Origin of the sequence: Methylobacterium symbioticum, from assembly GCF_902141845.1 — a bacterium.
Classification (GTDB): domain Bacteria; phylum Pseudomonadota; class Alphaproteobacteria; order Rhizobiales; family Beijerinckiaceae; genus Methylobacterium; species Methylobacterium symbioticum.
In genome coordinates this window covers 1-57,671 of record NZ_CABFPH010000026.1, presented here as the reverse complement: position 1 = coordinate 57,671, position 57,671 = coordinate 1, and the positions used below count along the sequence as shown (strand labels likewise).

Below are 57,671 nucleotides of genomic sequence, written 5' to 3'. Positions count from 1 at the left end.
GTCCGATCGAGATCGGGCGCGGCGTCAGCGTCGGCGCGCTGACGACCGTTCTGTACGACACGCGGATCGGCGATTTCGCGCGGCTCGGGCCGCTCACCATCGTCATGAAGGGCGAGGCGATCCCCGCCAGCACAGAGTGGGTCGGCGCCCCTGCCCGCCTGATGCCGGCGAAGCTGGCCGCGTGACCGGGCTCGGCAGGACCTGGATCCCCGCTGGCGTCGCATGCGATGCCAGCGCCAGGCTCGGCTCCCTGCGACGGCGTCGTCCGGCCATCATGGATTGTCTGTGGATGGTCTATCGGGGCCGGCGCCTCCAGCCGATCGGACGGCCTGCGCTGGGGCGGGGTCCGTCCGCGCGGCGGGCCGCGATGGCCTTCCGGATCGCGCTCCCTGTCGCTTGCCTCGCGCTCGGACCTGCGGCGGCTCATGCCCAGATCGCCTCAGCGGTGGGCGATCTGCTCGCCACGACCCAGCCGGGGACCGATCCGCGGATCGCCCGGCGTTCGGAGGATTCGGCCCGCAGCGGTCCACTCGCCGCCTGGGCGACGGAGAGTGCGGCGCGAGGGCTGACCTTCGACATCAACGCCTACAGCTTCTACACCGCCAACCCGACCCTCGGGCTCGATCCGGGCCGGCAGGCACATGCCGGCTACCTTGTGCTGAGCCTCAATGCGGATCTGGAGCGGCTCGCCGGCCTTGCGGGCGGCTCGATCAATCTGACCCAGAGTGTCTTCGGGCTGGTGCGCAACCTCCGTATGGCCGACACCGTCGGCGACAGCGTCGCCGGCTACCTTTCGCCCTACAATCCGACTCCGACCCGGCTGTCGCTGCTGACCTATCAGCAGACACTCCTCGATGACCAACTGGTGCTGGAAATCGGCCGGACGCACCCCGATCGCTACTACGCGCTGCCCCCCTGCGGCACGATCAATGCCTGCTACCAGAGCCTGCTCGCCCTCAATGCGGGCTGGAGTTCGAGCCTCTACGCCGTCTGGGGCGCAAACGCGGCCTACAAGATCTCGCCGTCGGCCTATGTCCAGGCCGGCGCGTTCAGCGTCAATCCGAATGCCAACCGCTACACGGGCTACGACTGGGGCTCCGAGCGGATCGCCGGCGCGGTCGTCATGACGGAGATCGGCGTCCAGACCAGCTACGCCACAAGCCCCTATCCGGGGCGGATTTCGCTCACCGCGTTCGTGAATACCGCTGCGCACGACGACATTCGCCGGACCGTCGCAGGCCTCACGGATGAGGACATCGATCGCCAGGGGGCCGCGTCGAGAAAGTCCGGCACCTCGGGTGTGGTTGTGACGACGAGCCAGACGGTATGGCGTGCCGATGGTGGGCGGGAGGCCGACAACCTGACCCCGACGGCCCTCACGCTCTATTCGGGGACTGGCTACGCCTTCGATGCGACGGTCCCGGTTCGCTTCAATAGCTTCGCGGGCCTGCTTCTCTCTGGCCCCGACCGCGACCGCCCCAACGATACCTACGGGCTCAAGCTGAACTGGCAGCGCCTGAGCCCGGCCTTCGCCACGTTCCTGGGCGAGGCCAACCGCGTCTCGGGTGGGAGCGGGCAGGCTTACGCCCGCGACAAGCTCGTCTTCGAGGCCAATGCCCGGTTCGAGCTGGGCCAGGGCATCGGGTTCGAGCCGGTGCTGCAATACGTCGTCAATGCCGACACGTTCTACGAGCCCTACACCGCGCGCCGGGCCAGGGATGGGATTTTCGTGGGCGCCTCGCTGGCCGTGCCGCTCGGCGCCATCCTGGGTCTGGCCTCTGAGTGAGATCCGGACAGGGTGAGCGGCTTGGCGGCACCCTGCCGAAGCGTAGCGGTGTATCTCAACCCTCACGCGTCGTGGGGTAGCCTGTCCTCATAAAAGTAGCCGCACAGCTTCTGCTCTGCGCGATCGCCACAGGGGTGGGCGGCCTTGCGTGGGGGCGATCATCCCGCTCCGCCATGGATCTCGACCCGATTCTCGGATGTCGGCCTGTCTTGATCTCCCGGAGGACGGCCCGCATGGCCACCTGCATCGCCGGGGTTCCGTGAGTGAATACAAGATAGGCCGCATCGATACAGGCATCGGCCATAGAGTCGAAATCGGTTTGCATTCAATCTCTCCAGAGCAGACTGATCTGGCGGCGCGTCTAAGTTGATTCCACCATCCATTTGAGCAGGTTAATGATACCTTGCATCATCGTTGCAACCTTGTGTTACAGGGTGCGACCAAATGGTGAGGGCGCGCGCAGACGAAGTCCGTTGCGCGGATCCGGTGCCCGTCAACGCCTGAAGCCGTTGCCGAACACCCTCTCTCTGATCGCAGGACCGGTTTCCCTCCCGGAGGCGCGGGCTCAGGCGCCGTCCGACGCCCGACGCAGAAGCAGCATCGCGGCGCCACCGCATGTCAGGGCGATGAGAAGCTGTCCTACGGGCGGAAGCGCGTCGATCGGCGCGAACAGGAAGATCGATGCCGCCGTCACGGTGCCGATCGCCAGAACGCGGTCTCTCAGCCACAGCTTGATGGTCATGGAAGTGACGGTGACTTGGAGCATTGTTGGACTGACCCGGATCCCCGCTTGGCGCGCGAGGGGCGGCGAGGGACACGACGTGGTGCCCCCGATCGGTTGGCGGGGCCGGCGCTGACAGCCCTATGAGGTCCAGACGCTGAGAGGCAATCGCTGCCACATCATCCGCATATGGGCGGTCACGACCTGCATCTGGTCGCCGAGCGTGGCGGCGAGTTTGCCGTCGAGCGCGAGCCGGTCCGTCGCGACGAGGCAGCCGGCCACGACCAGCATCTGCACGGCGATCAGCAGGATCGGTCGGTCCTTCCTCGCCTTGCGCGCCGTGCCGGATTGAGCGGAATCCGCCGCCTTCGGCCCGGTCACCCCCTGCAGGACGCCGCGAACATTGAGGAGCCTCGCCGCAGCCCGGTTATGCAGCGCGAGGTGGCCGAGGTCGGTTTTCTCACCGCGCGACATGGCGTGCCGATCCATCCCGAAGATGGCGGGACTCTACCGGGCGGCCGTTAAATGATTTCCCGCGCTAATTGCATCATTCGATCGATACCCGCTGGCGAAGTCGCATCGCGTCCGGTGAGCAGCCTTGGTTGAGCAGCGTTTCAGCGCGACGCAGAATACCTCCAGGCGAGCCCATGGAGGTCGGCCATGTACGAGTGGGTTCACAAGCTCCGCCTCTGGCTGTGGCGGCGGCAGGAACGGATGCTGGCGCGCGCCTGCAAACCGACCGGGACCAGCGACGGCGACTGGATCGGCGCGAATGTCGCCGCCTCGGCGACCAGTTCGGGGATAGGGACCGGCTCGCAATCCGGATGGCACGGCAGCGCCTGCCTTGGCGGGACGGGCAGCGGGGCATGCGGCGAGTGACACGGACGGCCCAACGTCGAGGCACCGAGGGCCTATCCGGATGCGCAGAATAGGCCGTTAAGCCGGCTTGAGCGGCCAGGGACGCATTGCGACGAAGGCAGGCTGCAGCTTTCTTCCGCCGATCCTGCCGGCCACTCAATCATTCGGCATGATTGTGCGCTGCAAAAAAATTTTCATACTCCGAAAGAATTTCTACTCAGACGCTCAGCGCATAGCTCAGAGCTTCAGAGAGATCTGAGTGCACTCAGCGCAGGTGCAGTATAACGGTGGATGCGTCGAGATGGGTATTATGTTGCGTTGCGGAATTTGCAAACCGCAGCGCACAAAATCGTGGTTGATTATGCGTATCGATCGGGTTGCCACCCCATCAAACAGGAGACGATTGATGCGCACCATCCAGCTTCTCACCCTCGCCGCTCTCATCTCGGGTGCGACGCTCGGCACCGCGACCGCGGACGACCGCATCCACCTGACGCCCCCGCTCTATCGCGAGCAGGCCCGCACCACCGCGGCCGTGCGCCCCGCCTCGGAGCTGACGACGGTTCCCGTCCTGACCGCGCCGGCGCCGGCCCGGCAGCGCATCGTTGCCGAGGCTGCGACGTCTGCTCGCTGAAGCATATCCTGGGATCGAGTTGCCGGTTCCACGAGAGCGAACCTGGCACGTCGAGGCCGCGCCCCAGCGTCGAACACAGAATGCCCTGGCCGATCAGCCGGGGCTTTTGTCTGTCGCAGTCATACGACATGGATCCCGAAAGAAGCTGGACTGGCGCAGAGCGCCTTCGGGCCGCTCGGCTCGTGTTCTGCACCAAGATCAGAAATCGCTGCCGCGCGTCCGGGTCGCCGATGCGCAGAACGCCCGAACCAGTTCCAGCCACTGATGATGGGACGCGTCCTTCGGCCCGCCGGGACACCCGATCTCGCCGCCAGCGACAGGTGACAGGCCGTGCAACGCCGCGGTTGGCAGGTCCAGCGTCGCCGCGTTCCGTTCGAGGAGTGAGACGCGCCTGCCGCCTGGGCCGCCTGGCTGAGCTCGCCATCGCGACGCGATTGACGAGTTGCCGGATGGAGATCTCGGGCGGCTGGCGGATGCACTGCTGCTCGGAGCCGGACGCAGGATCGCCCGACGACAGGTGCAGGAGCGCCGGAGATCCATGAACTGAGGGCGATACCCTCAGAGCGTGCGTGCGAGCAGATCGGCGCTGTCGATGTAGTTCCGGTCGCCGCATTCGGCGATGAAGCGCTCGCGCCAAGCCCGGCTCTCGTTGTCCCGCTGGACCCGCAAATGCACGCGCTCCGAGGCAATGCGGGGGCGCGGCGAGATGCCGAGGGCGTCGGCGACCCGGCCGACGGCCTGCTGCGGGTCGCTCGCCAGATCCTCGTAGGTGATCGTCAGGGGTGCGATGCCGGTGCGGGCGAAGAACATGTCCCAGCGCGCGTTGCGCTGGCAGACCTGTCCGACATAGAGGCGGATCGTCTCGGCGTCGTATCGGATCTCGCCCTGCGCCGCCTCGGTCGAGCGGAACTGCCGGGACTGGATCGAGCGAACCCAGGAGATCGCCTGACCCAGAACGTCATCTCGGCGCAGCCGCACGAAGGTGAGGTTCGGCAAAGCCTCGGTGAGCTTGAGATGCGGTGCGACGGTGTCGAACAGACCCGGGAAGAGTTTCAGCGCGTAGACACCGTTCGGCGTCGCGCCCATGGTCAGGATGCGGCCGATCTGCGCCTGCGGATCGTCGGGATAGGTGGGATCGTCCCGCTGCCGCCGCACAGCCCCATTGAAATACTCGCGCGGGTGCCCGAGGACGCCGGTGCTGCTCAGGACCTCGCAGAAATAGTTGCTGCCCGAGCGGGGCGCACCGCAGACGGCGTAGCCGCGGGTGGCCGGGGCGTCGCGCTCCGTGGTGGGCTGGCTCGCGGGTTGGGTCCCACGCGACAGCAGACGTGCGATCAACCGCATGGCTGGCGCCTCACACCGGATCCAGGAAGGGATCGATCTGGTTCGGATCGCCGCGCTCGGCCCGGAAGCGGTCGCACCAGGCGGCACTCGATTCGTCGCGCTGTCTCCGGAAATGCGAGCCGTCGAGATCGACCCGGCCCCATTCCGCGATGCCGATGAACGCCGCGACACGTCCGACCTCGCGGTCCGGGTCCGCCAGGAAATCCTCATAGGTCACGTCGAGCGCCGGCAGCCCCGTGCGGGCGAAGAACATGTCCCAGCGCGCGTTGCGCTGGCAGATCTGCCGGAGCCGCAGGCCGATTGCGTCGGCATCGTAGGACAGTTCGCCCTTGCGAGGATCGGAACTGCGAAATTGCTGCGTCTGGTTTGCCCGCACCCAGGAGACCGCCTGCCCGAGGACGTCCCCGCGCCGGAAGCGGATGAAGCTGAGGTTCGGCAGAACCTCCATCCAGCGCAGGTGCGGCGCGACGAGGTCGTGCAGGCCGGGAAAGACCTTCAGGGCATAGATCCCGTTCGGCGTCGCGCCCATGGTCAGGATGCGGCCGATCTGCGCCTGCGGATCGTCGGGATAGGTGGGATCGTCATAGGTGCGCCGGGCCGCGCCGTTGAAGTACTCGCGCGGCCGTCCGAGCGAGCCGGTGCTGCCGAGAAGATCGCAGAAGACGTTGCTGCCCGAGCGGGGCAGCGTGCAAACGGCATAACCTCGCGTCGCGGGCGACGGCCTATCCAGCGGCGAGGCGGGGGACGTCCGGCGTCGAAAGAGCTGGGCGAACATAAAAAAACCTGGCTTTGGAACGGCGGGGCGACTGGCGTCACCCCGCCGCCCGGTCATCAGAAAGCGTAGCGCAAACCGCCGCGCACCGCCTGGATCGTGTCAGTCGAGGCGAGCTCCGCGTCGTAGCTGACGAAGCCGGTCAGCCCCGGAGCGAGTTCCATGCCGAGGCCGGCCCCGACGAGGGCGCGGTCGCGGGACAGTCGCCGTCCACCGATCAGGAAGGGCACCGTGGGCGCGAGCGCGAAGGTCTCGCTGATCGTGCGGCTCACGTCGGCGAAGTCGTGCACATAGGCCGCCTTCACCCACAAGGACACCGGACGGCCGCCGAAGACGGTCGTCACCGTTTCCAGGCGGCCGCCGACGAGGGCGCGGGCCGACAGGAAGCTCTTGGCGGCGACGGTCAGGTCGAAGGGGCCGACCCCGGTTTCCCGCACGCGGTCCTGATCGAAGGTGTTGACCTGGAAGCCGACGAAGGGCGCGAGCAGGGCGCCGGGCGCCACCGTCACACGGTATCCGAGTTCAGCCGCGGAGATGAACTGGTCGCCGCCGACCGCACCGCGCGTTCCGCCGGGCTGCAGTGCGGGCAGGCCGATGCTGCGCGTGACCCGGCCATCGGCGCGGGCATAGCCGAGCGCCGCGTTGGCGTAGAGCGCCCCGTCGGTGAACCCGCCATAGACGCCGACCTGGGCATTGTCGGTGTGGGCGCGCTCGCCGGTCCGGTTGAGGCTGACATCGACCGAGCCGTAGCCGGCCGCGATGCCGAGCACGGTGCCGACCTGGGGATGGAAGTCGATGCCCGTGGCAAGTCCGGCGACCGTCTCGCTGCGGCCGGCCGCGTTGGCGGTGCCGTCGACGCTGCCGAACTGTCCGTAGCCGGTGGCCCAGAGGCCGTAGCCGCGGTTGGTCACGATCTGCTTCGGCTCCGGCACCGGCCCGCGGTTCGGCAGGTCGGCGGCGTAGACGGCGGGTGGCAGAGTGAAGCTCGTCGGGCCCGTCTCCTGGCCCGCCGCGTAGGCACGCGCCATCAACTGGCTGCCGAAGGCGCGGCCCGAGCGCAGCTGCGGATCGGCGAGCGAGGCGTAGGCCTGGCCCGCCACGCGGTCGAGCAGGGCTGCGTTGGCGGCGTCGCTGCGGTTGTCGATGACCGCGAGCGCGGCATTGTTGCCGGCGAGCGCCGCATCGAGGCCGCGGGCGGCGCTGCGCTGGTTCGCAGTCTGGCCGACCAGGGCGAAGCTCTGCTGGGTGAGCGTGACGTAGGCGTTGTTGGCATCCGTCGAGGCGGTGGCCGCGATCAGGGTCGGCAGCGGGCTCGTCGTCACCGCCGAGAAACCGCCGCTCACGCCGCCGCCTGCTGTGACCACCGTGTAGCGCGTGCCCGGAACGAGGTAGCTCCCGGCGAGCTGGAGGTTCGCCGTGCCGGCGAGCTGGGCGTTGCCCGTCACCGCGAGCCGCGCGTTGCTGCCGTCCGCCGCGGCGGCGGTGAGCAGGGTCCCGCCCGGCTGCTGCGTGTAGTTGCCCGCCACCGTCAGGGTCCCGTAAGGGGCGCCAGCGCTGCCGGGCGCCACGGTGCCGGCATTGGCGAGGCTCCCGACGATGCGGCCGGTGCCGCTGATCGAAGCCTCGGCACTCACCGCGGTGTTCGCGGTGAGCACCGAATTCACCGTCAGGCTACCGCCAGCGACGGTGGCGCCGCCGGAGAAGCTTTGGCTGGTTCCGGCGGCCAGCGTCCAGGCGCCATCCGTCTCGCGCAGAGTCGTGAAGCCGACGACGTTGCTCGCGAGCGTCCCGGTGCCCGAGAGAGTGAGGGCATTGGTGCCGCGCCCGGTGGCCGTGATGGCTCCCCCGATCGCCGACCCGGTGCCGAGATTGACCGTGTTGCGACTCGCCGCCACGTCCGAGAAGGTGATGCCCCCCGTGATCGTGCCGGTATTGGTCAGGGTGTGGTTGCCCATGCCGTAGAGCACGTTGCCAGCGATGCGGCCCGCATTGGTTGTGGTGCTGTTGCGGCGGTTCGCCGTGGTCGCATTCTGCGGGTCGGTATCCGTGAAGCGCACGTCGCCCGTGATGATGCCGCTGGCGGCATTGGTAAGCGTGGCGTTGCCGGCCCCGTAGACCACGATCGCCTGGCCACCGGCGGGGCCGGTGATCGTGCCCTCGTTGAGAATGGTGAAGCTCTGCGCCCGCCCCTGGATCGCCCGCACGCCGGTTCCCGTACCGGTGATGCCGCCGCCGGCGCGGTTGATCACGGTGAGCGCCGCGACGTCGTCATCCGAATCGATGGCGGCGACCGCCGCAGTGCCGGTGCTCGTGGTCGAGCGCGTCGCGGAGATGAGGCCGGTATTGCTCACCGTCATCGAGGCGATGTTCTCGCCCGCATAGATGCCGCGCGAGATGCCGATGCCGTTCTCGGTTACGGCGATGGTGCCGTTGTTGATCACCCGGACGTTCTGGAAGTCGGCGCCGGTGGAATTGGCGAGCACGCCGTAGACGCGGGTTGCTGCGGTGTTGGCGCGGCCGGCCGAGCCGGTGCCAGTGAGCGTGCCGTTGTTGACGACGGTGGTGTTGGACCCTGAGAGATTGACGGTCTTGTTCGTCAATGTGTTGTTGACGACGAGCTGTGCGCCGGCCCCGGTGACCTGGATCACGCCGCCGACATTCTGGGTCGATCCCGCTGCCAGGGTCAGGGTCCCACCGGCGACGGTGAGGTTGCCCGACAGGGTCTGGGTCGATCCGGAGCCCAGCGTCCAGGCGCCCGCGGTCTCGGTCAGGCTGGTGAAGCCGCTGAGCGTGCCGGTGAGGGTGCCGGTGCCGGAGAGGTTGAGGGCGTTGGTGCCGAGCCCGCGCGCCGAGATGTTGCCGCCGATGCTGGAACCGGTGCCGAGATTCACCGTGTTGACGGTGCCGGCGACGTCCAGGAAGCTGATGTTTCCGCTGATCCGGCCCGTATTGTTCACTGTCTGGCTGCCGCCGCCGAAGACGACGTTGCCGTTGATGGTGCCGGCATTGTTGAGAGTGCCGGTGCGGCGCAGGTTGACGGCGGTCGTGGCGGTCTGAAGATCCTGATCGGTGTTGCGCACATCGCCGTTGATGACGCCGGTGGCTGTATTGTTGATTACGGTGTTGTAGGCCCGCACCGTCGTTGCGTCGCCGGCATTGCCCGCATTGAGCGCGAAGGTGGCAATCGCGGCCTCGCCGGCCGTGGTGTTCTCGATCGTCCCGCTGTTGTTGATCTCGAACTGCGCCGCCCGCCCGTTGACCGCGCGCGTATTCGTGCCGGTCGCGGCGATGCGGCCGCCCACGCCGTTATTCACGACCAGACGGTCGGTGTCGTCGTCGGAATCGATGCCGGCCACGACGGAGGTCGTCGCGGTGGCGCTCGTCCCGCGGGTCGCCTGGATCAGGCCTGTATTGGTGATGGTGAACAGCGTGGTGTTCTCACCCGAGTAGATGCCCCGGGCGATACCGTTGCCGTTCTGCGTCACGCTGATCGTGCCGCTGTTGTTGACCGTCGTGCTGGCGTATTGCGACCCGTTCGGCGCGCTCGAATAGGCGCCGTAGATCCGCGTCGTCGTGTTGCCTGCCGGCGCTGTCAGCGTGATCGTGCCGCTGTTGTTGAGGGTCGAGCGGTCGCCGGCGAGGTTGACGCCGAAATTGTCCCGATTCAACGGCGCCGTGTTCGAGATCGTGCCCGCATTGTTGACGGTGCTCGTCCCGTTCACGCGGACATTGGTGAAGCTTGGATTCGTGCCGGCGCTCGTCTGGGTCGAAGCGACCGACGCGCCGCTCTGCACGTTCACCGTCAGTCCACTGACGCCGGTCGGAGCGATGAAGGCTGCGGACGAGCCGGTGCAGTTCACCGTCTGGCCATTCGCTGGAACGGTTGGCGTGCAATCGGCCCTGGCACCACTGAGCAATGCGGCCCAGGCGGGCACGCTCAGCAATAGAGACCGACGCAGCGGCGACCCGATACGAGACACGGCTCCCCCCAAGGATATGAATTGTTTGATGGTTGGGCCGCATCAGGATTAGGCGGCTGAAAGCCTTGTAAATTGGCAGTAGCGGCGGCTCAACTTTCATCCCTGCAAGAGATCAAGTGTGCGCAATGTATGGGCCTTATTGTGATGATTTTATCACGATTTTCTCAGACTTATGGACAACATCCCGAATTTAGGCCCGATTGCTCCTGATCTGATTGGGGTTTTGTGGAATATCCAGACGGGATAATTCGGCATATCCACGACTGCTACGTTTGATAGGTCTCTCCGGGGCAGGCAGCGATTCCGGGGGGCTTTCCCATACGCCGTCGAGCAGGACCTCACCGCCCGCGTCCGATCCAGCGCAGCGGGGTCGTCAGGCGCCAGGAGAGCGATCTGCGCATGCGCTCCCGGGAGGCGAGCGCCGCGGCCAGCCGAGCCTCGAGGTCGCGCGTCGCCGCCTCGTCTCGCATCCGGTCGGCTTCAAGAGCCTCGCACGACGCCGTCGCCTCGCGGAGTCGCTTCTCCAGAGCCCGCCTATCTCCGCGCGCGTGCAGCAGATCGGTCCGGTGGCCTGCGAGCAGGACCTCCGCATCGGACAGGCGCGCGTCCAACGCCGTCCGTTCGGCCCTTGTCTGCGAGAGCGCCGCCTCGGTGGCAGCGAGTGCACCTTCGCGGTCGGCAAGCAAGCCGGCGAGATCGGCGATCCGCGCATCGCGCGCGGCGAGCGACCCGTCGAGGGATGCGATTCCGGCCTCGCGCTCGGCGAGCAAACCGTCGAGGCCAGCGATCCGAACATCGCGGTCGGCCAGCCGTCCGTTGAGGCCGGCGATCCAAGCATCGCGGTCAGCAAGCAGTCCGTTGAGGCCGGCGATCCGTCCATCGCGCTCATCGACCGCCCGCACATTGAGCGCGTCGAGGGTTCCCGACAGGTCGCGCAGTCGCTGGTAATCGTCCGAAGTCCGGGCATGCGCGAAGAGGAGCGCCAGTGCGAGGTTCCGGTGCGCGACGCTCGGGATCCCGGCAGCGAGGGCGGCGACGCGCAGGGGAACGGGATCGGCCGGGTCGAAGGCGCCGGCCTCCGAGCCGCCGAACACCTCCTCAAAGAGGTCCGCGTCGAAGCTGGCGTAGCGGTGAAGGATCTGGATCGTCTCGAACGGGGTGCGCAACCGCGCCTCCGGCCGCGCGCTCGTATTGCCCCCGCCGGGGTGGATCCGGAACGCGGTGAGCTCGTCGGGCAGCACATGGATGGCGTGGCCCTCCGCCAGCATGCGGATCCACATGTCGAGATCCTGCAGATTGGTGAGCCGCGGATCGTAGGCGCCCGCTGCTGCGTAGGCCTCGCGGCGGATCATGGCGCTCGGGGCGCAGAGACAATTGCCCTCGAAGAAGAAGGCCCGCAGCCAGGTGCGGCGCGAGAAATCCGGCCAGCGCAGGGGCGCCCGGAAATCGTTGAAGGCCTGGGTCGGCTGGCCGGCCTCATCGACGGGACGCGGCATGCCGAAGAGGAGCGAGACCTGCGGGTTGGCCTCAAGGAACGCGACCTGACGTTCGAGCCGGCCGGGCAAGGCCCAATCGTCCGAGTTGAGGATCGCCAGGTAGCGGCCGCGGGCCCGGCCGACGGTGGCGTTCATCGCCGCCGAGATCCCGGCGTTGCGGGGCGAGGCCGTCAGATGCAGGCGCGGATCGTCGAAGCCGCGCAGGATCTCGCAGGTCCCATCGGTCGAGCCGTCATCGGTCACCACGATCTCGAAATCCTGGAGCGACTGGCTCAGGACGCTCTCGATCGTCTGCCGAACGAAGGCGGCATGGTTGTAGGACTTCACCAGAACCGAGACGAGGGGTGCGGCGGCCGGTGCCGCCACGACGCGGTCCCGTGGACCGCGACGGACGATGTCCGCTCGCGCCGTCCACCAGAGCGGGCCGACGCAGATCCGGTCCGGCTCCAAATCGGGCGCGGTGAGGTCGACCGCCTCCTGCTCCATCTCGTCCCAGAAGGCGCGCAAGCGCGCCTTCGACCAGCGGTAGTGCTGGCCGTAGTCCCGGGCGACGTCGGTGGCACCGAGGCGGAGGGCCTGCTCGGCCTCGCGCGCCGCGTTCCGCTCGAAGCCGAGATGCTTGTAGTGCCAGAGCATCACGGTGTCGCGCAGGGGGAGCCGCAGATCGCCGACGGGCTCCGCGGCGTGCCGGCCGGGGCCGAAGCCGGTCTCGCGCACCGCGTCGGGTCGGAAGATGCTGAGCTTGTTGAAAGCGATGCGCGGCCGCCCGCGAACGATCCGCTCGACCAGCACGCCGTGATCGGCGGGCATCACGGGATGATTCATATCGAAGCCGAGCGCCGGCAGGATGGTCGCGGCCCGCGTGTCCGGCGCGGCCAGGTACTCGGCCATGGGTCGGCCCCGGACGTGCAGGTGCTCGTCGATGGCGGTGACGACGACCCAATCCGCCCGGCCGCGGCTCTCCTTCCAGGCCTCGTCCTGCATCGCCTTGTGGGAGAGGACGAAGGAATCCGGATCGACCCGCTCGAAGCGGCGCAACTCGACCTTGGGATGGCTGCGCAGGATGTCGATGGAGCCGTCGGTCGAGCCGTCGTCGTAGATGACGTAGCGGTCGACCCAGGGATCGTAGTGACGGAAGAAGAAGCCGAGCATATCGGCTTCGTCCCAGCACACCGTATAGAGGTGGACGACCGGCTTGCTCACGCGACGGTCAATCCCCGATAGCCCCCGATCGCGCTGCGGACCACGCGTGCCGGATTGCCGACGACGAGACTCGCTGGCGGCACGTCCCGCGTCACGACCGCACCGCCGCCCACCACGGCGTTGTCGCCGATCGTCAGCTCGGGCAGCACGGTGGCGCCGGCCCCGATCACGACGCCGCGGCCGAGTGTGACATGGCCGGCGATCACGACGCCCGGCCCGATCGAGGCGAAATCGCCGATGCGGGCGTGATGGCCGAGGCTCGCGCCGCGATTCACGAACACGAAATCCCCGATCTCCGACGCGCTGCCAAGGCTGCAGCCAGCATTGACGTAACTGCCCTTGCCGATCGCGATGCGCCGCGGCGCGGGCACGCTCGGGTCGATCAGTGTCCAGGCCTCGGTGAAGCCGGCCGCCCGGGCCTCGCCCAGCGCGGCCTGCCGGTGGCCCGGCGTGAAGAGCGGGACCAGGAAGGGTGAGGCGAGCCAATGCGGCTCGATCGCCGCGACGTCGCGGACGATCAGATCGCTCGGCAGATGACAGGGGCCGGCCCGGTTCCGGATGCCCGCCGCGACGGCGTGCCCGGCCCGGTGGACGCTCTCTTCGACATCGACGATCACCGGCGAGCCGGTGCCGAACAGGATGACGGCCGTCATCGGGCGTCCCTACAGAAGCACCGCAGCGCCGCGACCACCCGGTCGAGGGAATCCGCCGCGACCTCAGGCTGGATCGGCAGGCTGAGGAGCGTCGCCGCGAGGTAGTCAGTTGCCGGCAACGGTCCGACAGCGCCTCCGGAGAAGGCCGGATGCCGGTGCAGGCCGGGCGCGTAGTGGATGGCCGTCCCGATCCCCGCCTCGGCGAGGCCGCGCATCAGGCCGTCCCGGTCCGGATGGGTGACGGCGAACTGGTGATGGACCGCCCCCGCGCTCTCGGGTGGCAGACCGAGGCCAGGGCAATCCGAAAGGGCTGCGCGATACCGCGCCGCGAGCGCCCGCCGCTCGCCGTTTCCGTCGTCGCAGAAGGGCAGGAGTGCCGACAGGATCGCCGCCTGCAGCGTGTCGAGGCGGGCATTGAACCCGAGTTCCCGGCTGATCCGCTCGGACCCAGCGAAGCCGTAATGGCGCAGGGACCGCAGCCGCTCCGCGACCCGAGGATCGTTCGTCGTCACGGCGCCGCCGTCGCCGACGCAACCGAGATTCTTGGTCGGGTAGAAGGAGTAGGCCGCAGCGTGCCCGAAGCTGCCGAGCGGACGCCCCGCAAGCGTCGCGCCATGCGCCTGCGCGCAATCCGCCACCACGGCGAGACCATGCTGATCGGCGAGCGCCGTCAGGGCCGACATTTCGGCTGGATAGCCGAACAGGTGGACGGGCATGATCGCGGCCGTGCGGGCGGTGACGGCATCGGCCGCCGCGGCCGGGTCGATGCAACGGGTCGCGGGGTCGACATCCACGAACCGGGGCGAGGCTCCGCATTGGAGCACGGCCTGGGCGGATCCGGCGAAGGTCAGCGCTGGCAGGATCACCTCATCGCCGACCCCGACGCCGAGGGCGCGCAGGGCCAGAGCGATGGCGTCCGTCCCGGAGGAGAGCCCAACGGCATACGCGCAGCCGCAATAGGCCGCGAAGGCCGCCTCGAAAGCCTCGACCGGCGCGCCGAGGATGTAGGCATCGCCACCGAGGATTGCGGCGACGGCCTCATCGATCTCACGCCGGAATCGGGCGATCCGCCGCTGCGGCGCCGCCTGCGGAATCATAGGAAGTCGTCTGCCATGAAGAGATGAGGTTGCGGCTCGTCGAAATGCCGCGTGTCCCGGTAACTCGCCGATGCGCAGACCAAGAGAACCGTGTTCGGCTCGAATTCTCGCAAGTTGATCACGATCCCGGATTTGATCCACAGGGCACGCTCTCGATCGTCGAGATGCACGCTGCAACGTTCCTGCCCATTGTCCATCTCCACGAGAACAGAACCACTCAACGACAAGATGAACTCGTCGCAGGAATTTGCGTGCCCGCCTCGTGTGCCATCAGGCTCATCGACTTTCAGGAAAAAGACGCGTCGCGGTGGGAATGGTATATTGTCGAATTCATCAAATGCCGCGAGCTTACCGCGTGCATCAATGTGGGTTCGATAGTCTAAAATCTCGACCCCTCTGATCAAATTCATGATTTTTCTCAGCAATAGCCTCCCGCTTGATTAGGATATCTTCTTCAACATTGTGATGCAATTCAGGGGTTATAGGCATAAAATGTTGCTTAATTATCCCGAATGGAGTCGGGAGTTATTCCCTGCCTCGCCCCCGTCCTGAACCGCTTGGCTGTGCCGGTCGAACACCGTCGCTCGTTTGGAGCGCGGTTCGGCACCGGTCATCAACAGCAATCGGTGTCGGGGCGCGGATCGCTTCCACATGCAAATCTCGGCGGTCAACGCCATGGACCCTGCGTCGAGCCGAAGTCTGATGATTGCACTCGGGCGCGGGCACCGGACTTCGTCGGGCCGGTCGGCAGCATTGCTTTGCCGTCTACAATCGAAGGCGCAGAAGCATCTCGCTCAGGTTGCGTCTCTGACAGTCGCGCAAGCCGTATTCTTTCGGTGCGCCGCGACGGGCGTCGGACCGATCCTTTGGTCCGCGCGGAGGAACAGGTGCCCCCGGCCGAAGCGGGATCCGAACGGACCGAGGCCCGACCGGGCAACCCATCCGGACGGTAAGATTACCGGATGGAACGCCTCGACGGCGCGCCGTAAGCAGCGAATCATAAAATGTTTGGATCCGAGAGGCCACTGAGGCACGATGATCTCCTATCGGTTCTTCGGGGCCTTCCGGCTGCTCCTCGCGGTCCTCGTGCTCCTGCAGCATTTCCTGGCGAACATCGCGCCTGAGGCGTGGATGCGCGCAGCCCACCCCTACGCCATCGGCGAAGTGGCGGTCCTGGCCTTCTTCGCGCTCTCAGGCTTCGTGATCTCCGAGGCGATCGACCGCTTCTACGGGCAGCGACCGGTCGCCTTCCTTCTCAATCGCCTCCTGCGCATCGTCCCCCATTTCGTCGTGGCGATGCTGATCAGTCTCGTCGTGCACGGCCTCTTCCTGAAGCTCGGCATCCTGCAATACGGCCGGGACAGCGGCGCCCTTCCGGAGGGTGCCTTCTCGTTCGGCAATGTGGCTCTCAACCTGCTGAGCTTCTTGCCGGCGCTCGATCGTGGAATGACCCACAACTTCCTCGAGATCGCCTGGACCATCCGCGTCGAGATGATGTTCTACGCGCTGGCCTGTCTGGGCATCGCACTGCCGTCGCTCGGCCGCGATCGGATGCTCGGCGTGCCAACCGATGCCGCGGCCGCGACCCTGATTGCCGCGGTGCTGTTTGCCCTCGCCCTGGCGGGTCGCCTGCCCGCGATGTTCCTGTTCGTGCCGCACTTCGCCTTCGGCGTCGCGGCCTATCTGGCTCTGAAGGGAAGCCGAGGCAGCATCCTGCTCGGCGCGACCACGCTCGTCGGCGTCACGCTGACCGCCGTACACCGCGCGTCCGCGCAGGCCTCGGTCGACGTTGCCGAGGCCTGGTTGGTGCAAACCCTGCTGCTCTTCGCGCTGCTCGCCGTGATGTGTTTCGCGGCGACGGTCCGTAGCCGCCGGTTTGCAGGGTTGGACCAGACGCTCGGACGGCTGACCTTTCCGCTCTACCTTTCGCACCAGAGCATCCAAGTCACGGTGCTGTCGGTCGTGGGAGGCGACTCGATCGGAGCTTTCGCCGCCGCGGCGACTCTGAGCCTCGCCACCGCCGTCGCCTTGTCCGCGCTTGTGGACCCGGCAGTCGATCGCTTGCGCGACGTCGTGCGCGGCCATCGCCTGAACGGTGCGGCCCCGGACGCAGCGGAGGCGGCTGTCCGCCGCCCCGCTGGCGCCTCGGCTGCCTGAGCGCGCGGCAAGTCTACCGCAGATAGGCGACCATCATCTCGGCGACGGCGCGCACTGCGTAGGCCGGCGGGCTCTCGCCGCGACGAACCGGAAAGGCGTCGACGATTCTCCGGCCGGCGAGCACTTCGTCGACCTCTTCGGAGAGCAGCCCATCATCGAGCGCGGCTGCACGGGCCGCCCGATCATGAAGGCTGACGCTTGATCTCCCTGTCCCGGGCATCCATCGAACCGCGTCGATCGAATGGGCCGCGTCAACCGCAACGGAACTGTTCAACATTCTCCCGACCCTTCTCTGCCGTACTCCATGAGGACACACATTCATATGTGCCGGTACAGTACAGAAGCGTTCCGGTCGTCAGGATGTTGTGAGTTGATTGAGCCATCATTTCGGTTCCGATCCAATCAACGAGCTGTCGATCGTGTAGGATGGAGGGAATTTAGTTGGTTTTTTCCGAAATGTGCTCCTAAAGTTCGGAGCGCCGGCAGAGCGGCTTTCCTGATATCGAGCGCTGCGTTGGAAGGTTCGATACCCGCCGCCCGTCAGGGCTGCTCATCCTTGGGGCGGGGACGGACGCGGTTTCGCATCATGCGGCCCTCGTAGCCGTCAAAACCACCGGTATGCTCGAAGTGCCGGAAGGACACGCGTCCGGGCGATGGTGGTGCGGCGACCGGCGTGGCCGGTAATCGGTCGCGGCTGTCGATGGGTGCGGCCGGCTGTGTCCGGGCTGACGGTTCCGGGCTCGGCTCGCCATCCTCGGGCTGGCCGTCGTCGAGGCGGATCCTGTAGCCCATCGTCAGGTAGTAGCCCTCGGCGTCCTGGCGCGGAAACCCCATCGCCGAGGGATCACGACCGTAGACCCGGAAGAACTGACGACTGTTCCAGTACCGGACCTCGCGCTGCATGCGATGCTCTCCCGTGCCTCGGAGCGCATCCCGACCGCGTTCCAGGATGCCTCCTCATTCTATGCCCGTTCGGCCGCGCGGTTCGGAACGCACGGCGCGCGGCGCGACCGGCGGAAGGTGCCGAGCCTGCAAAGAAGAAAGGCGTGTCCCGGTCAGGAACACGCCTCAGTTTGGAGTGGGCCTTCGAGAGGAAGGTCCACACCGTCGTACCCCACTGGCATACAGTATGCAAGATCTTGCGCCCTTGGAATCATGGCTTCTTGCACGATGCTGCCTCCCCTTCCCTCTCGGGCGGCACGTCGAGACCTGTCGGCGGGCAAGCGGGATGTGACGGCCTTGTTCAAACGTCTGTCTATGCGGGAGATGTCGCGGAACGCTGCGGCAGCCGCTCCCGCCCGACGCATTCGATCCGCAGGCCGCCGCAGCGATGTCACGCGACACCGTCCTTCCCTTCGCCCTCGCGGCCGGCTTCACCCTGGGCTGCATCGGCATTCAGAGCGCCCGCAAGCACCCCGACGCCGTGACGTTGGTTCTGGTCCTGCTGCTCGGGTTGCTCGCCTCGGCCTATGTCGGCCGGCTCGGTCAGCTCAACCCTCCGCGCAATGCCGACGCGTTGGAAGCGTCCCATGTCTGGACGCCGCTCCTGCTGCACCCGACCCTGTGATCAAGGCCGCGACGCGAGGACGCCGACGCCTCGCGACGCGACCGATCGCGTCGCCCGTAGCGGTTCTTGGCTGTGCTGTGAGCGCCATTCGTGGCGCGCGATCGACACCTGCCGTATCGAGACATGGGCGGGCAGACATCCGCGCATGGGATCGAATTGCCGAGCGCAATCAAAAATGGCGCAAACGATCTTGGTAAACACAGGATCGCTTAAGCATAACAGAGGACTGCAATTTACCGAGATTCCGTTCGGAGGGCAGAAGCATCAAAGCTCCGATTTCAATTTAAGACTCCTGCAAGGGCTGAAATCAAAAATCTCGACTGCCTCCAAAAAGGGGGTTTCAGGGAAAAAGCATCTCAGCCATGTCGTCCGTCTCGCTCACCTCTGCCGTCCGCCAGAACCTGCTCTCGCTGCAGGACACGGCCTCGCTCACCGCGACCACCCAGAACCGCCTTTCCACCGGCAAGAAGGTCTCCTCGGCCCTCGACAGCCCGGTCAACTTCTTCACCGCCCAGTCCCTGTCGAACCGCTCCTCGGATCTCGGCACCCTGCTCGACAACATCTCGAACGGCGTCCAGGCGATCCAGGCGGCCAACCAGGGCCTGACCTCGATCCAGAAGCTCGTCGATTCGGCCAAGTCCACCGCCAATCAGGCGCTGGCCACCCAGATCACCACCACCGGCACCGCTTCGAACGCCTATTCGGCCCCCTCCGCCTCCGCCGGCACCACGATCAACCTGTTCGCCAACGGCACCGCCTTCTCGGCCACCATCGCCCAGAACGCCAGCATCGACGATGCGCTGACCACCCTCAACTCGGCCGCCACCTCGGCGGGCGTGGGCAACATCTTCTCGAAGGACACCGCCGGCACGAAGATCGTCCTGAGCGCTACCGCCGACATCGAGTTCGCGGATACGACCAGCCAGACGGCGCTCGGCTTCACGGCCGGCTCGGGCTCGGCCGTGTCCTACGGCACCACCGGCTCGGCCGTGACGGGCGTCGCCCAGGCCAAGGAACTGACGGTGACGGGCGTGAAGGAGCGCGCGAACCTGGCTGCGCAGTACAACAGCCTGCTCACCCAGATCGACCAGCTCGCCAAGGATGCTAGCTACAATGGCGTCAACCTGATCTCGAACAGCGCCACGACCAACAAGCTGCACATCGCCTTCAACGAGAAGGACACCTCCAACCTCGACGTGCAGGGCGTGGACGCGACCTCGAAGGGTCTCGGCCTGAGCTCGATCACGAAGGCGTCCGGCAACAACGCCAATGTCGGCAACTTCCTGCTCGACGCCGACATCAAGTCGACGGCGAATGGCCTGACCTCGGCGGCCTCGACGCTGCGCTCGAACGCCTCGACCTTCGGCTCGAACCTGTCGGTGGTGCAGAACCGGCAGGACTTCACCAAGCAGCTTCAGAACGTGCTCGATACGGGCGCCTCGAAGCTGACCGACGCGGACCTGAACGAGGAGGCGGCGAACTCGCAGGCGCTGTCGACCCGCCAGTCGCTCAGCATCTCGGCGCTGTCGCTGGCCAACCAGGCCCAGCAGAGCATCCTGCAGCTCCTGCGCTGAGCCCAGGCGCCCCGGTCCGCCGGGGCGCTTCCAGGGGCGCTGCTCACGAAAGCGGCCGGGCTCGTCGCCCCGGCCGTTTTTTCGCGTTCGAGGCCACCCCTGGCGCAACGCGTGGACCACATGCGAAAGGGTTCGCATCGACGATGCTGGGCTCGAAGCATCCCCGTGCGGCGCAGCGCTGTTGGAATGAGGTCGGCCGCGTCCGCAGCCTCCGACCCGATGCCGAACGCGACGACCTTCGACCGCATCAAAAGGTTCGCCCTGTCAAATCTGACCGCGATGTCGAGGATCTGCTGTTCAGGTTCGCTGAACCTGAGAGATGGAAGCAATCTCGCTCCGTCTCTCCGTATGACCATCTGAGCGCTCTGGCTTAGATGGTGGGCGCGACAGGGATCGAACCTGTGACCCCTACCATGTCAAGGTAGTGCTCTCCCGCTGAGCTACGCGCCCGGGCCAGAGCCGCAGCTCTGGTGTGGCGCGGCTATAGCCGCTGTCGGGCGGGGGCGCAAGCGGGTTTGCGAGAAGGAAATGCAGGGATGGCGCAGTCCCGCGATCGGCGCTGCGCGCGCCCGCGAAATGCGCTATGGGCCCACCTTAGAGGACTTCTTGAGGCGGGCCCGGTCGCGGTGCGGCGGGGCCCGCCTCCAGGTCATTGTTTCAACGCGCTCTTTCACGCCGGACCGGTGTCCAATCCGGCCAGGAGCCTTAAGAGAACCGCGCGGGATCGCGGCTCCGGACGAACGCCGCAGCGACAGGGACATGCGCTTCTTCATCGATCTCGACCAAGGTGATCTGATCCGGGGGTGGATCGTGCCCGACAATCCGCTCGCGGTGAGCCGGGTCGTCGTCTCGGTCGACGGCCGGCGCGTCGCCGAGGTGCCGGCGAGCCACACCGACATCACCTTCAAGGAGAACGGCTGGCACTCGACCGGGCAATGCACCTTCCAGCTCACCGAGCAGGAGGTGCCGGGGCTCGCCGGGCTGCCGCGGCTCGATCTGTACGACGCCGACACCAACGTCCTCGTCTACAGCCGCGCGCCGCAGGACGGGCTGGTGCAGCAGCGTCTCGTCCTCCTCAACACCAGCATCCATCCCGAGACGGTTCTGCAGGCCGCCCTGTTCCGCCATTTCCAGCAATGCCATTTCGGCCTCGAGCGGCTCTCCGACGAGATCCTGACGAGCACGCTGGCCTGCCGCTTCGTCGGGTCGGCCCTGCTCTCCGGGGCGATCACGGTGCCGCGCTACGAGGGCTTCTTCACGCCCGATCTCGCGCTGTCCGCGATCCTGGTGCACGATCCTCATGTCGAGATGGCGACGCGGATGCTGTGGCTGAAGGCGCAGGCCGAGGCGGCCGCCGATCCGGCCAGGGGCTGGCGCCTGGGCCGGCGGGCTGAGGCCGCTCTTTTCAGCAAGGATTACGACTACACGGACATCCGCAGCCTGAAGCGCTATTTCCGCATGCTGCCCGAGCCGGCCTATCACCTGCTCTACAATCCGCTGACGCGGCAGCTCGGTACGCGCCTGCCCGACGACCGGCTGAACCCCGGCAATTCCATCGTGGCCATCGAGATCCTGGCGCGCGTCGGCATCGTCGGCCATCGCAGCTATTTCGAGGCCTTCGCCTCGACCCTGTTCCACCATCTCGGCCTGGACGTGCCGCTACCTGTCCCGACCCCGATCCCGGCCGAGACGCTGGCCCTCGCCGAGCGCCTGCGCACGGTGCGGGCGGTGGAGGACATGCTGGTCTTCGACATCGCGATGGCGGATGCGGTGACCGCCTCCCTCGCCAAGGGCTGGGCCGGCTGACCGTGTCGATCCCCGCGATCCTCTCCGGAGGGCTCGGCCCGGCCCGCGCCCTCCCCGTCCGCAGCATCGCGGACGGGCTCGGCCTCGACCTCGCCGCGGCCGGCCTCGCCGGCGCCTGGGTGACGATCCTCCTCACGGACGATCCCGGCGCCGCCCGCAACGCGCGGATCCTGATGAGCCTCGTCGCGGGAACCATGGAGCGCCCCGGCCCACCGCTCGCCGAGGAGGCCCTCGGCGGCGGTCTCTTCGCCTGGACCGGGCGCCTGCCCGAGGACGTGCGGGAATTGCGCATCGCCGGCCTCGTGCCGGGCCGACCCATGTCGCTCGCCCGCATCGAGATCCGCCTCCGCGGCCGGCCCGCGCTGGTGGCGCGGGGGCTCGCCCGCGATCCCAGCCTGACGATCCGCGCCGTCTACTGGCGCAGCCTGGGCAAGCGGGTGCGCGGGCGGGCCTTCCTCGACCGGGCCCTGCGCCATCGCCGCGAGAGCGGCTACAACAGCTGGATCCGCCGCAGCGCCTCATTGAGCGACGCCGACCGGACCCGGATCCGGACGGAGGTCGCGGCCTGGCCCGACGCGCCCCTGATCTCCGTGCTGATGCCAGTCCATGACCCGGCGCCGCGGGTGCTGCGGGCGGCGGTCCGCTCGCTGCAGGCCCAGCTCTATCCGAACTGGGAGTTGTGTATCTGCGACGACGCCTCGCGCGACGCGCGCATCGTCCGCCTGACGGACCGGCTCGCCGCACAGGATCCGCGCATCCGGGTCGTGCACCGTCCCGAAAACGGCCATATCGCCCGCGCGACCAACGACGCGCTGGCCCTTGCCCGCGGCCCCTACGTCGCCTTCCTTGACCACGACGACGCACTTGCCGAGCAGGCGCTGTACGAGGTGGCGCGCACCATTCGCGACGATCCCGGCCTCGTCCTGATCTATAGCGACGAGGACAAGATCGAGGGCCGCGGTCGCCGGTTCGAGCCGCATTTCAAGTCCGGCTTCGACCGGGAACTGCTCTACGGGCAGAACTACATCAATCACCTCACGGTGATCCGCACCGAGGCGGTGCGCAGCCTGGGGGGCCTGCGCCCGGGTTTCGAGGGCAGCCAGGACCACGACCTGCTGCTGCGCCTGACCGAGACGCTCGATCCCGCCCGGATCCGGCACATCCCGATGGTGCTCTACCATTGGCGTGCGGCTGGGGGCTCGGGCACTTTCTCGGACCGCGCGCTTGCCCGGGCAGAGGCGGCGCGTCTGCAGGCCGTCTCGGAAGTGGCGGAGCGGCGGGGGGCGCGGGCGGAGCGCGGGCTCTTCGGGTTCACCCGCATCGTCCACCCCCTCCCCCACCCGGCGCCCCGTGTCTCCGTGATCATCCCGACCCGCGACCGGGCCGAACTGCTGCGCGTCACCCTCGACGGATTGTTCGGCGCCACCGATTACCCGAATATCGAGGTCATCGTGGTGGACAACGACAGCCGCGAGCCGGAGACAGAGGCGCTGTTCGCGCGCTACCGGGACGATGCGCGGCTCGTCGTGGTGCGGGCTCCGGGCCCATTCAACTTCTCCGACCTGTCCAACCGGGGCGCGGCCGCCGCGACCGGGCCGGTGCTCCTGTTCCTCAACAACGACATCGAGGTGATCGAGCCGGGCTGGTTGACCGAAATGGTCTCGCAGGCGGTCCGCCCGGAGATCGGGGCCGTCGGCGCCAAGCTGCTCTATCCCGACGGCACGATTCAGCATGGCGGCGTCGTGCTCGGCATCGGTGGTGTCGCGGGCCACAGCCATCTCGGTGTGCCCGACGCAGATCCGGGCTATTTCGCGCGGATGGTCCTGGTCCAGGAGGTCTCGGCGGTGACCGGAGCCTGCCTCGCCATGCGGAGCGAGGTGTTCCGCGCGGTCGGCGGCTTCGATGCCGAGACGCTAAAGGTCGCCTTCAACGATATCGACCTCTGCCTGAAGATCCGCCAGGCCGGCTACCGCATCCTCTGGACGCCCTTCGCCAAGCTCGTCCACCACGAATCAAAGAGCCGGGGACCCGAGGATACCCCGGAGAAGCGCGCCCGCTTCCAGGCCGAGACCGCGGTGATGCAGGAGCGCTGGGGCGCACAGCTCCGGGCCGACCCGTATTACAACATCAACCTCTCGCGGATCTCGGCGCACTACCGGCTATAGGCACGCCTCAGCGCCGGGCGGTGAGGCGCGAGGCGGCCAGGACGGCGACCGTCACCGCGAGGACGAGCAAGGTTGAGGCCGCATTGATCTCGGGGTTCACCCCGAGCCGAACCTGGCTGTAGAGCCGCATCGGCAGGGTGGTGGCTCCGGGGCCCGAGACGAAGCTCGCGATGACGAGATCATCCAGCGACAGGGTGAAGGCGAGCAGGAACCCCGCGAGGATGGCAGGGGCCAGCAGCGGCAGGGTGATGGTGGCGAAGACCCGCACCGGTCCCGCGCCGAGATCGGCGGCCGCCTCCTCGAGAACGCGGTCGAGCCCGCGCAGACGTGCACCGACGACCACAGCGACGAAGCCGGTGCAGAAGGTCGCATGGGCGATCACGATCGTCAGGATGCCGCGGTCGAGTCCGACCCCGACGAAGAGCAGCAGCAGCGACAGGCCGATGATCACCTCCGGCATCACCATTGGCGCGAAGGCGAGGCCGGTCAGGAGCTTGCGCGTCCGGAAGCGACCGTGTCGGCCCAGCGCGAGGGCCGTCAGCGTGCCGAGAACGGTCGCGATCGCGCCGGCCAGAACGGCGACGCGCAGGGACACCCAGGCGGCAGCGATCAGCGGCTCGTTCGAGAGGAGCGCGGTGTACCAGCGCGTGGAGAACCCGCCCCAGACCGTGACGAGGTTCGAGGCGTTGAACGAGTAGACCGCGAGCACCAGGATCGGCGCGTAGAGGAAGGTGAGGCCGAGCGCGAGAACGGCACGGAGGAAGCCGCTCATCGGCCGGCCTCCCCGCCGCCGGCGTCGCGAAACAGCACGACAGGACCGATCACGATCAGCAGCATCAGGACGGCCACCGCCGAGGCCAGCGGCCAGTCGCGATTCGAGAAGAACTCGCTCCAGAGCACGCGGCCGAGCATCAGCGTGTCGGATCCGCCGAGCAGATCGGGAATGATGAACTCGCCGATCATCGGGATGAAGCAGAGGAGTGCGCCCGCCGCGATTCCGGGAGCGGCGAGCGGCAGGGTCACCGTGAAGAAGACGCGGCCGGGTCCCGCGCCGAGATCGGCCGCGGCCTCCCGCAGGGTGCCGTCGAGACGGCTCATCACCGCGTAGAGGGGCAGCACCATGAAGGGCAGATAGGCGTAGACGAGACCGATCATCACGGCCGCCGGCGTGTTGAGGATCTCCAGAGGCGCCGCGATGAGCCCGAGGCGCAGCAGGCCCGCGTTGAGCAGACCCTCGGGCTTCAGGATCGCGATCCAGGCGTAGACCCGGATCAGGAAGCTCGTCCAGAACGGCACCACGACGAGGGCCACCAGCAGCGTCTGCCAGCGCGTCGGCGCGCGGGCGAGCGCGTAGGCGAGCGGCGTGCCGATGAGCACGAGAACGAGGCTTGCCCCGCCTGCATAGGCCAGGGAGCTCAGGGCTGCGTCCCGGTAGAAGGTATCGAACCAGAGAACCGCGTAGTTCTCAAAATCGAGGGCTTCGAGAAAGCCCGACCAGCCCTCCAGTCCCGCCTGCCAGTCGAGCACGGGCAGGTACGGCGGCATCGCTGTCGCCGCGTCGGACAGGCTGATCTTGAGCGTGATCAGGAAGGGGACGAGGAAGAAGGCGCTCAGCCACAGGAGCGGCGGCAGTCGCACCATCCACGACCGCCAGCCGCAGGAGATGCCCGGGTCCGGCGCGCTCATGCGGGGAGGATCGAGGCCGCTTCCGCGGCGAAGCTGAGATGGACCTCGGCGCCGGCAGGATCCCTCTCGGCGCCCTCCGAGGGGCCGCTGGCGCGAAGCACGGTCCCGTCGGCCATGCGCAGCGTCCGGCCGATGCGGCCGCCGAGAAAAAGACGCTCGGCGACCGTGGCGGGCAGGCCGTGCTCCCCGAGAACGACCCGCTCCGGTCGCAGTGCCACGACCACCGCCGCGCCCTCGGCCAGGGGCTCGGACGGTATGCGCGCCCGGAGAGCGCCGAAGGCCGTCGCGACCGCGCGTGTCGGCCCTGGCTCCTCGGGGCCGAGCGTGCCGGGAATCAGGTTCACGTCACCGAGCAATCCGGCGACGTAGCGGCTCGCCGGCCGCTCGTAGAGTTCGCTCGTCGAGCCAATCTGCACGATCCGGCCGCGATCCATCACGCCGACGCGATCGGCGAGTCGCATCGCCTCCTCCGGATCGTGAGTGACGACCACAAAGCTGGTCTCGAGCCGCCGCTGCAGGGCCCGCAGCTCCCCTTGCGTCTCCTCGCGCAGGGCTCGATCGAGGGCGGTGAGCGGCTCGTCGAGGAGCAGCACGCGCGGCTCGCGCGCCAGGGCCCGGGCCAACGCCACGCGCTGGCGCTGGCCGCCGGACAGGGTGTCGGGCCGACGCGCCCCGAACCCGTCGAGCCGCACGAGCTTGAGGAGGGTCTCGACGCGCTGCGCCTGCTCGGCTCGGCCGAGACGGTCGAGTCCATAGGCGACGTTCCGCGCGACAGTCATGTGCGGGAAGAGCGCGTAGGACTGGAACATCATGTTGATCGGCCGCCGATGCGCCGGCAGTGCCGTGATGTCCGTGCCGTCGAGCCGGATCGTTCCGGTATCCGGATGCTCGAACCCGGCGATCAGGCGCAGCAGGGTGCTCTTGCCACAGCCCGAGGGTCCGAGCAGGCAGAACACCTCGTTCCGGGCGAGTGCGAGGTCGACCGCGTCGACCGCGCTCGCCCCGCCGAAACGCTTGCCCACCCCCTCGAGCCGCAGGAGCGGCGCGGATGATCCGGACAAGACCCTAGCTGTCCTCGCGCAGGGCCTCGGCGACCCGTGCCTCAAGCAGGTCCGGCCTGCGGATGACCAGGGCGCCGCGAGTCCTGTCCACGAGGCCCTCATTGGCCATGGCGGTGAACTCGCGGGTCACCTGCTCGCGGCGGCAGCCGATGCGGGCGGCCAGCACGTGGTGGTAGGGCGGCGGGCTCACCACTCGCTCCTCGCCACCCCCCGCCCGCGGAACGGACAGGCGCAGCAACTCCGCATAGAGGCGGTGCCGCAGGTCGAGCAGCGCGTGCTCCATGAGCCGGGTGTTCAGTTCGCGCACGCGCTTGGCGAGGAGACGCAGCAGGCGGTCGGCGATCGGCTCGGAGGCGAACACGATCTGCCGGAACACGGCGGCCGGAACTACGCAGACCTCGCCGCGGGTGAGCGCCGTGACGTTCGCCGAGCGGCCGACCCCATCGATGGCTGCCAGCTCGCCGAAGAAGGCGCCGCCGCGCATCTCGCCGAGGATGACTTCCTTGCCCGACTGCGTGCGGTTGAGGATCCGGACCTCGCCGGTCGCCAGGAAGTAGACGTCTGTGGAGATGTCGTCGAAATCGACCAGCACCTCGTTCTCGTCGAAGCGGCGCCAGTGGCAGCGAGTCTCGTAGGCGCCGAGCTCGATGCCCGGCTCCTTGAAGAACGGTATGGTGGATAGCCGCGCCATCCCAATCAGCCCCTCAGTCGTTCGCCGGCCCCGCGCGAGCGCACGGATGGGAGCCGGATCGTCGCGAGAGCCCGCCCGTCGCGGTTCGAACGGGTGGGCCCGCACCGTCACGCCGGCAGGCCGGCGTGAGGACAGGGCCGAGCTACGGACAGGATCGTGACGGGCGGCCGGGGCCCGGTCAAGCCGGATCCGCGTCGAAAACGTGGATGGCACCGCGCGGCAACGTGACCGCGCCGGGCTTGTCCGGAGCGGCACCGTTCGGATACCCCCACGCGGCTTTCCTTATCACGGGCCGGGAGATCGCGCCCCATGCCGGCCCCGAGCGCCGATGCCTGATCCGACACTCGAGGCGGCCGCCCAGACCCGGCCGGCCGTATCCGCACGCCAGGGCACGCTGACGGCGGCCTTCGAGCGTTGCGGCCCCGGCCTGCATACCGGCCGGCACGCTCAGGTGCGGGTCTGCCCGGCCCCCGCCGGCCACGGCATCCTGTTCCGACGCAGCCTGAAGCGGGAGCGGACCGCAGACGTGGCCGCCCTCTGGCATTACCGGGAATCGCAGCCTCTCTGCACGGCCCTGCGCTCGCCCGGTGGCGTCCTGATCCGCACCGTCGAGCATCTGATGGCCGCGTTCAGCGCCCACCGGATCGACAATGCCCTGGTCGAGATCGATACCGAAGAACTGCCGATCTTCGACGGCAGCGCGACGCCCTGGTGCGAAGGCATCCGGGCGGCCGGCCGCACGGAACTCGACGCGGCACGGCCGATGATCCGGATTCGGCGCCCGGTGGAGGTCCGGGACGGCCGCCGTAGCCTGCGGATCGAGCCCTGCGGCGCGCTGCAGATCTCCGCTTTCCTCGAACTCGCCCATCTCGGCCCGATGCACTGGTCCGGGATCATCGATCCGGACACGTTCGACCGCGACCTCGCGCCTTCGCGCAGCTTCGGGCGCCTGAAATGGGCGGTGCCGCTCAAGATCTACACCTTCATCACCCGCAAGCCGGTGCTGCGCGGCGCCAACCTTGCGACGACCGCGGGGATCGTCGGCGGCCGCGTCGTGGGCGGCATGAAGGTGCCGGACGAGCCGGTGCGCCACCGCGCCATGGATCTCGTCGGCGACCTGGCGCTGGCCGGGCACCCGATCCTCGGCCATGTGAGCGCAGCCCATACCGGCCACGAGCTGAACCACGCCCTGGTGGCCGCGCTGATGACCGAGCCGGAGGCCTGGGAGCTGGTCTGAAGTCCGGCTCCGCGCCGCCGCATCTTGCCACTGCGCGCCTGCGCGGCCAGAACGCCGACCATGCTGCGCGTCAACGACCTCACCTACCGCATCGGCGACCGCCTGATCCTCGACGGTGCGAGCTTCTCGATTCCGGACCGGGCGCGGGTTGGCCTCATCGGCCGCAACGGCGCCGGCAAGACCACGCTGTTCAAGGCGATCCTCGGCGACCTGCCGGTCGACGCGAAGGCGGTATCTCTGCCGAAGGGCATGCGCATCGGCGCCGTGGCCCAGGAGGCGCCGGCCGGGCCGGAGACGCTGCACGCCGTCGTGCTCGCCGCCGATACCGAGCGCGCCCGCCTGCTCGCCGAGTCCGAGCATGCGGACGGGCTGCGCCGGGCCGAGATCGAGACGCGCCTCGTCGATATCGGCGCGCATTCCGCCCCGGCGCGCGCTGCGGCGATCCTGCACGGCCTCGGCTTCGATGCGGCAGCGCAGGCGCGGCCCTGCTCGGATTTCTCGGGCGGCTGGCGCATGCGCGTGGCGCTCGCCGCGGTGCTGTTCTCGGAGCCCGATCTGCTGCTCCTCGACGAGCCGACCAACTACCTCGACATCGAAGGCACACTCTGGCTCTACGACTATTTGGAGACGTATCCGCGCACCGCGATCATCATCAGCCACGATCGCGACCTGCTCGACACGAGCGTGGACCACATCCTCCACCTCGATCGCGGCAAGCTCACCATCTACCGCGGCGGCTATACGAGCTTCGCCCGGCAATATGCCGAGAAGCGGGCGCTCCAGGCAAAGGCGAAGGCCAAGCAGGATGCCGAGCGCGCCCATCTCCAGAGCTTCATCGACCGCTTCAAGGCGAAGGCCACCAAGGCGCGGCAGGCCCAGTCGCGCATGAAGCGCCTCGCCAAGATGGAGCCGATCGCCGGCCTGATCGACGACGACGTGCCGGTGATCCATCTGCCGAGCCCGGAGAAGCCCCTGTCGCCGCCGATCGTCGCGATGGAGCGGGTGCAGGCCGGCTATCCCGACCGGATCGTGCTGTCAGGCCTCAACCTCAGCCTCGCCCCCGACGACCGAGTGGCGCTGCTCGGCGCCAACGGCAATGGCAAGTCGACCTTCTGCAAGCTGATCGGCGGGCGCCTGCCGCCGCTCACGGGTGAGGTGAAGCGCTCCTCCAAGATGGAGGTCGCCTATTTCGCCCAGCACCAGCTCGATGAGCTGCGCCCCTCCGAGAGCGCCTACGCGCATGTGCGCACCCTGATGCCCGACGTGCCGGAGGCGCGGGCGCGGGCCGCCACCGCCCGGCTCGGCTTCGGCGCGAACAAGGCCGACACGCCGGTCGAGAAGCTCTCGGGCGGCGAGAAGGCGCGCCTGCTGATGGGGCTCGCGGCCTTCCACGGGCCGCACCTGCTCATCCTCGACGAGCCGACCAACCACCTCGACATCGAGAGCCGGCAGGCCCTCGTGGAGGCAATCAACGATTACGAGGGCGCGGTCATCCTGGTGAGCCACGACCGCTTCCTGGTCGAGGCCTGCGCCGACCGGCTCTGGCTCGTCTCGAACGGCACCGTGAAGACCTTCGACGGTGACATGGACGATTACCGCCGCCTCGTGCTGGCGGGGCCGGAGCGCGACGAGCGCAGTTCCGAGCCGAGCGGCGGCAAGCAGGCCGAGGCCCGGCGGGCCGGTGTCGAGCGGCGCGCCGCTCTCGCCCCCCTGCGCAAGAAGCTCGAGGCGACCGAGGCGCGCATCGCCAAGCTGACCGCGGCCATCGCCAAGATCGACGCGGCGCTCGCGGACGGCACGGCCTTCCGCGAGAACGCCGCCAAGGCCGGCGAGATCGCCCGCATGCGCGCCGAGGCCGCGGACGCGCTCGGCGCCGCGGAGGAGGAGTGGCTCGAGCTCAGCGCGGAGATCGAGGCGGCCTGAACGAGGGGCCGTTCAGGCCCCCCGGCCTCTCAGCACACCCGCCAGCGGCTCTCGAATCCGGCCCAGCACAGGGCGTCCTGCGTCCGCCCCTCGATCCAGGCCGCCGCACCGCCGAGCCAGGGAGCGGGCGGACGGAAGCCGAAATGGCGCATGGTCTCGCGCATCACCGCCTCGACCTCCGCCTCGGTCGCAGGCTCGATCGGACCGTCCGCCAGCTCGTTCGGGGCGAGGTTCCGGCCGGGCGCGACCACGGCGTCCCAGGACTGTCCCCAGGCAAGGCGCGCGAAGCGCTCGCGGCTCTCGAAGGTCCGCTCCTCCACCCGCGCCCGGTAGTCGGTGGCGTCGCCGCAGAAGGGAACCGGGTCGAGCCCTCGCGCCCAGGCGGCACGGTCGATCACATGGCCGATCTCGCGCGGATGGCCCGTTGCGTGGCGGTGCAGGCCCAGCCGGCGCAGGCGCCGCGACGCCTCCACCGCCACGGGGCCGGACGAGCGGTTGGTAGCGTAGCCGCGCACATCCTGACCGAGGAGCGGCCCCAGCCGGTCCTGCAGGCCCAGGGCCTCGACGGCGCGGGCGACCAGCGGCGCGTCCGAGCGGCGGTCGGCGAGCGGCACGGCCGTCACCCGCCCGTCTGCCGCCTCGGCCCAGGGGGCGACGAGGCGGCGGTAGTCGAGCCGGGCCGAGCGCCAGTGCAGGCGCAGGTAGTCGCGGAAGCTGCCAGCCTCGCGGACGAGTTGAGCCCGGTGGGCATAGGCCGAGTTCAGGAAGGCGAAGGGCGGCTTCACCATCATCAGCACCTCCAACGCGAAGCCGCGCCGGGCGAAGGCCACCCGCAACGCCTCCGGCACTCCGAAGGCGACGCGCTGCACGGAGAAGTCCTCATAGGAGAGGATCACCGTGTCGGCTGTCGTCGCCGCGAGCGCCCGGTCGAGCCGGTCGAGGGACGCGGCCCGTTCGGAGCGCGGACGGCGCCCGTCGAGGGCCTCGCCCAGCGGCTGGTGGTTGACGTTCGCTTCCCGGGGCGAGCCCGGCGGAGCGAGTTCCGGATAGAGGAGGCCGACCGCCTCCAGATTCGGCCGCAGGGAAGCCAGCACCTCCTGGAGCGAGGTGGACCCCGTGCGGGGCATTCCGATATGGATGATCGCGCGACGCATGCGCCTGAACCTCAAGACCCTCGGCCGTCGCGGCCTGGCCGCGCAGCCATTGTCGTTCCCCCTCGTCTTCCCCCTCGGATCGTGAGCCGATGACCGACCTGACGCTCGAAGCCGCCCGGACCATCGTCTCGGCCGCCCTGGAGGCGGCGCGGGCGCGTGGACTGAAGCCACTCGCCGTGGTTGCATATGACGCACGCGGTTCTCTGAAATGTGTCCAGGCGGAGGACGGAACCTCCCTGCGGCGCGTCGAGGTCGCGCAGGGCAAGGCGAATGGCGCGCTCGCCCTCGGGCTCGGCTCGCGCGCCTTGCACGCACGGGCGGAGACGCAGGCCTATTTCGTGACCGCCGTCGCCGAGATCGCCGGCCCCGCCGGACTCGTGCCGGTTCCGGGCGGCGTGCTGATCCGCAATCGGGAGGGCCGCCTCCTCGGTGCGGTTGGCATCTCGGGCGACTCCTCGGACAACGATGAGATCTGTGCCGTCACAGGTATCGAGGCGGCCGGCCTCGTCGCGGAGACCGGGGCCTGATCCGCCTGCGCCGCCGCGACTGGCTGCTCGGCGCGGCGGCCTCGGCCACCCTCCCCGCTTGCGCTGCGAGCGCCGCCCTCTACCGACGCGGCAACGACGCCGACCCGGAGACCCTGGATCCGCACCGCTCCTCGACGGTCGCCGAGGCGCATATCTTGCGCGACCTGTTCGAGGGCCTGCTGACCTACGACAATCGCGGCGCCATCATCCCGGGCGCTGCGGAATCCTGGGCCATCTCGGCGGACGCCCTCACCTACACCTTCCGCCTGCGGCCCGATGGACGCTGGTCGAACGGCGAACCGGTGGAGGCCAGCGCCTTCGTCTACGCCTTGCGGCGCATTCTGAAGCCGGAAACGGCGGCGAAATACGCCGAGGTACTCTACCCGCTCCGCAACGCCGCCGCGCTGAATCGCGGAGAGGCGCCGCCCGAGGCGCTCGGCGTCTCCGCGCCCGATCCGCGCACCCTGGTGATCAGCCTCGACAAGCCGACGCCCTATCTGCTCGAACTGCTCACACACCAGACTGCGTTGCCGGTGCATCAGCGCTCGCTGGAGCGCTACGGCGACGCCTTCACCCGGCCAGGCAACCTCATCTCGAACGGCGCCTATGCCCTGCGCGCCCTGGTGCCGAACGACCGCATCACCTTGGCGCGCAATCCGCATCACTACGCGGCGGCCGAGATCGGCATCGCGGAGGTCGCGTTCATCCCGACGCCGGATCTCGCCGGCGCGGTGCGCCGCTTCGCGGCCGGCGAACTCGATTCGCTCGCGGATCTACCCGGCGACCAGATGGCCTCGCTGCGCCGCCGCTTCGGCGATCAGGTGGTCCTGGGCCCCGCGCTCGGCCTCTACGCCCTCGCCGTCAATACGCGCAAAGCGCCCTTCGACGATCTGCGCGTGCGCCGCGCCCTCTCCCTGGTCATCGACCGCGCCTATCTCGCCGAGGCGCTCTGGGGCGGCACGATGAGCCCGGCCTTCTCGCTCTGCCCGCCAGGCCTCGATAACTACCGCGACCCGCCGGAGACGGCGGGACGGACAGGCCTGCCCATCGACCACGAGGCGGAGGCGCGCCGGCTGCTCCAAGAGGCCGGTTTCGGGCCGGGCCGCCCGCTGCGCGTCGAGTACCGCTTCAACACGACCGACAACAACCGCAACACGGCGATCGCGATCGCCGAGATGTGGCGCGATCTCGGCATCGAGACCCGCTTCATCTACACCGACGCCAAGACCCATTTCGCCCATCTGCGCGACGGCGGCGACTTCGACGTGGCCCGGATGTCCTGGATCGCCGACTACGCCGACCCGCAGAACTTCCTGTTCCTCCTGCGCTCCGGCAATGACGGCCTGAATCCTGGCCGCTACGCCAATCCCGATTACGACAGGCTGCTCGACGCGGCGGCTGGCGAGCGCGACGTGGCCGCTCGGGCCGGACTGCTCGCCCGCGCCGAGGCGATCTTGATGCGAGACTTGCCCTGGATCCCGGTGATGCACACCCGGTCCAAGGCCCTGATCAGCCCGCGCCTGCACGGCTTCCACCCGAACCTGCGCAACGTCGCGCCGACCCGCTTCCTGAGGCTCGATGCGTGAGATGGCGGAGGGTGCGGCGACCGGCGGGTCTGTGGAGCGCGTTCCGGACGAATCGCGGATTTCCTGTCCCGATCGGCAGAGAGGACGGGTCGCGTCCATCATCGGTCCCGGTTCCCGACAGGGCGGGCACGCTGTAACGGCGTGCGCGGCATGATCGGCCTCGTCCTGCGCCGGCTCGCCCAGTCCGTTCCGACCCTGTTCGTGGTGCTGGCAGGGAGCTTCCTGCTGACACGGCTCGCGCCCGGCGGTCCGTTCGACCTGGAGCGTCCGCTTGCGCCGGCCGCGATGGAGAATCTGCGCAGGGTCTACGGCCTCGACCAGCCGCTGCCCGTGCAGTTCGGCCGCTACCTCGCGGCCCTGATGCGCGGTGATCTCGGTCCCTCCTTTTCATTCCGCGATCTCACCGTCGCCGATCTGCTCGCACGTGCTCTGCCGGTCTCGATGACGCTCGGCGGCCTCGCCCTGTCGCTCGCGCTCGGCCTCGGGATCGGGCTCGGCAGCCTCGCGGCCCTGCGTCGCGGCAGCTTCCTCGACCGCGCGATCGGATTCGGGGCTGCTCTCAGCCTGTCGGTGCCGAGCTTCGTCGTAGCGCCGCTGCTGCAGATCGCCTTCGGTCTCAGTCTACGCTGGCTGCCCCTGAGCGGGTGGGAGGGCGGGAGCCCAGCCCATCTGATCCTGCCGGTGGCGACGCTCGCCCTGCCTCACATCGGCGCGGTCGCGCGGCTCACGCGCGCCTCGCTCGCCGAGGCGCTCTCCGCCCAGCCGGTGCGGACCATGCGCAGCCTCGGCCTCCCGCCGCTCCGCGTGCTCCGCCATGCCCTGCGCGGCGCGCTCCTGCCGGTCATCGCGCTTGCGGGGCCCTTGGCCGCGGGACTGCTCACCGGCTCGGTGGTGGTCGAGACGATCTTCGGCCTGCCGGGAGTCGGACGTTACTTCGTCGAAGGGGCGCTGAACCGGGACTACACCCTGGTCATGGGCACGGTGGTGCTCGTCGGTGTCCTCGTGGTCGCCTTCAACCTCGTCGCCGATCTGATGGCGGCCTGGGCCGACCCACGCCTGAGGCTCGGACGGTGATCGGCGACCGGCCGCTCGGGCGCCTCCTTCGCGATCCCGGTGCCCTCCTGTCCCTCGGCGTGCTCGTCCTGATCACGCTGGCCTGCCTCGCCGGCCCCCGGCTCACCGGCCACACGCCGGAGCGCAGCTACCCGGACCTGCGCCAGTTGCCTCCGGGGCTCGCGGCAGAGCCGAGTCCGGAGCGCCTGCGCGCCGCCCTCGACCGGATCGTGTACCGTATGCGCGCCCGCATCGAGGAGGCCGCCGTCACGGATGGCACCCTCCGCCTCGTGCTTGCCGCCGATGGCGGGGTGGACAGACGCAGCCTCGTCTACCTGCCCCGCTCCGACCTCGTCGGTGCGCCCCGCATCGTGGACGCGTCCGAGGGCGACCGGCGCCTCGTCGTGGAGGCGCCTGTGCGGCGCCTCCGCTTCCTCCTCGGCACCGACGTGCATGGCCGGGACCTGCTTACCCGCAGCCTGGTTGCGGGCCGCGTCTCCCTCCTGATCGGTCTGACGGCGACGCTCGCCGCGCTCCTCATCGGCGTCCTCTACGGCGCGGTCTCAGGCTATCTCGGCGGGGTGGTCGATGCGCTGATGATGCGGATCGTCGACATCCTCTACGCCCTGCCCTTCGTATTCTTCGTGATCGTGCTGGTGGTGGTGTTCCGGCCCGGTCTCGGGCTGATCCTGGTCGCCATCGCCGCGGTCGAATGGCTCGACATGGCCCGCATCGTGCGCGGCCAAGCGCAGACCCTGCGCACACGCGATTTCGTCCGCGCGGCCCGCGCCCTGGGCCTCGGCCCCCGCGCCATACTAGCCCGTCACATCCTGCCGAATGCCCTCGGACCGATCGCGGTGGCGGCGACCCTGATCGTGCCACGGGTGATCCTGACGGAGAGCTTCCTGTCCTTCCTCGGGCTCGGCGTGCAGGAGCCGCAGACCAGTTGGGGCGTCCTCGTCGCCGAGGGGGCGCGGGCGATCGAATCGGCCCCGCATATGCTGGCGGCTCCGGCCTGCTTTCTCGTCGCAACCCTCGTGGCGTTGAACACGCTGGGCGACCGGTTGGCGGACGCGCTCGACCTGCGCCGGAGCCGCTCCGCCTAGGCCTCCGAAAGAGGCGGTCTCACGCGTCCGGAGCCGACCTGTCGACGCCTGGCTTTCGTGACGCGGCCTCGGGTCGGTATGAATGGGGCCGGGATCGGCCGGCTGTCAGGTGATCGGCGCCGGATTGAACAGCGTCAGGTCGTTGTAGAGGCCCCAGCGGTCCGACCAGGGCCGCTTGCGCCCGCTCGCCACGTCGAGAATGAGGTGGAACAGTTCCCAGCCCATCTCTTCGATCGTGGATTGGCCGGTCGCGATGCGGCCGGCATCGAGGTCGATCAGGTCCGACCAGCGCTGGCTGAGTTCCGTCCGGGTCGCCACCTTGATCACGGGCGCCTGGGCCAGTCCGTAGGGGGTGCCGCGGCCGGTCGAGAAGACCTGTACGGTGATGCCGGAGGCGAGCTGCAGGGTGCCGCAGACGAAGTCGCTCGCTGGGGTCGCGGCGAAGATCAGGCCCTTCTCGCGCACGCGCTCGCCGGGGCTGAGCACGCCCGCGATGGCGCTGGTGCCGGATTTGGCGACCGAGCCCAGCGCCTTCTCGACGATGTTGTTGAGGCCGCCCTTCTTGTTGCCGGGCGATGGGTTGGCGCGCCGATCCGCGCCGCCCTTCTCGAGGTAGGCGTCGTACCAGGCCATCTCGCGGATCAGCGCGTCGGCCACCTCGGGCGTCGCGGCGCGCGGCGTGAGGAGGTGGATCGCGTCGCGCACCTCCGTCACCTCGGAGAACAGGACGGTAGCCCCGCAGCGCACCAGCAGGTCGGCGGCGAAGCCCAGCGACGGGTTGGCGGTGACGCCGGAGAAGGCATCGCTGCCGCCGCATTGCAGCCCGACCACCAACTCGGAGGCCGGGCAGGTCTCGCGGCGGCGCTGGTCGAGCACCGCGAGGCGTGCCTCGGCCATCGCCATGATGCTCTCGATCATGCTGCCGAAGCCCTCGTGGCGCTCGTCCTGCAGGCGGACCACGCTGTCCTCGGCCGCGCCCTTGCCCGCCGGGACGAGGCGCTCGGAGACGAGCTTCTCGCAGCCGAGGCCGACCACCATCACCTCGCCGCCGAAATTCGGGTTCCTGGCGAGGCTCTGCAGGGTCCGGATCGGGATGCCGGCCTCGGGCGCGTTGATCGCCACGCCGCAGCCATAGGCGTGGGTCAGGCCGATCACGTCGTCGACGTTCGGAAAGCGCGGCAGCAGCTCCTCACGGATGCGCTTGACGGCCACGTCGAGGGTGCCGGTCACGCATTGCACGCTGGTCGAGATCGCCAGGATGTTCTTGGTGCCGACGCTGCCATCCGGGTTGCGGAAGCCCTCGAAGGTGTAGCCGTCGAGCGGCGGCAGCGCAGCCGGCACCCGCGTGGCCTTCTCCAGGGCGTCGAGCGCCGGCGCGATCGGGGTCTCGACGCAGGATTCCTCGACCCAGGAGCCCTCCGGGATGAAGCGCAGGGCGATCCCGACCACCTCGCCGTAGCGGCGGACATGACCGCCCTCCGGAATGTCGGCGAGCGCCACCTTGTGGCCCTGCGGCACGAATTCGCGGAGCGTCAGCCCGTCCGGAAACACCGTCCCGGCCGGCAGGCCGAAGGCGTTGACGACGATGGCGACGTTATCGTCGGCGTGAAGGCGGATGGTGCGCGGCGCGTCGCCCTCGGCGCGCGCTGTGGTCTCGGCGCTCAGCATCGGTTCCTCCCGCTGGATCTGCGGTGCCGGCCCTGTCCCGACGCAACGCCGGTCGAGCCTGTTGACGAGGACGTTACGGCGCGGTCTCGCGCGGATCCAATGTTGAGTTTGGCTTGATTGTTGCCGATCCGGTCTCGATCTGGGTTCGGCTGCTGCGTCCGCGCATCAGTCGCCGCAAGGCTGCCTCGAAGCAGAGGGGTCCATCGCGAACGCCCGCCCTATATCGTGGCGGGACCAGGACGAGAGGACGCCTTGGACGGGCCTCGGACGATCTACGACCTCGCCGTGATCGGTGGCGGCGTCAACGGTTGCGGGATCGCCCGGGATGCCGCGGGCCGCGGCGCCCGCGTCGTACTGTTCGAGCGGGCCGACCTCGCCGCCGGCACCTCCTCGGCCTCGACCAAGCTGATCCACGGGGGGCTGCGCTATCTGGAGCAATACGCCTTCCGGCTCGTCCGGGAGGCTCTCGCCGAGCGCGCGGTGCTCTGGCGCAACGCGCCGCACATCGTCTGGCCGCTGCGCTTCGTCCTGCCCTACCAAAGCGCCATGCGCCCCGCCTGGCTGCTGCGCCTCGGCCTCCTGATCTACGATCATCTCGGCGGCCGCTCGGACCTGCCGGGCACCGAGAGCCTGGACCTTCGGCGCGACCCCGCCGGTGCGCCCCTGCACCCTGACGTGACGCGCGGCTTCGCCTATTCCGATTGCTGGGTCGATGATGCCCGGCTGGTCGTGCTCAATGCGGTGGATGCCGCGGAGCGCGGCGCCGACATCCGGGTTCGAACCCGGGTCGAGCGGGCCGAGCGTGTCGGAGGGCTCTGGCACCTGACCGTCACAGGACCCGAGGGCCCCTGCGAAGTCAGGGCTCGTGCCCTGGTCGACGCCTCGGGCCCCCGCGTCGGACGCCTGTTCGGCGGGACGGCGCCCGCAGTGCGCCTCGTCCAGGGCAGCCACATCGTCACCAAGCGGCTCTTCGCCCACGAGCGCGCCTACATCTTCCAGAATCCGGATCGGCGCATCGTCTTCGCGATTCCCTATGAGCGCGACTTCACCCTGATCGGCACGACGGATCGCGATTTTCACGGCGATCCCGCCCAGGTCGAGGCGAGCGCAGAGGAGATCGCCTATCTCTGCGCGGCGGCGAGCGCCTATTTCCGGAGCCCCGTGACCCCCGAGGACGTGGTCTGGACCTATTCGGGCCTGCGCCCGCTCTACGACGACGGCGCCTCGCAGGCGCAGGCCGCGACCCGCGACTATGTGCTCGCCCTCGACGCACCGGCCGCCGCCGCGCCGCGTCTCTCCGTCTACGGCGGCAAGATCACCACCTACCGACGGCTCGCCGAAACGGCTCTGGCCAAGCTCGGCCCCCACCTGCCCGCTCTGCGGCGAAACCGCGGCTGGACGGCCTCGGCGCCGCTGCCGGGCGGCGACTTTCCGGCGAGGGGCTACGATGCCCTCGTCGCGCAGCTGCATGCCTCCCGCCCGTGGCTTTCGGAGCGGCTCGCGGCCCGCCTCGCCCGGGCCTACGGAACCCGGGCGGAGCGGATCCTCGCCGGGGCGGTGGCGCTGTCGGATCTCGGCCGGTCCTTCGGCGCGGACCTGACCGAGGCCGAGCTGCGCTACCTCATGCAGGAGGAATGGGCGCGCGAGCCGGACGACGTGCTCTGGCGCCGTTCGAAGCTCGGCCTGCGCGTTACCGCCGAGGACAGGGCGGCGCTCGCGGCCTACATGACCGCCTCGCGTGCGGAACAGGCTGGGACGCATGCGATCCGCGAGGACGCCGCCCCGTAGACGCGACAGGGGAGTCGAACCGATGCCGCATTTCATCCTCGCCATCGATCAGGGCACCACCTCGACGCGATCGATCGTGTTCGACGCGCAGGCCCAGACCGTGGCTCATGCCCAGGAGGAGTTTCCCCAGCACTTCCCGGCCTCGGGCTGGGTGGAGCATGAGCCGGACGACCTTTGGGCGACGACGCTCGCCACCGCTCGGGCCGCGATGGCCCATGCCGGGCTGGAAGCCCGGGACATTGCCGGGATCGGCATCACCAACCAGCGCGAGACCACCCTGGTCTGGGATCGGGCGACCGGCGAGGCGGTCGGCCGCGCCATCGTCTGGCAGGACCGGCGCACGGCCCCCGCCTGCGCCCGGCTGCGGCAGGAGGGGCACGAGGCGCGTGTGACCGAGCGGACCGGCCTGCTCATCGACCCCTATTTCTCCGCCACCAAGATCGCCTGGATCCTCGACAACGTGCCGGGCGCCCGCGCCCGAGCCGAGCGCGGCGAACTCGCCTTCGGCACCGTCGATGGCTATCTGCTCTGGCGGCTGACCGGCGGCGCGGTTCACGCCATCGACGCGACCAACGCGTCCCGCACCCTGCTCTTCGACATCCATCGCGGCGTCTGGGACCGCGACCTGCTCGCCCTGTTCCGCGTTCCCGAGAGCCTGCTGCCCGAGGTGCGCGACTGCGCGGGCGAGTTCGGCGAGACCCTGCCCGAATGGTTCGGCGCGCCGATCCCGATCCGCGGCGTCGCCGGCGACCAGCAGGCGGCGATGGTGGGACAGGCCTGCTTTCGGCCGGGCATGATCAAGTCCACCTACGGCACCGGCTGCTTCGCGCTGGTGAATACGGGCCCGGAGGCGATCGCGTCCCGGAACCGTCTGCTCACCACCATCGCCTATCAGCTCGGTGGCGAGCGCACCTACGCCCTCGAAGGCTCGATCTTCGTGGCTGGCGCCGTGGTACAGTGGCTGCGCGACGGGCTCGGCCTGATCGGCCATGCGGCCGAGACGGGCCCTCTGGCGGCGGAGGCCGATCCCGAGCAGGATCTCTACCTCGTTCCCGCCTTCGTAGGCCTCGGCGCACCGCACTGGAATCCCGACGTGCGCGGCGCCCTGTTCGGGCTCACCCGCAATAGCGGCCCGGCCGAGTTCGCCCGGGCCGCGCTCGAGAGCGTCTGCTACCAGACCGTCGACCTCCTCGAGGCCATGCGGGCGGATTGGTGCGCCGAAGCCGGGACGGTGCTTCGCGTCGATGGCGGCATGGTCGCCTCGGACTGGACCATGCAGCGTCTCTGCGACCTTCTCGACGCTCCTGTCGATCGGCCGCGGATCCTGGAAACTACGGCGCTCGGCGCGGCCTATCTCGCTGGCCTCTCCGCAGGCCTCTACCCGGAGCCCGAGCGTTTCGCCGATCTCTGGCGCCTGGAGCGCCGGTTCCGGGTCGGCATGAGCGCCCCAACCCGAGACGCGAAGCTCGCCGGCTGGCGCCGGGCGGTGAAGGGGCTGCTCGCGAGCGTGGACTGACCACGCTCACGCGTCTTCTAATTCGGCCAGCCCGTGGCGCGCATAATCCGTGAAGGCCGCAACGAGATGATCGAACGTGACCGCGACGCGCGGCGTGCCGCGCAGATCCTCGTGTGTCACGATCCAGGTCTCGAGCCGATGCAGGACGAGGCCTGGCAAGACCGGCACGAGGCACGGATCGGCCCGACCCACCGGCTCCTGCAGCACGCCGATCCCGAGGCCGGCCCGGATGGCCGCGTGCTGGGCCACATGGCTGTCGGTGCGGATCGCGACCGCGGCACGTGCCATCGTCGGCGCGAGCGACGCGAGAAGGGCGAGATCGGCCGAAGCGCGGTCCGGACCGATCAAGTCGTGCGCCGCGAGGGCCGCGAGATCGGCGGGCGATCCTCGCCAGGCGACGTAGCCGCGGTGGGCGAAGAAGCACAGCGGGATCGTGCCGACCCGCTTGGCCACCAGCGCATCCTGCGACGGCTGGGACATGCGCACGGCGATGTCGGCTTCCTGTCCGAGCATATCCGCGGCGGCGTTGCTGAGCGCGAGCTCGACGCGCAAGTCGGGATGCGCCCGGCGCAAGGGCGCCAGCATCCGCGGCAGCAAGGTGATGCCGACGAACTCGGACGCGGTGATGCGCACCGTGCCACCGATCCGCCCCGGCGGATCCGAGGCGGCTCGGACGAAGGCATCGGACGCGCGTGCCATGCTCCGCACGTATTCTGCCAGCACGCGGGCCTGCTCGGTCGCGGCGAGCCCGTTGGGAGATCGGGTGAAAAGAGCCGTGCCGAGGGCGCGTTCGAGAGCCTCGATCCGCCGCCGCACGGTGGGCTGGGCGAGACCGAGCCGGCGCGCTGCATCGGATAGGCTGCCGCCGTCGAGGACGGCGAGGAAGGTCTTCTGGTCCTCCCAGTCGATCGCGCTTGCACTCATCAAGACATGATGAGCGGCTAAAGCTACCCTGACAATTCCGTCGAAGCTCGCCATCCGTCACGCTGCACCGGCAATCGCGTCTTGGAGAGCGGATATGCACGGAAAGACGGCCCTGGTTCTCGGCGCCACGGGCGGCGTCGGCGGGGTAGTGGCAGCGGCCCTCGTCGCGCGGGGGTGGCGGGTCCGCGGCCTGGCGCGGGACGTGGCGACGGCCTCGGCCCGCTGGGCAGGGCGCGGCCCGATCGACTGGATCGCGGGAGACGCCCTGGAGCGCGACGCGGTGATCCGCGCGGCAGACGGCGTCTCGGCCCTGGTCCACGCGGTGAACCCGCCGGGCTACCGACACTGGGACAGGCTGGTCCTGCCGATGGTCGAGAACAGCATCGCCGCCGCCCGGCGGGCCGGCGGCGCCCGGATCGTCCTGCCCGGCACCGTCTACAATTTCGACCCAACCCAGACGCCGGTCCTTGATGAGGACAGCCCGCAGGCACCTCAGACCTGCAAGGGTCGGGTCCGGGCCGAGATGGAGCGGCGGCTCGTTGGGGCGGCAGAGACCGGAGTGCCCTGCCTGATCGTTCGGGCAGGTGATTATTTCGGGCCCGGTGCCCGGTCGAGCTGGTTCCATCAGGTCATGGTGCGGCCGGGCGGCGGCATCCGCCGCATCGTCGATCCCAACGGCGCCGGGATCGGCCATAGTTGGGCCTACCTGCCTGATTTCGCGACGGCCGTCGTCGGACTGATGGAGTTGGGCGACCGCCTGCGCCCGTGCGAGCGTGTGCAGTTCGAAGGCCTCTGGGATAGCGATGGCAGCGCCCTGCCGGCCGCGATCCGGCGGGCAGCGGGCACGCAGTTGCCCCTGCATCGCTTCCCCTGGTGGCTGATGCGGTGCCTCTCCCCGTTCGGAGGCTTCCCGCGCGAAGTCGCCGAGATCGAGCCGCACTGGCGTCACCCCGTGCGCTTCGACAATCGCCGCTTGGTCGAACTGCTCGGAGCCGAACCGCGAACCCCGCTCGATGAGGCCGTGCGGGCCTCGCTCCGGCGCGGCCCGTGACAGGCCTTGCCCAAACGAAAAGGGCGGCCCCGAAGGACCGCCCTCTCCGATTCTCCTCGACCCGGCAGGATCACTCCGCCGCGGGCGGAAGCTCCTCGATCGGCTGAGCGCCGCTCTCGGCCTGCTTCTGCTGCAGGATCAGACCGTCGCGGCGGCGCGCGATCGAGCGGATGTCGGCCACCATCGATCCCGTGCCCGCCGGAATGAGCGAGCCGACGATGACGTTCTCCTTGAGGCCTTCCAGCGTATCGACCTTACCGTTGACCGCCGCCTCGGTGAGGACGCGGGTGGTCTCCTGGAACGAGGCCGCCGAGATGAAGGACTTCGTCTGGAGCGACGCCTTGGTGATGCCGAGCAGCACCGGCACGCCGACCACCGGCTTCTTGCCCTCCGCGAGCAGCTTCTCGTTGATCTCGGCCAGTTCGGTCCGGTCGATCTGATCACCCGGGATGATGTCGGAATCGCCGCTCTCGGTCACTTCGACCTTCTGCAGCATCTGCCGGACGATCACCTCGATATGCTTGTCGTTGATCGACACGCCCTGGAGCCGGTAGACCTCCTGGATCTCGTTGACGAGGTAGGCGGCAAGCTCCTCCACGCCCTTGATCGCCAGGATGTCGTGCGGCGCCGGGTTGCCGTCGACGATGTAGTCGCCGAGCTCGACCACGTCCCCGTCCTGCAAGTGAATGTGCTTGCCCTTAGGGATCAGGTACTCGACAGGCTCCGAACCGTCGTGCGGCGTCAGGGTCAGACGGCGCTTGTTCTTGTAGTCGCGGCCGAAGGCGATCGTCCCCGACTTCTCGGCGATGATCGCCGCATCCTTCGGCCGACGGGCCTCGAACAGCTCCGCCACCCGCGGCAGACCGCCGGTGATGTCGCGGGTCTTGGCCGAGTCGGTGGAGACGCGGGCGAGGATGTCGCCGGCCTTCACCCGGGCACCCGGATCGAAGCCGATGATGGCATCGACGGGCAGGAGGTAGCGGGCATCCGAGCCGCGCGGCAGCTTGATCGCCTTGCCGTCCTGATCGACGATGACCATCGCCGGCTTCAGATCGGAGGTCCGGGCCGAACCGCGCCAGTCGATGACGACGCGCTTCGAGATGCCGGTCGACTCGTCGGCCGTCTCGGTGATCGACTGCCCGTCGTACAGGTCCTCATAGGCCACGATGCCGTCGACCTCGGTGAGGATCGGACGGGTGTAGGGATCCCACTCGGCGATCCGCTGCCCGCGCTTGATCTTGTCACCCTCGTCGACGCGCACGCGCGCGCCGTACTGGAGACGGTGCACCGCGCGCTCGGCGCCATCGGAGCCGACCACCACGACCGCCACGTTACGGCCGGTGGCGACCAGATCGCCGTCCGAGTTCTTGGCGAGAGCCCGGTTGCGGATCCTGATCGTGCCCTCGAAGCTCGACTCGATGAAGGACGAGTCGGCGATCTGGGCCGCGCCGCCGATGTGGAAGGTGCGCATGGTGAGCTGGGTGCCCGGCTCGCCGATCGACTGCGCCGCGATGACGCCGACGGCCTCGCCCATGTTGACGGGCGTGCCGCGGGCGAGATCGCGCCCGTAGCAGGTGGCGCAGACGCCACTCTTCGTCTCGCAGACGAGCACGGAGCGGATCTTCACCTCCTGGATGCCGGCGGCCGTGATCGCCGGCAGGTGCTTCTCCTCGATGGTCTCGCCGGTCGCCACGATGACCGTGCCGTCCTGGGCGACCAGATCCTCCGCCGTGGCGCGGCCGAGGATGCGGGTCGCCAGCGACGCGACCACCTGGCCGGCATCGACGATGGCCCGCATGCGGATCCCGTTCGTGGTGCCGCAATCCGTCTCGCGGATGACCGCGTCCTGCGCCACGTCGACCAGACGACGGGTCAGGTAGCCGGAATTGGCGGTCTTGAGCGCCGTGTCCGCCAGACCCTTCCGGGCGCCGTGGGTCGAGTTGAAGTACTCGAGAACGTCGAGGCCTTCCTTGAAGTTCGAGATGATCGGCGTCTCGATGATCTCGCCCGACGGCTTGGCCATGAGGCCGCGCATGGCCGCGAGCTGCTTCATCTGCGCCGGCGAGCCACGGGCGCCCGAGTGGCTCATCATGTAGATCGAGTTGACCTGCTTGTCGGCGCCGTTCTCGTCCTTCTGGACCGCCGAGATGCGGCCCATCATCTCCTGGGCGAGCTTGTCGGAGCACTTCGCCCAGGCATCGACCACCTTGTTGTACTTCTCGCCCTGCGTGATCAGGCCGTCGTTGTACTGCTGCTCGTAGTCCTTCACGAGCGCACGGGTGGTGTCGACGATCGACCACTTGTTGTCCGGCACGACCATGTCGTCCTTGCCGAACGAGATGCCGGCGCGGAAGGCGTGGGTGAAGCCGAGACCCATGATGCGGTCACAGAAGATCACCGACTCCTTCTGACCGCAATGGCGGTAGACGGTGTCGATCATCGCCGAGATTTCCTTCTTGGTCATCAGCTTGTTGACGACGTCGAAGGGCACCTTGCGGTGGCGCGGCAGCGCGCCCGAGAGGATCACGCGGCCCGGCGTGGTGTCGTAGATCCGGGTCACCGGCTCGCCGTCGGGGCCGAGGCCCTTCCAACGCCACTTGATCTTCGAGTGCAGCGAGACGGCCTTGGCGGCCAGGGCGTGCTCAAGCTCGCCGAGATCGCCGTAGACGCCCTGCATCGGGTTCTCTTTGTTGTCGGCCTTGTACTCGCCGACCGCGCCCTCGGCGACGATCGAGAGGTAGTACAGGCCGAGAACGATGTCCTGCGAAGGCACGATGATCGGCTGGCCGTTGGCCGGGTGCAGGATGTTGTTCGTCGACATCATCAGGACGCGCGCCTCCAGCTGAGCCTCGAGGCTCAGGGGGACGTGCACGGCCATCTGGTCACCGTCGAAGTCGGCGTTGAACGCGGCGCAGACCAGCGGGTGGAGCTGGATCGCCTTGCCCTCGATCAGCTTCGGCTCGAAGGCCTGGATGCCGAGGCGGTGCAGCGTCGGGGCGCGGTTCAGCATCACCGGATGCTCGCGGATCACCTCATCGAGGATGTCCCAGACTTCCGGCTTCTCCTTCTCGACGAGTTTTTTCGCCTGCTTCACCGTGGCGGAGAAGCCCTTGGCGTCCAGCCGCGCGTAGATGAACGGCTTGAACAGCTCCAGCGCCATCTTCTTCGGCAGGCCGCACTGGTGCAGCTTCAGCTCCGGTCCGACCACGATGACCGAGCGGCCCGAGTAGTCGACGCGCTTGCCGAGCAGGTTCTGGCGGAAGCGGCCCTGCTTGCCCTTCAGCATGTCGGCGAGCGACTTCAGCGGGCGCTTGTTGGCGCCCGTGATGACGCGGCCGCGGCGTCCGTTGTCGAACAGCGCGTCGACCGCCTCCTGAAGCATGCGCTTCTCGTTGCGGATGATGATGTCCGGGGCGCGAAGCTCGATCAGGCGCTTGAGGCGGTTGTTGCGGTTGATGACGCGGCGGTAGAGATCGTTGAGATCCGATGTGGCGAAGCGGCCGCCATCCAGCGGGACCAGCGGGCGCAGGTCCGGCGGGATCACGGGCACGACAGTCAGGATCATCCACTCGGGACGGTTGCCGGACAGCTGGAACGCCTCGATGATCTTGAGACGCTTCAGGAGCTTCTTCGGCTTCAGCTCCGAGGTGGTGACCGCGATCTCCTCACGCAGGTCGTTCGCGATCTTGTCGAGATCGAGTTCCTGCAGGATGCGCCGGATGGCCTCGGCGCCGATCATCGCGGTGAAGGAATCCTCGCCATACTCCTCCTGCGCCCGCAGATACTCCTCCTCCGAGAGAAGCTGACGCTCCTTCAAAGGCGTTAGGCCGGGCTCGATGACGCAGTAGGATTCGAAGTAGAGAATGCGCTCCAAGTCCTTGAGCGCCATATCGAGCAACAGGCCAATCCGGCTCGGCAGCGACTTCAAGAACCAGATATGGGCGACGGGCGCCGCGAGCTCGATATGGCCCATGCGGTCGCGCCGGACGCGCGCGAGTGTGACCTCGACGCCGCACTTCTCACAGATGACGCCCTTGTACTTCATGCGCTTGTACTTGCCGCACAAGCACTCGTAGTCCTTGATGGGTCCAAAAATGCGCGCGCAGAACAGGCCGTCGCGCTCAGGCTTGAATGTCCGGTAGTTGATCGTCTCGGGCTTCTTGATCTCGCCGTAGGACCAGGACAGGATTTTCTCGGGCGACGAGATCGAGATCTTGATCTGGTCGAAGCTCTGAGGCTGGGCCTGCTGGTTGAAAAGGTTCATGACCTCTTGGTTCATGATCCGCTCCTTGCTGACGGGCTGCGCCGCGCCATGCGCCGCCGCGTCTGGAAAAAACTGAAGCGCCCGGCGCCACCCTGCCGCCGTCCGCCGTTCTGGAGGCCCCGCCCCTCCCCGCTCGGATCGTGCCGGCGGACCACGCCGGCACGGGAGGTGTCGTTTCGAGACTACTCGGCCGCGTTGGCCGGCGGCTCCAGCTGATCGTTGGCCGCGCCCTGCTTGGAGTTCGTCAGCTCGACGTTGAGGCCGAGCGAGCGCATCTCCTTCACGAGCACGTTGAAGCTCTCGGGGATGCCAGCCTCGAAGGTGTCGTCGCCGCGGACGATCGCTTCGTAGACCTTGGTGCGGCCGGCCACGTCGTCCGACTTCACCGTGAGCATCTCCTGCAGCGTGTAGGCCGCGCCGTAGGCCTCCAGCGCCCAGACCTCCATCTCGCCGAAGCGCTGGCCGCCGAACTGCGCCTTGCCGCCCAGAGGCTGCTGGGTGACGAGCGAGTACGGGCCGATCGAGCGCGCGTGGATCTTGTCGTCCACGAGGTGGTGGAGCTTCAGCATGTAGATGTAGCCCATCGTCACCTTACGGTCGAAAGGCTCGCCGGTGCGCCCGTCGTAGAGGGTCGACTGACCCGAACGGTCGAGCCCGGCCATCTCCAGCATCGCCTCGATGTCCGCCTCCTTGGCGCCGTTGAATACCGGGGTGGCCACCGGAACGCCGCGGCGCAGGTTGTTGCCGACCTGAGCCAGTTCCTCGTCCGACAGCCCCTCAAGCTCGGCGGGCGCGTAGATCGCCTGCATCTCCTCGCGCAGCGGGGCGATGTCCTGGCTCTTCAGATAGGCATCGACGGCCTTGGACACCTTGCGACCCAGGCCCGCAGCCGCCCAGCCGAGATGCGTCTCGAGGATCTGGCCGACATTCATGCGGCTCGGCACGCCGAGCGGGTTGAGCACGATGTCGGCGTGCGTGCCGTCCTCCAGGAAGGGCATGTCCTCGATCGGCACGATGCGCGACACGACACCCTTGTTGCCGTGGCGGCCAGCCATCTTGTCGCCGGGCTGGATCTTGCGCTTCACCGCCACGAAGACCTTGACCATCTTCATAACGCCGGGCGGAAGCTCGTCGCCGCGCTGCAGCTTCTCGACCTTGTCGAGGAAGCGCTGTTCGAGGCGCTTCTTCGACTCGTCGTATTGCTTCTGCATCGCCTCCATCTCAGTCATGAGACGGTCATCGACGACGGCGAACTGCCACCATTGCGAGCGCGGGTACTCGTTGATGAGCTCGCGGGTAAGCGTCGTGTCCTTGCGGAAGCCCTTCGGACCGGCGATCGGCGACTGCCCGATGAGCACGTCCGCGAGACGGGCATAGGTGTTGCGGTCGAGGATCGCCTGCTCGTCGTCGCGGTCCTTGGCCAGGCGCTCGATCTCTTCGCGTTCGATGGCCTGTGCGCGCTCATCCTTGTCGACGCCGTGCCGGTTGAACACCCGCACCTCGACGATGGTGCCGGTGACGCCCGGCGGCACGCGCAGGGAGGTGTCGCGAACGTCCGAGGCCTTCTCGCCGAAGATGGCGCGAAGCAGCTTCTCCTCCGGCGTCATCGGGCTCTCGCCCTTCGGCGTGATCTTGCCGACGAGGATGTCGCCGGCGTGGACCTCGGCACCGATATAGACGATGCCCGCCTCGTCGAGGTTCTTGAGCGCCTCCTCGGAGACGTTCGGGATGTCGCGGGTGATCTCCTCCGGCCCGAGCTTGGTGTCGCGGGCCATCACCTCGAATTCCTCGATGTGGATCGAGGTGAACACGTCATCCTTCACGATCCGCTCGGAGAGCAGGATCGAGTCCTCGAAGTTGTAGCCGTTCCACGGCATGAACGCGACGAGCACGTTGCGGCCGAGCGCGAGCTCGCCGAACTCGGTCGAGGGACCGTCGGCGATGATCTCACCCTTCTTCACGAACTCGCCGACGCGGACCAGCGGCTTCTGCGTGATGCAGGTCGACTGGTTGGAGCGCTGGAACTTCTGCAGGCGGTAGATGTCGACGCCCGGCTTGTTGGCGTCGGCCTCCTCGGTGGCGCGGATGACGATACGGGTCGCGTCCACTTGGTCGATGATGCCGGTGCGGCGGGCAGCGATGGCAGCGCCCGAATCGCGGGCGACCACGGCCTCCATGCCGGTGCCAACGAAGGGCGCGTCGGCGCGAACCAGCGGCACCGCTTGGCGCTGCATGTTCGAACCCATTAGAGCGCGGTTGGCGTCATCGTTCTCAAGGAACGGGATCAGCGCCGCGGCGACCGAGACGAGCTGCTTCGGCGACACGTCCATGAGATCGACGCGCTCGGGACCAACGACGATGACCTCGCCGGCGCGGCGGCAGACGACGAGGTCTTCCGTCAGCTTCCGGCTCTCGTCCATCGCAGCGTTTGCCTGCGCGACGTAGTACTTCGCCTCCTCCATGGCCGAGAGATAGGCGACCTCGTCGGTGACTACGCCATCGCGCACACGGCGGAACGGGGTCTCGATGAAGCCGTACTTGTTCACCCGCGCGAAGGTCGCGAGCGAGTTGATCAGGCCGATGTTCGGGCCCTCAGGCGTTTCGATCGGACAGATCCGGCCGTAATGGGTCGGGTGCACGTCGCGCACCTCGAAGCCTGCGCGCTCGCGGGTCAGGCCGCCCGGGCCGAGTGCCGAGAGGCGGCGCTTGTGCGTTACCTCGGAGAGCGGGTTGGTCTGATCCATGAACTGCGAGAGCTGCGACGAGCCGAAGAACTCGCGCACCGCGGCCGCCGCGGGCTTCGCGTTGATCAGGTCCTGCGGCATCACCGTGTCGATATCGACCTGGCTCATGCGCTCGCGGATGGCGCGCTCCATGCGGAGCAGGCCGAGCCGGTACTGGTTCTCCATCAGCTCGCCGACCGAGCGGACGCGGCGGTTGCCGAGGTGGTCGATGTCGTCGACCTCGCCCTTGCCGTCGCGCAGCTCCACCAGCGCCTTGACCACCGCCAGCATGTCCTCCTTGCGGAGCGTGCGAACGGTGTCGGCCGCGTCGAGATCGAGGCGCATGTTCATCTTCACGCGTCCGACGGCCGAGAGATCGTACCGCTCGGCATCGAAGAATAGCGAGTGGAACATTGCCTCCGCGGTCTCGAGCGTCGGCGGCTCGCCCGGGCGCATGACGCGGTAAATGTCGAACAGCGCACCCTCGCGGGCCGAGTTCTTGTCGACAGCCAGCGTGTTGCGGATGTAGGGGCCGACATTGACGTGGTCGATATCGAGCACCGGCAGCTCGGTGACGCCGACATCGTCCAGCGCCTTCAGCAGCTTGTCGGTGATCTCCTCACCAGCCTCGGCCCAGATCTCGCCGGTCTGCATATTGACGAGATCCTCGGCCACGTACTGGCCGACCAGATCCTCATCCGTTGCCTTTAGGAACTTCGTGCCCTTCTCGGCAATAAGACGCGCGTTGCGGGCGTTGAGTTTCTTGCCCGCCTCGAGCACGACCTCCCCGGAATCGGCATCGACCAGATCGACGGTCGCCTTGAAGCCCTTCAGCCGCTCGGCATCGAAGGGCACGCGCCAGTCGGCACCATCGCGGTCGTAGACCACGCGGTTGTAGAAGGTCGAGAGGATCTCCTCGCCATCGAGCCCGAGCGCGAAAAGCAGCGCGGTCACCGGCAGCTTGCGCTTGCGGTCGATGCGGACGTGCACGATGTCCTTGGCGTCGAATTCGACGTCGAGCCAGGAGCCGCGATAGGGGATGATGCGCGCGGCGAAGAGCAGCTTGCCCGACGAGTGCGTCTTGCCCTTGTCGTGGTCGAAGAACACGCCCGGCGAACGGTGCATCTGTGAGACGATGACGCGCTCGGTGCCGTTGACGATGAAGGTGCCGTTTTCCGTCATCAGGGGCATGTCGCCCATGTAGACGTCCTGCTCCTTGATGTCCTTGACCGACTTCGCCTGGGTGTCCGGATCGACATCGAACACGATCAGGCGCAGCGTCACCTTGAGCGGGGCGGCGAAGGTGATGCCGCGCTGGCGGCACTCGTCCACGTCGTATTTGGGCGGCTCAAAGGTGTAGCGCACGAACTCGAGCAATGCGGTCGAGGCGAAGTCCGAGATCGGGAACACGGACTTGAATACGCTCTGCAGGCCCTCGTCGGCCCGGCCGCCCTCGGGCTCGTCCACCATCAGGAACTGGTCGTAGGACGCCTTCTGAACCTCAATGAGGTTCGGCATCTCGGCGACTTCCTTGATCTTGCCGAAGAACTTCCGAATGCGCTTGCGACCGACCAGCGTGTTGGCCATGTGACCTCGCTCCTACCCGCGTCCTGGTTGCCCGGGGAAGCGCAGCTCCCGCACCGGGCGCGTGGCGCGCGCCCCGCCGGACCGCGCCACCCGTCTCGAAATTCCGTCGGGCCCGTTTCAGGGACCACCGGCCGCCTCTGAAGCGACCTTAGCCCGCGGGTGCGAACACCCGCGGGCTGCGGTCACGGTCGGTTCTTTGCGATCCGCCGTGGAACGATGGGCCGAAGACGGCCCATCGGGGCGTTACTTGAGCTCGACCTTGGCGCCGGCCTTCTCGAGCTGGGCCTTGAGCTTCTCAGCCTCGTCCTTGGCGACGGCCTCCTTGACGGGCTTCGGAGCGCCTTCAACGAGGTCCTTGGCCTCCTTGAGGCCGAGGCCGGTGATCGCGCGGACCTCCTTGATGACCTCGATCTTCTTGTCGCCGGCCGAAGCGAGCACGACCGTGAACTCGGTCTGCTCCTCGGCGGCGGCAGCGGCGCCACCACCGGCCGCGGGGCCGGCAGCCACGGCGACGGCAGCGGCGGCGGAGACGCCCCACTTCTCTTCGAGCATCTTGGCGAGGTCGGCGGCCTCGAGAACGGTCAGCGACGAGAGGTCATCGACGAGCTTGGCGAGATCAGCCATGATTCACTGTCCTTGATATCGGTTTGAACGGAAGGGTTTTAAAGGGGCGAACGACCTTAGGCCGCCTCGTCCTTCTTGGCATAGGCCCCGAACACGCGGGCGAGCTTGGCTGCCGGCGCGTTGACGACCTGGGCGACCTTGGTCGCGGGAGCCTGGATGAGGCCCACGATCTTGGCACGCAGTTCGTCGAGGGACGGGAGCGAGGCGAGCGCCTTCACGCCGTCCGGGTTCAGGGCGGTCTTCCCCATGGCGCCGCCGAGGATCACGAGCTTGTCGTTGGCCTTGGCGAAATCCACCGCAACCTTGGCGGCCGCGACCGGATCGCCCGAATAGGCGAGGAGGGTCGGGCCCTTCAGGAGGGGCTTGATGGAGGCGACGTCCGTGCCATCGAGAGCGATGCTGGCAAGGCTGTTCTTGGCGACCTTCACGGTGGCGCCGGCCTGCTTCATCTGCGCGCGCAGCTTCTGCATGTCGGCCACCGTGAGGCCCTTGTAGTGGGCCACGACGACGACGGCGCTGTTCGAGAACACGCCGTTGAGCGTCGAGACAAGATCAGCTTTTGCTGTCCGGTCCACTGGGCTCTCTCCGGTTGGCGGAACCCGTTGCGGGTCCGCCGGTTGCACATGCCGCCGGGAACGGACTCGGCCTTGGGTAAGACCGGGAACGTCCTCATGCGACGTCTCACGGCCCTGTCCCCGGAGAACCTCGTAAGGGCCTTCGGGTGAGATGGTTCAAACCGATACCTCTCCGCGGCCTGCCGGCCCTGAAGAGGGTTCTGAAATTCGGTCTTCCCCGTCTGTGCAGGCTGGGGGATTAAGCCGGCGGGCCGGCACCTGCAGTCTCGGACAGGACATGGCCGGACACGGCGCCGCCAGGCTTTCTCGCCCATCGTCGCCTTCCGGCCAAAACCGCCCAGTCACCTAGGCGGATCGTCTTTCGAGGCGAAACCTTACGGCTCCGCTCCGAGGATCCTATGATCGCGTGGCGCTGTATAGAGGCTGGTGAGCCGCCTGCCAAGGGCTAAAGCGCGACTTTTCTGCCGCAGGCAAGAGTCCTGCGGTACCCCCGCTCAAGCGGCCTCCCGCTCCGGCACGAGCTTGCGGCGCGCGTTCTCCCACCAGCCTCGCTCCTGCGCGGCCTTCGTCTCAGCAGCCTTCGCGGCGTAGAACGAGGCATTGTGCTCGCCGCGGAGCGCCTCGCGCGTGAACCGGATCAGGTGATGGGCGACGAAGCCCATGTTGAAGACCGCTTCGATCTGGCCGCGCCTCAGCGCATAGCCCGCCGCGCTCCAAAACGCCCGGCGGTAATCCGAGAACAATCCGACCCGGGTGATGATATTGAACCCGAGAATCAGGCCGCGGCGGAGATTGGTGGCTGTGAGCTTGCCCGCGGTCGGCGTGACGATTCGGTTCGGATAAGTCACGTCGCACTGGTGCTTGAAACGTTCGAAGATCTTCTCCGGGGCATAGGCGTGGCTGATCGCCCGGCGCCAGCTTCCCACCACGGTATCGTGGGGGCGCTTGAACAACACGTTCGACTCGAGGCTCGCGTCGTGGACGAGACGTCCTTCCCGCTCCAACCTGTCCCAGAGAGGTGTCTTCGGCAGGGCCTGGAGGAGATTGATCGTCAGGACAGGAATCGCCGATCGGTCGATGAAGTCGATCAGGTTTTGCTCGGAACGATCGGTATCCGTGTCAAGGCCCAGGATGATGCCGGAGGTGACCTCAAGGCCGTAGGAATTGAGCGTCTCGATCGCCTCGTACATCGGCACGGCGGCGTTGTGGGTCTTGTCGATGCTCTTGAGAGCGTCGGCTTCGGGCGTCTCGATCCCGACGAAGACCGTCATGAAATTTGCCTGGCGCATCAGCTCGAGGATCTCGGGCTGCTTGGCCATGTTGAGCGTCGCCTCGCAGGCAAACTGCAGCGGATAGTTGTTCCGCTTCTGCCATTCCACGAGATGCGGCAGCATCTCTCGCGTCGCCCTGCGGTTGCCGATGAAATTGTCATCGACGAAATAGACAACCGCCGGGTGGCCGGGCTGGCTGATGATGCGATCGAGTTCGGCGCACATCTGTTCCGGGCTCTTCAAGCGCGGCTGGCGGCCGTAAAGCTGCGGAATGTCGCAGAATTCGCAGCGATACGGACAGCCCGAAGAGAACTGCAGCGAGCCGATCAGGTAGCGCTTCAAGGGCACACGGTCGTAGGCTGGCGCTGGGAAGTCGGAGAGGGCGAGCCGTTCCTTCGTCTCGAGCACGACCTGTGCGGGCGGGGCATCCAGACCGGCGTCGAGGATCTCGACCAAGCGATCGGTCGCGTCCCCGATCTCACCGATATGGAGATAGTCGAAATCGACGTATTTCTCCGGCGCTCCCGACACGGAGGGGCCGCCGAGCACCGTAACCTTGCCGGCCGCCTTCGCCCGATCGCGGATCTCGTGGATCTGCGGCTCTTGGATGTGCATGCCCGAGACGAAGACAGCGTCCGCCCAGGCAAAGTCGTCCGCGCTCGCGCGGCGGATATTCTCATCGATGAAGCGGCACTCCCAACCTTCCGGCAGGTAAGCCGCAATGAGCAGCAGGCCCTGGGGTGGCATGAAGGCCTTGACACCTCCCATCAGAGGGTAGGCGTGAGAAAAGGTGCCGAAGGACGGCGTGTAGGCGGGAAAGACGCATAGGATGCGTCGGGTGGAGGAGACCGGCAGGGTGCATCTCATAGGGCGCTATCTAGCACAGGCGGAGGGAATGGCGCCCCCTCGGCGTGAAGTTCCGTGTGAGAAGCCGCACACGAAAAAAAGCCCGGCCGTCGCCGGCCGGGCTTCCTCAATTTCGGTCTACGCGTGCCTCAGGCGGTGAGGACCGTGCTCGGCTCGACCTTCACGCCCGGGCCCATCGTCGAAGTGACGGCGATGCGCTGGATATAGGTGCCTTTCGCACCGGCAGGCTTCGCCTTGGCGACGGCGTCCGCAAAGGCCTTGATGTTCTCAATGAGCTTCTGCTCATCGAAGGAGACCTTGCCGATGCCGGCATGGACGATGCCGGCTTTCTCGACGCGGAACTCGACGGCGCCGCCCTTGGCGGCTCCGACGGCGCCCTTCACGTCCATGGTGACGGTTCCGACCTTCGGGTTCGGCATCAGGCCGCGCGGGCCCAGCACCTTACCGAGACGACCGACGAGCGGCATCATGTCCGGGGTCGCGATGCAGCGATCGAACTCGATCTTGCCGCCCTGAACGATCTCGAGAAGATCCTCGGCGCCCACGATGTCGGCACCCGCCGCCTTGGCGTCGTCCGCCTTGGCGCCACGGGCGAAAACCGCCACGCGGACCGTGCGGCCCGAGCCGTTCGGCAGGTTGCAGACGCCACGGACCATCTGGTCGGCATGGCGGGGATCGACGCCGAGATTCATGGAGATCTCAACGGTCTCGTCGAACTTGGCGTTGGCCTTGGCCTTCACCATCGAGATCGCCTCGGACAAGCCGTAGAGCTTGGTCGGATCGATGCCCTCGCGGGCGGCGCGGATGCGCTTGCCTTCCTTAGCCATGCTGCCCTCCTTACGCGACGACTTCGAGGCCCATGGCTCGCGCGGAGCCACGGATCATCGCGACGGCCGATTCGACCGAGTCGCAGTTCAGGTCGGGCATCTTCTTCTCGGCGATCTCGCGAAGCTGCGCCTCGGTGATCTTCCCGACAGTGGGGCCCTTGCCCGGGGTCTTGGAGCCGGAGGCCGGCTTCTTGCCGAGCTTCAGGCCCACTGCCTTCTTGAGGAAGAAGGTGACCGGGGGCTGCTTCATCTCGAAGGTGAAGGAGCGGTCCTGATACGCGGTGATGATCACCGGAATCGGGGTGCCCTTCTCCATCTGCGCGGTCTTCGCGTTGAAGGCCTTGCAGAATTCCATGATGTTGAGGCCGCGCTGACCGAGCGCGGGGCCGATCGGCGGCGACGGATTTGCGGCGCCGGCCGGGACCTGAAGCTTCACGTAGCCCGTGATCTTCTTCGCCATGGGACTGCTCCCAAGAAATGCGCGTCGCCGCGCTGCCTAGGCACGGTCGGACGGGCGGTTGCAGGTCGCGGTGCGGACCGATGCTCCCGGCGGCGAACCGGGCGGGCCTCCCGCGTATGGTGGTGCCGCCGAACAGGGCCGGCGACGGCTTTCACGGCGGGGCTCGAGGCCCTACCGGAAGGAGAGCGGCCTACCCTGAGTGGAGAGGCCGCGAAAGCGAGAAATTCGTTCAGGCCTTCTCGACCTGGGCGTATTCAAGCTCGACCGGCGTGGCGCGGCCGAAGATCGACACTGCCACTTTGAGACGGGAGCGGCTCTCGTCGACTTCCTCGACGGTGCCGTTGAAGCTCGCAAAGGGTCCGTCCGATACGCGCACCGTCTCACCGACCTCGAAGGAGATTGACGGCTTCGGACGATCGACGCCCTCGGCGACCTGACCCTTGATGCGTTCTGCCTCAGCATCCGGGATCGGAACCGGCTTCGACTTGTCAGCGCCAAGGAAGCCCGTGACCTTGGGCGTGTTCTTGATGAGGTGGTAGACCTCGTCGGTGAGATCGCACTTCACCAGCACGTAGCCGGGAAAAAACTTGCGCTCCGCGTCAACCTTCCGACCGCGGCGCACCTCGGTCACCTTTTCGGTCGGTACCATCACTTCGTCGAAGAGGTCGGTCAGCCCGCGCTGGGCCGCCTGATCCTTGATGGATTGAGCGACCTTGTTCTCGAAGTTCGAGTAGGCGTGGACGATGTACCAGCGCTTCGACACGGTTCGGTTCAACTCCGGACGGCGGGGTATCAAGGCCCCGCGCTGAAACTCAAAGGCCGAGGATCAGGCCGACGGCGTAGCGCATCGCCTGGTCCACCGCGGTGAAGAACACGCTCGCCAGGACCACCATCACGAAGACCATGATCGTGGTGACCGTGGTCTCCCGGCGCGTCGGCCAAGTGACCTTGCGGCCCTCGTCGCGCACCTGGGACAGGAACTCGACCGGGCCCACGCGCTTCTGCGCGGGCCGCTGCGGCGGGACCTGGCGGGGCGGCGTCGGCACGGCGGTACCGCGCGGGGTGCCGCGGGCCTGATCCACCTTCTTGGTCGCTTCGTTCGATGCCATGGCGCCGGGGCTTCGTGCTCTTTCAGAGACTATCTGTTCTCAAACGTCGGTGGTCGAGCCGGCCCGGACACCGCCTCCGGGAACGAGCCATCAGGTGCCCGGGGCTTCTGCCCAGCCCGCACCGACGGTCAACAGGGATCTCGGAGTGCGCCCGCTCTAGCGCAAGTCGCGCGCCTTGTCGACAGGGCCCGAAATCGCGAAGAGCAGGACAGGATGGGATGGCAGGAGTGGAGGGACTCGAACCCGCAACCTCCGGTTTTGGAGACCGGCGCTCTGACCAGTTGAGCTACACTCCTAGGCGGCGCCTTCCGGCGCGCGGCCTGTCATTGCCGCAAGGCGGCTCAGGATGCAAGCGCGATCGACGCGCATTTCGCGGGAGAGTGTGGGAAGTTTCCGCGAAACGCGAAAGGGGCCGGCAAAAGCCGGCCCCTTTCTGGATCTCGCTAGGCGAGCGTATCAGCGACGCGCTGCGCCCGCCCAGGAGGCTCAGTCGTTGATGGCGGCGACGACGCCGGCACCGACGGTGCGGCCGCCCTCGCGGATGGCGAAGCGCAGCTTCTCCTCCATGGCGACCGGGGTG

46 protein-coding genes and 2 tRNA genes (1 of these 48 running past the window's edge) are annotated in these 57,671 nt (G+C 68.1%); 18 read left to right on the top strand and 30 right to left on the bottom strand.

Annotated features, from left to right (window positions below):
• Both MET9862_RS11285 and MET9862_RS11280 read left to right on the top strand, forming a co-directional pair.
• Nucleotides 1-185 carry the 3' end of a Pls/PosA family non-ribosomal peptide synthetase gene (locus tag MET9862_RS11285; protein WP_210248098.1) on the top strand. The gene continues 3,829 nt to the left of window position 1, outside the view, so only the last 185 of its 4,014 coding nucleotides appear in the window; its start codon lies off the left edge, out of view; the stop codon is at nt 183-185.
• 182 nt (nt 186-367) lie between these two features.
• A complete protein-coding gene (locus tag MET9862_RS11280; RefSeq protein WP_142583052.1) occupies nt 368-1,786 on the top strand; it encodes a carbohydrate porin in 1,419 nt (472 codons plus the stop codon).
• Nucleotides 1,787-2,351: 565 nt separating this feature from the next.
• Here the strand turns inward: MET9862_RS11280 and MET9862_RS29315 are convergent.
• Nucleotides 2,352-2,528, bottom strand: coding sequence for a hypothetical protein (locus MET9862_RS29315; protein ID WP_185156829.1), 177 nt, complete (start codon nt 2,526-2,528; stop codon nt 2,352-2,354).
• A 120-nt stretch (nt 2,529-2,648) separates the two neighbouring features.
• Nucleotides 2,649-2,996 carry a hypothetical protein gene (locus tag MET9862_RS11275; RefSeq protein WP_142583051.1) on the bottom strand — a complete coding sequence of 116 codons (348 nt, stop codon included), beginning with the start codon at nt 2,994-2,996 and terminating at the stop codon, nt 2,649-2,651.
• Nucleotides 2,997-3,167: 171 nt separating this feature from the next.
• Between MET9862_RS11275 and MET9862_RS11270 the strand changes: the two genes are divergently transcribed.
• Both MET9862_RS11270 and MET9862_RS11265 read left to right on the top strand, forming a co-directional pair.
• Entirely contained in the window at nt 3,168-3,386 is a 219-nt protein-coding gene (locus MET9862_RS11270; protein ID WP_142583050.1) for a hypothetical protein, read from the top strand.
• A gap of 385 nt (nt 3,387-3,771) precedes the next feature.
• Nucleotides 3,772-3,999 (top strand): hypothetical protein, encoded by a 228-nt coding sequence (locus MET9862_RS11265; RefSeq protein ID WP_142583049.1) that lies wholly within the window; start codon nt 3,772-3,774, stop codon nt 3,997-3,999.
• Between the two features lie 558 nt (nt 4,000-4,557).
• On the opposite strand, the gene MET9862_RS11260 is transcribed toward MET9862_RS11265, so the two are convergent.
• The 7 genes from MET9862_RS11260 to MET9862_RS11230 form a co-directional block, all read right to left on the bottom strand.
• On the bottom strand, nt 4,558-5,343 hold the full coding sequence (locus MET9862_RS11260; protein ID WP_142583048.1) for a Stf0 family sulfotransferase: 786 nt from the start codon (nt 5,341-5,343) through the stop codon (nt 4,558-4,560).
• A gap of 10 nt (nt 5,344-5,353) precedes the next feature.
• Nucleotides 5,354-6,118 (bottom strand): Stf0 family sulfotransferase, encoded by a 765-nt coding sequence (locus MET9862_RS11255; protein ID WP_185156828.1) that lies wholly within the window; start codon nt 6,116-6,118, stop codon nt 5,354-5,356.
• 56 nt (nt 6,119-6,174) lie between these two features.
• The gene (locus tag MET9862_RS11250) at nt 6,175-9,975 is read right to left on the bottom strand and encodes an autotransporter outer membrane beta-barrel domain-containing protein (RefSeq protein ID WP_142583046.1); all 3,801 of its coding nucleotides are present in this window, start codon (nt 9,973-9,975) and stop codon (nt 6,175-6,177) included.
• Between the two features lie 458 nt (nt 9,976-10,433).
• Nucleotides 10,434-12,794, bottom strand: a complete 2,361-nt coding sequence (locus tag MET9862_RS11245) for a glycosyltransferase family 2 protein (RefSeq protein WP_142583045.1) — start codon at nt 12,792-12,794, stop codon at nt 10,434-10,436.
• Nucleotides 12,791-13,447 carry an LbetaH domain-containing protein gene (locus MET9862_RS11240; RefSeq protein ID WP_142583044.1) on the bottom strand — a complete coding sequence of 219 codons (657 nt, stop codon included), beginning with the start codon at nt 13,445-13,447 and terminating at the stop codon, nt 12,791-12,793. The genes MET9862_RS11245 and MET9862_RS11240 overlap by 4 nt, the downstream gene beginning before the upstream one ends.
• On the bottom strand, nt 13,444-14,544 hold the full coding sequence (locus MET9862_RS11235; protein WP_142583043.1) for a DegT/DnrJ/EryC1/StrS family aminotransferase: 1,101 nt from the start codon (nt 14,542-14,544) through the stop codon (nt 13,444-13,446). Before MET9862_RS11235 ends, MET9862_RS11240 begins: the two co-directional genes overlap by 4 nt.
• Nucleotides 14,541-14,954, bottom strand: coding sequence for a sugar 3,4-ketoisomerase (locus MET9862_RS11230; protein ID WP_142583042.1), 414 nt, complete (start codon nt 14,952-14,954; stop codon nt 14,541-14,543). Before MET9862_RS11230 ends, MET9862_RS11235 begins: the two co-directional genes overlap by 4 nt.
• 625 nt (nt 14,955-15,579) lie before the next feature.
• Between MET9862_RS11230 and MET9862_RS11225 the strand changes: the two genes are divergently transcribed.
• Nucleotides 15,580-16,701 (top strand): acyltransferase family protein, encoded by a 1,122-nt coding sequence (locus MET9862_RS11225; protein ID WP_142583041.1) that lies wholly within the window; start codon nt 15,580-15,582, stop codon nt 16,699-16,701.
• A 13-nt stretch (nt 16,702-16,714) separates the two neighbouring features.
• On the opposite strand, the gene MET9862_RS11220 is transcribed toward MET9862_RS11225, so the two are convergent.
• Nucleotides 16,715-16,978: a hypothetical protein gene (locus MET9862_RS11220; protein ID WP_142583040.1), complete on the bottom strand. Its 264-nt coding sequence runs from the start codon at nt 16,976-16,978 to the stop codon at nt 16,715-16,717.
• A 263-nt stretch (nt 16,979-17,241) separates the two neighbouring features.
• Nucleotides 17,242-17,604 carry a hypothetical protein gene (locus MET9862_RS11215; protein ID WP_142583039.1) on the bottom strand — a complete coding sequence of 121 codons (363 nt, stop codon included), beginning with the start codon at nt 17,602-17,604 and terminating at the stop codon, nt 17,242-17,244.
• A gap of 427 nt (nt 17,605-18,031) precedes the next feature.
• On the opposite strand from MET9862_RS11215, the gene MET9862_RS11210 reads away from it, so the two are divergent.
• Together MET9862_RS11210 and MET9862_RS11205 are read left to right on the top strand one after the other, a co-directional pair.
• On the top strand, nt 18,032-18,268 hold the full coding sequence (locus MET9862_RS11210; protein WP_142583038.1) for a hypothetical protein: 237 nt from the start codon (nt 18,032-18,034) through the stop codon (nt 18,266-18,268).
• A gap of 362 nt (nt 18,269-18,630) precedes the next feature.
• The gene (locus MET9862_RS11205; RefSeq protein WP_142583037.1) at nt 18,631-19,842 is read left to right on the top strand and encodes a flagellin N-terminal helical domain-containing protein; all 1,212 of its coding nucleotides are present in this window, start codon (nt 18,631-18,633) and stop codon (nt 19,840-19,842) included.
• Nucleotides 19,843-20,217: 375 nt separating this feature from the next.
• Here MET9862_RS11205 and MET9862_RS11200 read toward each other — a convergent pair.
• A tRNA-Val gene (locus MET9862_RS11200) sits at nt 20,218-20,292 on the bottom strand.
• Nucleotides 20,293-20,601: 309 nt separating this feature from the next.
• On the opposite strand from MET9862_RS11200, the gene MET9862_RS11195 reads away from it, so the two are divergent.
• Together MET9862_RS11195 and MET9862_RS11190 are read left to right on the top strand one after the other, a co-directional pair.
• Nucleotides 20,602-21,648 carry a hypothetical protein gene (locus MET9862_RS11195; RefSeq protein ID WP_142583036.1) on the top strand — a complete coding sequence of 349 codons (1,047 nt, stop codon included), beginning with the start codon at nt 20,602-20,604 and terminating at the stop codon, nt 21,646-21,648.
• Between the two features lie 8 nt (nt 21,649-21,656).
• A complete protein-coding gene (locus MET9862_RS11190; protein WP_142583054.1) occupies nt 21,657-23,813 on the top strand; it encodes a glycosyltransferase family 2 protein in 2,157 nt (718 codons plus the stop codon).
• A 7-nt stretch (nt 23,814-23,820) separates the two neighbouring features.
• Here MET9862_RS11190 and MET9862_RS11185 read toward each other — a convergent pair whose 3' ends face one another.
• Genes MET9862_RS11185 through MET9862_RS11170 form a run of 4 tightly spaced genes read right to left on the bottom strand, consistent with a single transcriptional unit; the run spans nt 23,821 to nt 27,251 of the window.
• Nucleotides 23,821-24,585, bottom strand: a complete 765-nt coding sequence (locus tag MET9862_RS11185; RefSeq protein ID WP_142583035.1) for an ABC transporter permease — start codon at nt 24,583-24,585, stop codon at nt 23,821-23,823.
• The gene (locus tag MET9862_RS11180; RefSeq protein ID WP_142583034.1) at nt 24,582-25,499 is read right to left on the bottom strand and encodes an ABC transporter permease; all 918 of its coding nucleotides are present in this window, start codon (nt 25,497-25,499) and stop codon (nt 24,582-24,584) included. The genes MET9862_RS11185 and MET9862_RS11180 overlap by 4 nt, the downstream gene beginning before the upstream one ends.
• Nucleotides 25,496-26,560 (bottom strand): ABC transporter ATP-binding protein, encoded by a 1,065-nt coding sequence (locus tag MET9862_RS11175; RefSeq protein ID WP_244612673.1) that lies wholly within the window; start codon nt 26,558-26,560, stop codon nt 25,496-25,498. Before MET9862_RS11175 ends, MET9862_RS11180 begins: the two co-directional genes overlap by 4 nt.
• A 4-nt stretch (nt 26,561-26,564) precedes the next feature.
• Nucleotides 26,565-27,251, bottom strand: a complete 687-nt coding sequence (locus MET9862_RS11170; protein ID WP_142583032.1) for a Crp/Fnr family transcriptional regulator — start codon at nt 27,249-27,251, stop codon at nt 26,565-26,567.
• Between the two features lie 328 nt (nt 27,252-27,579).
• Between MET9862_RS11170 and MET9862_RS11165 the strand changes: the two genes are divergently transcribed.
• Nucleotides 27,580-28,488 (top strand): UDP-3-O-acyl-N-acetylglucosamine deacetylase, encoded by a 909-nt coding sequence (locus tag MET9862_RS11165; protein WP_142583031.1) that lies wholly within the window; start codon nt 27,580-27,582, stop codon nt 28,486-28,488.
• A gap of 60 nt (nt 28,489-28,548) precedes the next feature.
• Nucleotides 28,549-30,411 carry an ABC-F family ATP-binding cassette domain-containing protein gene (locus MET9862_RS11160; RefSeq protein ID WP_142583030.1) on the top strand — a complete coding sequence of 621 codons (1,863 nt, stop codon included), beginning with the start codon at nt 28,549-28,551 and terminating at the stop codon, nt 30,409-30,411.
• Between the two features lie 29 nt (nt 30,412-30,440).
• Here MET9862_RS11160 and MET9862_RS11155 read toward each other — a convergent pair whose 3' ends face one another.
• Nucleotides 30,441-31,565 (bottom strand): hypothetical protein, encoded by a 1,125-nt coding sequence (locus tag MET9862_RS11155; protein ID WP_142583029.1) that lies wholly within the window; start codon nt 31,563-31,565, stop codon nt 30,441-30,443.
• Nucleotides 31,566-31,654: 89 nt separating this feature from the next.
• On the opposite strand from MET9862_RS11155, the gene MET9862_RS11150 reads away from it, so the two are divergent.
• The 4 genes from MET9862_RS11150 (at nt 31,655) to MET9862_RS11135 (ending at nt 35,837) form a co-directional block, all read left to right on the top strand.
• Nucleotides 31,655-32,092, top strand: a complete 438-nt coding sequence (locus MET9862_RS11150; RefSeq protein ID WP_142583028.1) for a GlcG/HbpS family heme-binding protein — start codon at nt 31,655-31,657, stop codon at nt 32,090-32,092.
• Nucleotides 32,092-33,678, top strand: coding sequence for a peptide ABC transporter substrate-binding protein (locus MET9862_RS11145; RefSeq protein ID WP_142583027.1), 1,587 nt, complete (start codon nt 32,092-32,094; stop codon nt 33,676-33,678). Before MET9862_RS11150 ends, MET9862_RS11145 begins: the two co-directional genes overlap by 1 nt.
• Before the next feature lie 150 nt (nt 33,679-33,828).
• Complete coding sequence (locus MET9862_RS11140; protein ID WP_142583026.1) at nt 33,829-34,752, top strand: ABC transporter permease; 924 nt, start codon at nt 33,829-33,831, stop codon at nt 34,750-34,752.
• The gene (locus MET9862_RS11135) at nt 34,749-35,837 is read left to right on the top strand and encodes an ABC transporter permease (RefSeq protein WP_244612672.1); all 1,089 of its coding nucleotides are present in this window, start codon (nt 34,749-34,751) and stop codon (nt 35,835-35,837) included. The genes MET9862_RS11140 and MET9862_RS11135 overlap by 4 nt, the downstream gene beginning before the upstream one ends.
• Nucleotides 35,838-35,942: 105 nt before the next feature.
• Here the strand turns inward: MET9862_RS11135 and garD are convergent, their stop codons facing one another.
• Entirely contained in the window at nt 35,943-37,505 is a 1,563-nt protein-coding gene (gene garD / locus MET9862_RS11130) for a galactarate dehydratase (RefSeq protein ID WP_142583025.1), read from the bottom strand.
• Between the two features lie 252 nt (nt 37,506-37,757).
• On the opposite strand from garD, the gene glpD reads away from it, so the two are divergent.
• Together glpD and glpK are read left to right on the top strand one after the other, a co-directional pair.
• Entirely contained in the window at nt 37,758-39,293 is a 1,536-nt protein-coding gene (gene glpD / locus MET9862_RS11125) for a glycerol-3-phosphate dehydrogenase (protein WP_142583024.1), read from the top strand.
• Nucleotides 39,294-39,315: 22 nt separating this feature from the next.
• Nucleotides 39,316-40,809 carry a glycerol kinase GlpK gene (gene glpK / locus MET9862_RS11120; protein WP_142583023.1) on the top strand — a complete coding sequence of 498 codons (1,494 nt, stop codon included), beginning with the start codon at nt 39,316-39,318 and terminating at the stop codon, nt 40,807-40,809.
• 6 nt (nt 40,810-40,815) lie between these two features.
• Here the strand turns inward: glpK and MET9862_RS11115 are convergent, their stop codons facing one another.
• Nucleotides 40,816-41,733: a LysR family transcriptional regulator gene (locus tag MET9862_RS11115; RefSeq protein WP_142583022.1), complete on the bottom strand. Its 918-nt coding sequence runs from the start codon at nt 41,731-41,733 to the stop codon at nt 40,816-40,818.
• 94 nt (nt 41,734-41,827) lie between these two features.
• On the opposite strand from MET9862_RS11115, the gene MET9862_RS11110 reads away from it, so the two are divergent.
• Nucleotides 41,828-42,784 carry an NAD-dependent epimerase/dehydratase family protein gene (locus MET9862_RS11110; RefSeq protein ID WP_142583021.1) on the top strand — a complete coding sequence of 319 codons (957 nt, stop codon included), beginning with the start codon at nt 41,828-41,830 and terminating at the stop codon, nt 42,782-42,784.
• Nucleotides 42,785-42,854: 70 nt separating this feature from the next.
• Here MET9862_RS11110 and rpoC read toward each other — a convergent pair whose 3' ends face one another.
• The 11 genes from rpoC to MET9862_RS11055 all read right to left on the bottom strand — a co-directional run.
• Nucleotides 42,855-47,063 carry a DNA-directed RNA polymerase subunit beta' gene (gene rpoC / locus MET9862_RS11105; protein WP_142583020.1) on the bottom strand — a complete coding sequence of 1,403 codons (4,209 nt, stop codon included), beginning with the start codon at nt 47,061-47,063 and terminating at the stop codon, nt 42,855-42,857.
• A 167-nt stretch (nt 47,064-47,230) separates the two neighbouring features.
• Nucleotides 47,231-51,358, bottom strand: a complete 4,128-nt coding sequence (gene rpoB / locus MET9862_RS11100; RefSeq protein WP_142583019.1) for a DNA-directed RNA polymerase subunit beta — start codon at nt 51,356-51,358, stop codon at nt 47,231-47,233.
• 243 nt (nt 51,359-51,601) lie between these two features.
• Complete coding sequence (gene rplL, locus MET9862_RS11095) at nt 51,602-51,982, bottom strand: 50S ribosomal protein L7/L12 (protein WP_142583018.1); 381 nt, start codon at nt 51,980-51,982, stop codon at nt 51,602-51,604.
• Nucleotides 51,983-52,038: 56 nt separating this feature from the next.
• A complete protein-coding gene (gene rplJ, locus MET9862_RS11090) occupies nt 52,039-52,557 on the bottom strand; it encodes a 50S ribosomal protein L10 (protein WP_142583017.1) in 519 nt (172 codons plus the stop codon).
• A gap of 494 nt (nt 52,558-53,051) precedes the next feature.
• Nucleotides 53,052-54,695 carry a B12-binding domain-containing radical SAM protein gene (locus MET9862_RS11085; RefSeq protein WP_142583016.1) on the bottom strand — a complete coding sequence of 548 codons (1,644 nt, stop codon included), beginning with the start codon at nt 54,693-54,695 and terminating at the stop codon, nt 53,052-53,054.
• 128 nt (nt 54,696-54,823) lie between these two features.
• On the bottom strand, nt 54,824-55,522 hold the full coding sequence (gene rplA, locus MET9862_RS11080; protein ID WP_142583015.1) for a 50S ribosomal protein L1: 699 nt from the start codon (nt 55,520-55,522) through the stop codon (nt 54,824-54,826).
• Nucleotides 55,523-55,532: 10 nt separating this feature from the next.
• Nucleotides 55,533-55,982, bottom strand: coding sequence for a 50S ribosomal protein L11 (gene rplK, locus MET9862_RS11075; protein WP_142583014.1), 450 nt, complete (start codon nt 55,980-55,982; stop codon nt 55,533-55,535).
• Between the two features lie 229 nt (nt 55,983-56,211).
• Entirely contained in the window at nt 56,212-56,745 is a 534-nt protein-coding gene (nusG, locus tag MET9862_RS11070) for a transcription termination/antitermination protein NusG (protein WP_142583013.1), read from the bottom strand.
• A 49-nt stretch (nt 56,746-56,794) separates the two neighbouring features.
• Nucleotides 56,795-57,091, bottom strand: a complete 297-nt coding sequence (secE, locus tag MET9862_RS11065; RefSeq protein WP_142583012.1) for a preprotein translocase subunit SecE — start codon at nt 57,089-57,091, stop codon at nt 56,795-56,797.
• A 219-nt stretch (nt 57,092-57,310) separates the two neighbouring features.
• Nucleotides 57,311-57,387 (bottom strand) — tRNA-Trp (locus MET9862_RS11060).
• 190 nt (nt 57,388-57,577) lie between these two features.
• The coding region (locus MET9862_RS11055) for an EF-Tu C-terminal domain-related protein (protein ID WP_497756007.1) at nt 57,578-57,671 on the bottom strand (94 nt) is incomplete at its 5' end.

What these genes read in the sequence shown, in the direction of transcription:
- MET9862_RS11280 (WP_142583052.1), top strand. Translation starts at nt 368, where the DNA reads ATGGCCTTCCGGATCGCGCTCCCTGTCGCTTGCCTCGCGCTCGGACCT.
- MET9862_RS29315 (WP_185156829.1), bottom strand. Translation starts at nt 2,528, where the DNA reads ATGACCATCAAGCTGTGGCTGAGAGACCGCGTTCTGGCGATCGGCACC.
- MET9862_RS11275 (WP_142583051.1), bottom strand. Translation starts at nt 2,996, where the DNA reads ATGGATCGGCACGCCATGTCGCGCGGTGAGAAAACCGACCTCGGCCAC.
- MET9862_RS11270 (WP_142583050.1), top strand. Translation starts at nt 3,168, where the DNA reads ATGTACGAGTGGGTTCACAAGCTCCGCCTCTGGCTGTGGCGGCGGCAG.
- MET9862_RS11265 (WP_142583049.1), top strand. Translation starts at nt 3,772, where the DNA reads ATGCGCACCATCCAGCTTCTCACCCTCGCCGCTCTCATCTCGGGTGCG.
- MET9862_RS11260 (WP_142583048.1), bottom strand. Translation starts at nt 5,343, where the DNA reads ATGCGGTTGATCGCACGTCTGCTGTCGCGTGGGACCCAACCCGCGAGC.
- MET9862_RS11255 (WP_185156828.1), bottom strand. Translation starts at nt 6,118, where the DNA reads ATGTTCGCCCAGCTCTTTCGACGCCGGACGTCCCCCGCCTCGCCGCTG.
- MET9862_RS11240 (WP_142583044.1), bottom strand. Translation starts at nt 13,447, where the DNA reads ATGACGGCCGTCATCCTGTTCGGCACCGGCTCGCCGGTGATCGTCGAT.
- MET9862_RS11235 (WP_142583043.1), bottom strand. Translation starts at nt 14,544, where the DNA reads ATGATTCCGCAGGCGGCGCCGCAGCGGCGGATCGCCCGATTCCGGCGT.
- MET9862_RS11230 (WP_142583042.1), bottom strand. Translation starts at nt 14,954, where the DNA reads ATGAATTTGATCAGAGGGGTCGAGATTTTAGACTATCGAACCCACATT.
- MET9862_RS11225 (WP_142583041.1), top strand. Translation starts at nt 15,580, where the DNA reads ATGATCTCCTATCGGTTCTTCGGGGCCTTCCGGCTGCTCCTCGCGGTC.
- MET9862_RS11220 (WP_142583040.1), bottom strand. Translation starts at nt 16,978, where the DNA reads ATGTTGAACAGTTCCGTTGCGGTTGACGCGGCCCATTCGATCGACGCG.
- MET9862_RS11215 (WP_142583039.1), bottom strand. Translation starts at nt 17,604, where the DNA reads ATGCAGCGCGAGGTCCGGTACTGGAACAGTCGTCAGTTCTTCCGGGTC.
- MET9862_RS11210 (WP_142583038.1), top strand. Translation starts at nt 18,032, where the DNA reads ATGTCACGCGACACCGTCCTTCCCTTCGCCCTCGCGGCCGGCTTCACC.
- MET9862_RS11205 (WP_142583037.1), top strand. Translation starts at nt 18,631, where the DNA reads ATGTCGTCCGTCTCGCTCACCTCTGCCGTCCGCCAGAACCTGCTCTCG.
- MET9862_RS11195 (WP_142583036.1), top strand. Translation starts at nt 20,602, where the DNA reads ATGCGCTTCTTCATCGATCTCGACCAAGGTGATCTGATCCGGGGGTGG.
- MET9862_RS11185 (WP_142583035.1), bottom strand. Translation starts at nt 24,585, where the DNA reads ATGAGCGGCTTCCTCCGTGCCGTTCTCGCGCTCGGCCTCACCTTCCTC.
- MET9862_RS11180 (WP_142583034.1), bottom strand. Translation starts at nt 25,499, where the DNA reads ATGAGCGCGCCGGACCCGGGCATCTCCTGCGGCTGGCGGTCGTGGATG.
- MET9862_RS11170 (WP_142583032.1), bottom strand. Translation starts at nt 27,251, where the DNA reads ATGGCGCGGCTATCCACCATACCGTTCTTCAAGGAGCCGGGCATCGAG.
- MET9862_RS11165 (WP_142583031.1), top strand. Translation starts at nt 27,580, where the DNA reads ATGCCTGATCCGACACTCGAGGCGGCCGCCCAGACCCGGCCGGCCGTA.
- MET9862_RS11160 (WP_142583030.1), top strand. Translation starts at nt 28,549, where the DNA reads ATGCTGCGCGTCAACGACCTCACCTACCGCATCGGCGACCGCCTGATC.
- MET9862_RS11155 (WP_142583029.1), bottom strand. Translation starts at nt 31,565, where the DNA reads ATGCGTCGCGCGATCATCCATATCGGAATGCCCCGCACGGGGTCCACC.
- MET9862_RS11150 (WP_142583028.1), top strand. Translation starts at nt 31,655, where the DNA reads ATGACCGACCTGACGCTCGAAGCCGCCCGGACCATCGTCTCGGCCGCC.
- MET9862_RS11140 (WP_142583026.1), top strand. Translation starts at nt 33,829, where the DNA reads ATGATCGGCCTCGTCCTGCGCCGGCTCGCCCAGTCCGTTCCGACCCTG.
- garD (WP_142583025.1), bottom strand. Translation starts at nt 37,505, where the DNA reads ATGCTGAGCGCCGAGACCACAGCGCGCGCCGAGGGCGACGCGCCGCGC.
- glpK (WP_142583023.1), top strand. Translation starts at nt 39,316, where the DNA reads ATGCCGCATTTCATCCTCGCCATCGATCAGGGCACCACCTCGACGCGA.
- MET9862_RS11115 (WP_142583022.1), bottom strand. Translation starts at nt 41,733, where the DNA reads ATGAGTGCAAGCGCGATCGACTGGGAGGACCAGAAGACCTTCCTCGCC.
- MET9862_RS11110 (WP_142583021.1), top strand. Translation starts at nt 41,828, where the DNA reads ATGCACGGAAAGACGGCCCTGGTTCTCGGCGCCACGGGCGGCGTCGGC.
- rpoC (WP_142583020.1), bottom strand. Translation starts at nt 47,063, where the DNA reads ATGAACCAAGAGGTCATGAACCTTTTCAACCAGCAGGCCCAGCCTCAG.
- rpoB (WP_142583019.1), bottom strand. Translation starts at nt 51,358, where the DNA reads ATGGCCAACACGCTGGTCGGTCGCAAGCGCATTCGGAAGTTCTTCGGC.
- rplL (WP_142583018.1), bottom strand. Translation starts at nt 51,982, where the DNA reads ATGGCTGATCTCGCCAAGCTCGTCGATGACCTCTCGTCGCTGACCGTT.
- MET9862_RS11085 (WP_142583016.1), bottom strand. Translation starts at nt 54,695, where the DNA reads ATGAGATGCACCCTGCCGGTCTCCTCCACCCGACGCATCCTATGCGTC.
- rplA (WP_142583015.1), bottom strand. Translation starts at nt 55,522, where the DNA reads ATGGCTAAGGAAGGCAAGCGCATCCGCGCCGCCCGCGAGGGCATCGAT.
- rplK (WP_142583014.1), bottom strand. Translation starts at nt 55,982, where the DNA reads ATGGCGAAGAAGATCACGGGCTACGTGAAGCTTCAGGTCCCGGCCGGC.
- secE (WP_142583012.1), bottom strand. Translation starts at nt 57,091, where the DNA reads ATGGCATCGAACGAAGCGACCAAGAAGGTGGATCAGGCCCGCGGCACC.